Source organism: Pseudarthrobacter sp. BRE9 (assembly GCF_031844305.1).
In the GTDB taxonomy this organism is placed as follows: domain Bacteria; phylum Actinomycetota; class Actinomycetes; order Actinomycetales; family Micrococcaceae; genus Arthrobacter.
Genome location: NZ_JAUZUY010000009.1, coordinates 56758 through 113679, shown reverse-complemented (window position 1 = coordinate 113679; position 56922 = coordinate 56758). Strand labels below are relative to the sequence as shown.

Annotated in this window: 51 protein-coding genes (2 of these 51 cut by a window edge); 32 read left to right on the top strand and 19 right to left on the bottom strand. The window is 65.6% G+C overall.

What is annotated here, in order from left to right:
- Both Q9R31_RS16025 and Q9R31_RS16020 read right to left on the bottom strand, forming a co-directional pair.
- Positions 1-134: the start of an SRPBCC family protein gene (locus tag Q9R31_RS16025; RefSeq protein WP_311263704.1), read on the bottom strand. Its footprint begins 349 nt before the window's first position; the window shows 134 of its 483 coding nt (coding positions 1-134); it begins with the start codon at positions 132-134; its stop codon lies off the left edge, out of view.
- Positions 134-493, bottom strand: coding sequence for a metalloregulator ArsR/SmtB family transcription factor (locus tag Q9R31_RS16020; RefSeq protein ID WP_311263703.1), 360 nt, complete (start codon positions 491-493; stop codon positions 134-136). The genes Q9R31_RS16025 and Q9R31_RS16020 overlap by 1 nt, the downstream gene beginning before the upstream one ends.
- A gap of 152 nt (positions 494-645) precedes the next feature.
- On the opposite strand from Q9R31_RS16020, the gene Q9R31_RS16015 reads away from it, so the two are divergent.
- The 9 genes from Q9R31_RS16015 (at position 646) to Q9R31_RS15975 (ending at position 11173) form a co-directional block, all read left to right on the top strand.
- Positions 646-1050 (top strand): tautomerase family protein, encoded by a 405-nt coding sequence (locus Q9R31_RS16015; RefSeq protein ID WP_311263702.1) that lies wholly within the window; start codon positions 646-648, stop codon positions 1048-1050.
- Between the two features lie 186 nt (positions 1051-1236).
- Positions 1237-2253 carry a 5-dehydro-2-deoxygluconokinase gene (gene iolC / locus Q9R31_RS16010; RefSeq protein ID WP_311263701.1) on the top strand — a complete coding sequence of 339 codons (1017 nt, stop codon included), beginning with the start codon at positions 1237-1239 and terminating at the stop codon, positions 2251-2253.
- Positions 2250-3188: a deoxyribose-phosphate aldolase gene (locus Q9R31_RS16005; protein ID WP_311263700.1), complete on the top strand. Its 939-nt coding sequence runs from the start codon at positions 2250-2252 to the stop codon at positions 3186-3188. Before iolC ends, Q9R31_RS16005 begins: the two co-directional genes overlap by 4 nt.
- Positions 3189-3217: 29 nt before the next feature.
- On the top strand, positions 3218-5170 hold the full coding sequence (iolD, locus tag Q9R31_RS16000; protein ID WP_397428265.1) for a 3D-(3,5/4)-trihydroxycyclohexane-1,2-dione acylhydrolase (decyclizing): 1953 nt from the start codon (positions 3218-3220) through the stop codon (positions 5168-5170).
- Positions 5171-5210: 40 nt separating this feature from the next.
- Complete coding sequence (locus Q9R31_RS15995; protein ID WP_311263698.1) at positions 5211-6740, top strand: CoA-acylating methylmalonate-semialdehyde dehydrogenase; 1530 nt, start codon at positions 5211-5213, stop codon at positions 6738-6740.
- A gap of 92 nt (positions 6741-6832) precedes the next feature.
- Positions 6833-7744: a sugar phosphate isomerase/epimerase gene (locus Q9R31_RS15990; protein WP_311263697.1), complete on the top strand. Its 912-nt coding sequence runs from the start codon at positions 6833-6835 to the stop codon at positions 7742-7744.
- A gap of 32 nt (positions 7745-7776) precedes the next feature.
- Positions 7777-8790 carry a Gfo/Idh/MocA family oxidoreductase gene (locus Q9R31_RS15985; RefSeq protein WP_311263696.1) on the top strand — a complete coding sequence of 338 codons (1014 nt, stop codon included), beginning with the start codon at positions 7777-7779 and terminating at the stop codon, positions 8788-8790.
- 71 nt (positions 8791-8861) lie between these two features.
- Positions 8862-9737: a sugar phosphate isomerase/epimerase family protein gene (locus Q9R31_RS15980; RefSeq protein ID WP_311263695.1), complete on the top strand. Its 876-nt coding sequence runs from the start codon at positions 8862-8864 to the stop codon at positions 9735-9737.
- Positions 9734-11173: a sugar porter family MFS transporter gene (locus Q9R31_RS15975; protein ID WP_311263694.1), complete on the top strand. Its 1440-nt coding sequence runs from the start codon at positions 9734-9736 to the stop codon at positions 11171-11173. Before Q9R31_RS15980 ends, Q9R31_RS15975 begins: the two co-directional genes overlap by 4 nt.
- A 20-nt stretch (positions 11174-11193) precedes the next feature.
- Here the strand turns inward: Q9R31_RS15975 and Q9R31_RS15970 are convergent, their stop codons facing one another.
- On the bottom strand, positions 11194-11643 hold the full coding sequence (locus Q9R31_RS15970) for a MarR family transcriptional regulator (protein ID WP_311263693.1): 450 nt from the start codon (positions 11641-11643) through the stop codon (positions 11194-11196).
- Positions 11644-11813: 170 nt separating this feature from the next.
- On the opposite strand from Q9R31_RS15970, the gene Q9R31_RS15965 reads away from it, so the two are divergent.
- The gene (locus Q9R31_RS15965; RefSeq protein ID WP_311263692.1) at positions 11814-13019 is read left to right on the top strand and encodes an MFS transporter; all 1206 of its coding nucleotides are present in this window, start codon (positions 11814-11816) and stop codon (positions 13017-13019) included.
- Here Q9R31_RS15965 and Q9R31_RS15960 read toward each other — a convergent pair.
- Genes Q9R31_RS15960 through Q9R31_RS15950 form a run of 3 tightly spaced genes read right to left on the bottom strand, consistent with a single transcriptional unit; the run spans position 13016 to position 15730 of the window.
- Positions 13016-14032, bottom strand: coding sequence for a LacI family DNA-binding transcriptional regulator (locus tag Q9R31_RS15960; RefSeq protein ID WP_311263691.1), 1017 nt, complete (start codon positions 14030-14032; stop codon positions 13016-13018). The two genes, Q9R31_RS15965 and Q9R31_RS15960, sit on opposite strands and share 4 nt — an antisense overlap.
- Before the next feature lie 46 nt (positions 14033-14078).
- On the bottom strand, positions 14079-14972 hold the full coding sequence (gene iolB, locus Q9R31_RS15955) for a 5-deoxy-glucuronate isomerase (RefSeq protein ID WP_311263690.1): 894 nt from the start codon (positions 14970-14972) through the stop codon (positions 14079-14081).
- 17 nt (positions 14973-14989) lie between these two features.
- The gene (locus Q9R31_RS15950) at positions 14990-15730 is read right to left on the bottom strand and encodes a GntR family transcriptional regulator (RefSeq protein WP_311263689.1); all 741 of its coding nucleotides are present in this window, start codon (positions 15728-15730) and stop codon (positions 14990-14992) included.
- A gap of 285 nt (positions 15731-16015) precedes the next feature.
- Here Q9R31_RS15950 and Q9R31_RS15945 point away from each other — a divergent pair, with 285 nt between their 5' ends.
- On the top strand, positions 16016-17452 hold the full coding sequence (locus tag Q9R31_RS15945; RefSeq protein ID WP_311263688.1) for a sugar porter family MFS transporter: 1437 nt from the start codon (positions 16016-16018) through the stop codon (positions 17450-17452).
- A 147-nt stretch (positions 17453-17599) separates the two neighbouring features.
- Positions 17600-18733 (top strand): Rossmann fold nucleotide-binding protein, encoded by a 1134-nt coding sequence (locus Q9R31_RS15940; protein ID WP_311263687.1) that lies wholly within the window; start codon positions 17600-17602, stop codon positions 18731-18733.
- A 50-nt stretch (positions 18734-18783) separates the two neighbouring features.
- Here Q9R31_RS15940 and Q9R31_RS15935 read toward each other — a convergent pair whose 3' ends face one another.
- Positions 18784-19929 carry a VIT1/CCC1 transporter family protein gene (locus Q9R31_RS15935; RefSeq protein WP_311263686.1) on the bottom strand — a complete coding sequence of 382 codons (1146 nt, stop codon included), beginning with the start codon at positions 19927-19929 and terminating at the stop codon, positions 18784-18786.
- Between the two features lie 264 nt (positions 19930-20193).
- On the opposite strand from Q9R31_RS15935, the gene Q9R31_RS15930 reads away from it, so the two are divergent.
- Positions 20194-20421: a hypothetical protein gene (locus Q9R31_RS15930; protein WP_311263685.1), complete on the top strand. Its 228-nt coding sequence runs from the start codon at positions 20194-20196 to the stop codon at positions 20419-20421.
- 92 nt (positions 20422-20513) lie between these two features.
- Here the strand turns inward: Q9R31_RS15930 and Q9R31_RS15925 are convergent, their stop codons facing one another.
- Positions 20514-22034, bottom strand: coding sequence for a sodium:solute symporter (locus tag Q9R31_RS15925; protein WP_311263684.1), 1521 nt, complete (start codon positions 22032-22034; stop codon positions 20514-20516).
- 246 nt (positions 22035-22280) lie between these two features.
- Between Q9R31_RS15925 and Q9R31_RS15920 the strand changes: the two genes are divergently transcribed.
- Positions 22281-22856 carry a cupin domain-containing protein gene (locus Q9R31_RS15920; RefSeq protein WP_311263683.1) on the top strand — a complete coding sequence of 192 codons (576 nt, stop codon included), beginning with the start codon at positions 22281-22283 and terminating at the stop codon, positions 22854-22856.
- Positions 22857-22970: 114 nt separating this feature from the next.
- Here the strand turns inward: Q9R31_RS15920 and Q9R31_RS15915 are convergent, their stop codons facing one another.
- On the bottom strand, positions 22971-23801 hold the full coding sequence (locus tag Q9R31_RS15915; protein WP_311263682.1) for a type IV toxin-antitoxin system AbiEi family antitoxin domain-containing protein: 831 nt from the start codon (positions 23799-23801) through the stop codon (positions 22971-22973).
- A gap of 297 nt (positions 23802-24098) precedes the next feature.
- On the opposite strand from Q9R31_RS15915, the gene speB reads away from it, so the two are divergent.
- The 10 genes from speB (at position 24099) to Q9R31_RS15865 (ending at position 38220) form a co-directional block, all read left to right on the top strand.
- Entirely contained in the window at positions 24099-25163 is a 1065-nt protein-coding gene (speB, locus tag Q9R31_RS15910; protein WP_311263681.1) for an agmatinase, read from the top strand.
- 4 nt (positions 25164-25167) lie between these two features.
- Positions 25168-26856, top strand: coding sequence for a thiamine pyrophosphate-binding protein (locus tag Q9R31_RS15905; protein WP_311263680.1), 1689 nt, complete (start codon positions 25168-25170; stop codon positions 26854-26856).
- A 156-nt stretch (positions 26857-27012) separates the two neighbouring features.
- Complete coding sequence (locus Q9R31_RS15900; protein ID WP_311263679.1) at positions 27013-27507, top strand: MarR family transcriptional regulator; 495 nt, start codon at positions 27013-27015, stop codon at positions 27505-27507.
- Positions 27500-29746 (top strand): MDR family MFS transporter, encoded by a 2247-nt coding sequence (locus tag Q9R31_RS15895; RefSeq protein WP_311263678.1) that lies wholly within the window; start codon positions 27500-27502, stop codon positions 29744-29746. The genes Q9R31_RS15900 and Q9R31_RS15895 overlap by 8 nt, the downstream gene beginning before the upstream one ends.
- A 220-nt stretch (positions 29747-29966) precedes the next feature.
- On the top strand, positions 29967-31700 hold the full coding sequence (locus tag Q9R31_RS15890; protein ID WP_311263677.1) for an ABC transporter ATP-binding protein: 1734 nt from the start codon (positions 29967-29969) through the stop codon (positions 31698-31700).
- Positions 31697-33778 carry an ABC transporter ATP-binding protein gene (locus Q9R31_RS15885; protein ID WP_311263676.1) on the top strand — a complete coding sequence of 694 codons (2082 nt, stop codon included), beginning with the start codon at positions 31697-31699 and terminating at the stop codon, positions 33776-33778. The genes Q9R31_RS15890 and Q9R31_RS15885 overlap by 4 nt, the downstream gene beginning before the upstream one ends.
- A gap of 110 nt (positions 33779-33888) precedes the next feature.
- Positions 33889-34305, top strand: coding sequence for a thioesterase family protein (locus Q9R31_RS15880; RefSeq protein ID WP_311263784.1), 417 nt, complete (start codon positions 33889-33891; stop codon positions 34303-34305).
- Between the two features lie 65 nt (positions 34306-34370).
- Entirely contained in the window at positions 34371-34628 is a 258-nt protein-coding gene (locus Q9R31_RS15875) for a hypothetical protein (RefSeq protein WP_311263675.1), read from the top strand.
- Positions 34629-34697: 69 nt separating this feature from the next.
- A complete protein-coding gene (locus Q9R31_RS15870) occupies positions 34698-36929 on the top strand; it encodes an AAA family ATPase (protein WP_311263674.1) in 2232 nt (743 codons plus the stop codon).
- The gene (locus Q9R31_RS15865; RefSeq protein WP_311263673.1) at positions 36916-38220 is read left to right on the top strand and encodes a 5-methylcytosine restriction system specificity protein McrC; all 1305 of its coding nucleotides are present in this window, start codon (positions 36916-36918) and stop codon (positions 38218-38220) included. Before Q9R31_RS15870 ends, Q9R31_RS15865 begins: the two co-directional genes overlap by 14 nt.
- Here the strand turns inward: Q9R31_RS15865 and Q9R31_RS15860 are convergent.
- Complete coding sequence (locus tag Q9R31_RS15860) at positions 38198-39853, bottom strand: HAMP domain-containing sensor histidine kinase (protein ID WP_311263672.1); 1656 nt, start codon at positions 39851-39853, stop codon at positions 38198-38200. The genes Q9R31_RS15865 and Q9R31_RS15860 overlap by 23 nt on opposite strands.
- A 94-nt stretch (positions 39854-39947) precedes the next feature.
- Here Q9R31_RS15860 and Q9R31_RS15855 point away from each other — a divergent pair, with 94 nt between their 5' ends.
- The gene (locus Q9R31_RS15855; RefSeq protein WP_311263671.1) at positions 39948-40712 is read left to right on the top strand and encodes a response regulator transcription factor; all 765 of its coding nucleotides are present in this window, start codon (positions 39948-39950) and stop codon (positions 40710-40712) included.
- Here Q9R31_RS15855 and Q9R31_RS15850 read toward each other — a convergent pair.
- A complete protein-coding gene (locus Q9R31_RS15850; RefSeq protein ID WP_311263670.1) occupies positions 40685-41095 on the bottom strand; it encodes an Hpt domain-containing protein in 411 nt (136 codons plus the stop codon). The two genes, Q9R31_RS15855 and Q9R31_RS15850, sit on opposite strands and share 28 nt — an antisense overlap.
- 280 nt (positions 41096-41375) lie before the next feature.
- On the opposite strand from Q9R31_RS15850, the gene Q9R31_RS15845 reads away from it, so the two are divergent.
- Complete coding sequence (locus Q9R31_RS15845) at positions 41376-42551, top strand: glycosyl hydrolase (protein ID WP_397428260.1); 1176 nt, start codon at positions 41376-41378, stop codon at positions 42549-42551.
- A 126-nt stretch (positions 42552-42677) separates the two neighbouring features.
- Here the strand turns inward: Q9R31_RS15845 and Q9R31_RS15840 are convergent, their stop codons facing one another.
- Together Q9R31_RS15840 and Q9R31_RS15835 are read right to left on the bottom strand one after the other, a co-directional pair.
- On the bottom strand, positions 42678-43121 hold the full coding sequence (locus Q9R31_RS15840) for a very short patch repair endonuclease (protein ID WP_311263668.1): 444 nt from the start codon (positions 43119-43121) through the stop codon (positions 42678-42680).
- A 19-nt stretch (positions 43122-43140) separates the two neighbouring features.
- Positions 43141-43575, bottom strand: a complete 435-nt coding sequence (locus Q9R31_RS15835; protein WP_311263667.1) for a pyridoxamine 5'-phosphate oxidase family protein — start codon at positions 43573-43575, stop codon at positions 43141-43143.
- Positions 43576-43760: 185 nt separating this feature from the next.
- Here Q9R31_RS15835 and Q9R31_RS15830 point away from each other — a divergent pair, with 185 nt between their 5' ends.
- The 4 genes from Q9R31_RS15830 (at position 43761) to Q9R31_RS15815 (ending at position 48472) form a co-directional block, all read left to right on the top strand.
- On the top strand, positions 43761-45488 hold the full coding sequence (locus Q9R31_RS15830; protein WP_311263666.1) for a hypothetical protein: 1728 nt from the start codon (positions 43761-43763) through the stop codon (positions 45486-45488).
- A 212-nt stretch (positions 45489-45700) separates the two neighbouring features.
- Positions 45701-46357: a DUF6318 family protein gene (locus Q9R31_RS15825; protein ID WP_311263665.1), complete on the top strand. Its 657-nt coding sequence runs from the start codon at positions 45701-45703 to the stop codon at positions 46355-46357.
- Positions 46357-47283, top strand: coding sequence for a hypothetical protein (locus Q9R31_RS15820; protein WP_311263664.1), 927 nt, complete (start codon positions 46357-46359; stop codon positions 47281-47283). The genes Q9R31_RS15825 and Q9R31_RS15820 overlap by 1 nt, the downstream gene beginning before the upstream one ends.
- Before the next feature lie 118 nt (positions 47284-47401).
- Positions 47402-48472 carry an alkene reductase gene (locus tag Q9R31_RS15815; protein WP_311263663.1) on the top strand — a complete coding sequence of 357 codons (1071 nt, stop codon included), beginning with the start codon at positions 47402-47404 and terminating at the stop codon, positions 48470-48472.
- Between the two features lie 232 nt (positions 48473-48704).
- Here the strand turns inward: Q9R31_RS15815 and Q9R31_RS15810 are convergent, their stop codons facing one another.
- On the bottom strand, positions 48705-49022 hold the full coding sequence (locus tag Q9R31_RS15810; RefSeq protein ID WP_311263783.1) for a hypothetical protein: 318 nt from the start codon (positions 49020-49022) through the stop codon (positions 48705-48707).
- Between the two features lie 137 nt (positions 49023-49159).
- Here Q9R31_RS15810 and Q9R31_RS15805 point away from each other — a divergent pair, with 137 nt between their 5' ends.
- Together Q9R31_RS15805 and Q9R31_RS15800 are read left to right on the top strand one after the other, a co-directional pair.
- Complete coding sequence (locus tag Q9R31_RS15805) at positions 49160-51628, top strand: Tex family protein (RefSeq protein WP_397428264.1); 2469 nt, start codon at positions 49160-49162, stop codon at positions 51626-51628.
- A 46-nt stretch (positions 51629-51674) separates the two neighbouring features.
- Positions 51675-52010, top strand: a complete 336-nt coding sequence (locus Q9R31_RS15800) for a hypothetical protein (RefSeq protein WP_311263661.1) — start codon at positions 51675-51677, stop codon at positions 52008-52010.
- Here the strand turns inward: Q9R31_RS15800 and Q9R31_RS15795 are convergent.
- The 5 genes from Q9R31_RS15795 to Q9R31_RS15775 all read right to left on the bottom strand — a co-directional run.
- Positions 52007-52825, bottom strand: coding sequence for a YqjF family protein (locus tag Q9R31_RS15795; RefSeq protein WP_397428259.1), 819 nt, complete (start codon positions 52823-52825; stop codon positions 52007-52009). The genes Q9R31_RS15800 and Q9R31_RS15795 overlap by 4 nt on opposite strands.
- 64 nt (positions 52826-52889) lie before the next feature.
- Positions 52890-53669, bottom strand: a complete 780-nt coding sequence (locus tag Q9R31_RS15790) for an isocitrate lyase/phosphoenolpyruvate mutase family protein (RefSeq protein WP_311263660.1) — start codon at positions 53667-53669, stop codon at positions 52890-52892.
- A gap of 9 nt (positions 53670-53678) precedes the next feature.
- Entirely contained in the window at positions 53679-55265 is a 1587-nt protein-coding gene (locus Q9R31_RS15785) for a DUF222 domain-containing protein (protein WP_311263659.1), read from the bottom strand.
- A gap of 477 nt (positions 55266-55742) precedes the next feature.
- A complete protein-coding gene (locus tag Q9R31_RS15780; RefSeq protein WP_311263658.1) occupies positions 55743-56138 on the bottom strand; it encodes a DUF1622 domain-containing protein in 396 nt (131 codons plus the stop codon).
- Between the two features lie 68 nt (positions 56139-56206).
- Positions 56207-56922, bottom strand: the 3' portion of a protein-coding gene (locus Q9R31_RS15775; RefSeq protein ID WP_311263657.1) for an SDR family oxidoreductase. 145 nt of this gene lie beyond the right edge of the window; 716 of the gene's 861 nt are visible here — the last part of the coding sequence; its start codon lies beyond the right edge, outside the window — the gene reads right to left on this strand; its stop codon occupies positions 56207-56209.

Below are 56922 nucleotides of genomic sequence, written 5' to 3'. Positions count from 1 at the left end.
GGGCCCAGCCACTGGACAATGAGGTCCGGCTCTTTATGGGCGCGGAACACGTCCGCTACCGGGAAATCGAACTCGCGCTCGTAATCGATGAAGGGGACGCCCTCGGGAACGCTGAGTTTCAGGGAATTGCTCATCATGACTCCTTGGAGGATTGATCGCCGCTGTCTGCGGTGTTTGATCTAAGGACGGCGTCGAGGCTGCGGAACTGCGCTTCACGGACCAACCGGTACCGGTCGATCCACGCGGTCAGCGCCTCAAGCCGCGCCGGGTTCAGGTGGACGGGCCTGCGCTGCGCGTCCCTGCTTCGGGTCACCAGTTCCGCCTGCTCGAGCACCTGGATATGTTTCGAGACCGCCTGTTTGGAGATTTCGAAGGGTTCTGCCAATTCGTTCACTGTTGCCGGGCCCCGGCTGAGCCGGGCGATGATGCTCCTCCGCACGGGATCTGCCAAGGCCATGAAGGCCGAGTCCAGCGCCGCACTTTCAGAGTTCATCACTGTCCGTTCCTAATCAACCTTTTGGTTTATCAATCTGTTGGTTGTTTAAGCTTAGCCCCCTCCTTCTGGTGCATCAAGACCTGAACCCCTTGTTTCCTGAAATGCGCATTTGTTAGTATGTCAATACAAACTACTTGAAGGAGAAGCTCATGCCGCTGGTTCGCATTGATGTCAATGAAGGTCGCAGCGCGGAGGACCTGCAGCAGCTCAGCCGCGGAATCCATGACGCGATCCTTGCCGAATACGGCATTCCGGAGCGGGACTACTTCCACATCCTGACCGAGCACCCGCAGGGCCAGATCTTCGCGCAGGATGCCGGACTGGGGTTCGAGCGGACCGGAGGTGTTGTCATGATCCAGATCTTCACCCAGGGCGGGCGTTCCCAGGAGGCCAAGCAGCGGCTCTTCGCGGCGGTGGCCGAAAAGCTTTCAGCAGTTGGCGTTGCCGGGGAGGACGTCTTCATTGGCTATGTCGAAAACTCCGCCGGCGACTGGTCCTTCGGCTTTGGCCGCGCCCAGTACGTGACGGGTGAATTGGCCGTCCCCAGGAAGTAGGGCGCGGCCATCCTCCTGGAAATGGCCAGCACGGTACATTGCGTTGTAAGTATGTCAGTACAAACTTTTGACAGGACATTTGAACTAGGGCAAAGTAGTGCGTGTGGCCCAGACCACGGCCTGCCAGTCCCGAAACTCAAGCCTTCAAAGGATCCGAGTTTCACACCAGAAAGGTCCACGATCCACGTGACCCACGAGCTTCTTACGATCGGGCGCATCAGCGTTGATATCTACCCGAACGACATCGGGGTTGGCCTGGAGGATGTCAACTCCTTCGGCAAATACCTTGGCGGTTCACCATCCAACGTCGCTGTTGCAGCTGCCCGCCACGGCCGCCGCACAGGCGTCATCACCCGCACCGGGGACGATCCCTTCGGCACCTACCTGCACCGCGAACTGCACAAGTTCAACGTCGATGACACCTATGTCACGCCGGTGAAGGACTGGCCCACGGCGGTCACTTTCTGCGCGATCAGGCCGGCGACGGACGAGTTCCCGCTGTACTTCTACGGCCGGTTCCCCACCGCGCCGGACCTGCAGATCGAGGCCGGGGAACTGGACCTGGACGCCATCCGTGACGCCGGCATCTTCTGGTCCACCGTGACGGGCCTGTGCCAGGAACCGTCCCGCAGCGCGCACATTGCCGCGCACCAGGCCCGCCCCCGCACCAGCCTGGCGGAGGGGCAGTTCACCATCCTGGACCTGGACTACCGGCCCATGTTCTGGGCCTCGGAAGAGGAAGCCCGGGCCGAGGTCGCCAAGATCCTGCCGCACGTCACCGTTGCCATCGGCAACGACAAGGAATGTGCCGTGGCGGTTGGCGAGGGCACCCCCGACGAGCAGGCCGACCGGCTGCTGGCCGCCGGCGTGGAGATCGCCGTCGTCAAGCTCGGCGCTGAAGGCGTGATGGCCAAGACCCGCACCGAACGGGTGGTCTCGGCTCCCGTTCCGGTGGAAACCCTCAACGGATTGGGTGCGGGCGATTCCTTCGGCGGCGCCTTCTGCCATGGGCTGCTGTCGGGCTGGCCGCTGGCGCAGGTGCTGGATTACGCCAACGCCGCCGGCGCCATTGTCGCTTCGCGCCTTTCCTGCGCCGATGCCATGCCGACGCCGGACGAGGTCATCTCGCTGCTGGCCGAACGCGGCCGCGCGGTTCCGGGTGCAGTTTCCGGCGCTTCGATTCCCGAAGGAGCAGCACTGTGACCCTCACCCCCCTCGCCTCGAACAACGCACTGGACGACGATCCGCGCCGCTATGAGCACCTGAGCACCATCCGGCTGGAAGACCCGGAAGCCGTAGCCCGCGCCGCCACGTCCCGCCGGCGCCACGCGGGCCTGAAGTCCGGCCGGCAGAACTTCATTGTCGCCGCTGACCACCCCGCCCGCGGCGCCCTGGCTGTCGGCGCCGATCCGGTAGCCATGGCTGACCGCCGGCAGCTGCTGGACCGGCTGCAGATCGCGCTGGCCAACCCCGCCGTCGACGGGGTCCTGGCCTCACCGGACATCATGGACGACCTGCTGCTGCTGGGCGCCCTCGACGGCAAGCTCGTGTTCGGTTCCATGAACCGGGGCGGACTCGCCGGCCTGGTCAACGAGTTTGACGACCGGTTCACCGGCCACACCGCGGCAGCACTGGAAGCACTCGGCGCGGACGGCGGCAAGATGCTGACCCGCATCTGCCTGGGCGACCCCGACACTGTGGCCACCCTGGAAGCGACCGCCAGGGCCATCGATTCCCTGGCCGAGCGGAAACTGATTGCCATGGTGGAGCCGTTCCTCTCCGTCCGCGAGAACCGCAAAGTCCGCAACGACCTCTCCACCAACGCCGTGATCAAATCCATCGCCATCGCCGAGGGCCTGGGCTCCACCAGCGCCTACACCTGGATGAAGCTTCCCGTGGTGGCAGAAATGGAACGCGTCATGGCCGCCACCACCATGCCCACCGTGCTGCTGGGCGGGGACCCGGACGGGACCCAGGACGAGGTCTTCGCATCCTGGCAGGCCGCACTGGCACTTCCCGGCGTCCGGGGCCTCACGGTTGGCCGGACCCTGCTCTATCCGGCGGACGGGGATGTGGCAGGCGCAGTCGCCGCCGCCGCCTCGCTGCTGCACCACACCACCGAAATCCCGGAGAACTAGCCATGGGCACAACAACAGGAACGCGCAGGATGACGGTGGCCCAGGCCGTCGTCGAATACCTCTCGAAGCAGTACACCGTGGACTCGGTGGGCGGCGTTGAGTACCGGGAGCGGCTCATTCCGGGCACGTTCGGTATTTTCGGGCACGGCAACGTGGCCGGCGTTGGCCAGGCCCTGAAGCAGTACCAGCAGCTGGACCCGGCCATCATGCCGTACTACCAGGGCCGGAACGAACAGGCCCAGGTCCACCAGGCCGTGGGATACGCCCGGCACACGCGCCGCCGCCAAACGTTCGCGGTCAGCACCTCGATCGGCCCGGGTTCCTCCAACCTGCTGACCGGTGCCGCGCTTGCCACCACCAACCGGTTGCCGGTGCTGCTGCTGCCCAGTGACACGTTCGCCACCCGCGCGGCCGACCCCGTGCTACAGCAGCTGGAGCAGCCCTACGCCTACGACCTCACGGTCAATGACGCGTTTAGGCCACTGTCCAAGTTCTTCGACCGCGTCACCCGCCCGGAGCAGTTGTTCTCCGCGTTCCACCACGGCCTGCGGGTGCTGACCGACCCGGCCGAGACCGGCGCGGTGACCATTTCGCTGCCGCAGGATGTCCAGGCCGAGGCCTTCGATGTCCCGGCGGAGTTCCTGGCAGAGCGGGAGTGGCGGATCCGCCGCCCCGAGGCCGACGACGACGACATCGCCCGCGCCGCGGCCGCTATCCGTGCCGCGAAGCGTCCGCTGATCATCGCCGGCGGCGGCGTCCTCTACGCCTACGCCAACGACGAACTCGCCAAGTTCGTGGAGCTGACCGGCATCCCGGTCGGGAACACGCAGGCCGGCGTCGGGGTCCTGCCGTGGGATCACCAGTATTCCCTGGGCGCCATTGGTTCCACGGGTACGACGGCGGCGAATGCCATCGCTGCGGAGGCGGACCTGATCATCGGCATCGGCACCCGCTACGAGGACTTCACCACCGCGTCCCGGACCGCCTTCCAGAACCCGGACGTGAAGTTCGTGAACATCAACGTCGCCCCGATCGATGCCTACAAGCACGGCACCTCGCTGCCGATCGTGGCGGACGCCCGCAAGGCACTGGTGAAGCTGAACGCAGCGCTGGGCGGCTACCGCGTCGGCGCCGACCTTGACGATAAGGTGGCGGCCGAGAAGAAGCGCTGGGATGCCACCGTGGACGAGGCCTTCGACACCCGCTTCACCCCGCTGCCGGCCCAGAACGAGATCATCGGCGCCACCAACCGGGCCATGGACGCCCGCGACGTGGTCATCTGCGCTGCCGGCTCCCTGCCCGGGGACCTGCACAAGATGTGGCGCGTCCGGGACCCGTTCGGCTACCACGTCGAATACGCCTACTCCTGCATGGGTTACGAGATCCCCGGCGGCCTCGGCGTCAAGCGTGCAGCGCTTGCTGAAGCGGCGGAAAGTACGACGGCGGCAGGTGAAGGCCGCGCGGACGTGCGGGACGTCGTCGTAATGGTGGGGGACGGCTCCTACCTGATGATGCACACCGAACTGGTCACCGCCGTCGCCGAACGCATCAAGCTGATCGTGGTCCTGATCCAGAACCACGGCTACGCCTCCATCGGCTCCCTCTCCGAATCCCTCGGCTCACAGCGGTTCGGCACAAAGTACCGGGCGCTGAACGAGGAGCAGCACAGCTTCGATGAGGGCGAGACGCTGCCCGTTGACCTGGCCCTGAACGCCGAGTCCCTGGGCGTGAAGGTCATCCGGATCGAGCCGGGGGAGAAGGTCATCGCCGAACTCGAGCAGGCCATCCGCGACGCCAAGGCCGCACCCGAGGGCAGCGGACCCATCCTGATCCACGTCGAATCCGACCCGCTCCTGGACGCGCCGTCCTCCGAGTCCTGGTGGGACGTCCCCGTCTCCCAGGTCTCCGAACTGGATTCCACCAAGCAGGCCTTCCAGACCTATGTCGACCACAAGTCACGCCAGCGCAAACTGCTCGGCTGATCCCCTCCTTCTCCTGACCCACCACTCAAGGAAGAGTCCCATGACTGCCACCACCACCCAGACCACCGCCACCCAGACCACCGTCATCAACCACTTCATCAACGGCGCCGAAACCGCCGGCGAGGGTGACCGCACCACTCCCGTCTACAACCCGGCCACGGGCGCGGTCTCCGGCGAACTCCGCCTGGCCAACCGCGCCGACCTGGAGACCGCCGTCGCCGCTGCCCGCAAGGCCGCCGACACCTGGGGCGACATCTCCCTGGCCAAGCGCACCGCGGTGCTGTTCAAGTTCCGCGAACTCGTCGCCGCCCACGTGGACGAGCTCGCCGAGCTGGTCACCGCCGAGCACGGAAAGGTCCTCTCCGACGCCAAGGGCGAGATCGGCCGGGGCCTGGAAGTGGTCGAGTACGCCTGCGGCATCCCCACGCTGCTCAAGGGTGACTACTCGGACCAGGTCTCCACCGGCATCGACGTCTTCTCCTTCCGCGAGCCCCTGGGCGTGGTCGCCGGCATCACCCCGTTCAACTTCCCGGTCATGGTGCCGCTGTGGATGGCCCCGATGGCGATCGCCACCGGCAACGCCTTCATCCTCAAGCCCTCCGAACGCGACCCCTCTGCCTCGCTGCTGCTGGCCAAGCTGTGGAAGGAAGCCGGCCTGCCTGACGGCGTGTTCCAGGTCCTGCACGGCGACAAGGAAACCGTCGACGGCCTCCTGACGCACCCGGACGTGGACGGCATCTCCTTCGTCGGCTCCACCCCCATCGCCCAGTACGTCCACGAGACCGCCACCAGGCACGGCAAGCGCGTCCAGGCCCTGGGCGGGGCGAAGAACCACGCCATCATCCTGCCCGACGCCGACCTGGACAACGCCGCCGACCACCTCGCCGCCGCCGCGTTCGGCTCCGCCGGGGAACGCTGCATGGCCATCTCCGTCGCCGTCGCCGTCGGCGATGCCGCGGATGCCCTGGTAGCCAAGGTCAAGGAACGAGCCGAAGCCGTGAAGGTCAACAACGGCACCGCCCCCGACGCCGAAATGGGCCCGGTCATCACCCCGGCCTCGAAGGAACGCATCGAACGGATCGTCACCGAAGCCGAAACCTCCGGCGCCGCCCTGGTGGTTGACGGCCGCGACCTGGTAATCCCCGGCCACGAGAACGGCTTCTGGGTGGGCCCCACGGTCCTTGACCACGTCAAGACCGAAATGACCGCCTACCAGGAGGAAATCTTCGGACCCGTCCTCGTCGTGGTCCGCGTCGATACCCTCGAAGACGGCATCAAACTCATCAACGCCAACCCCTACGGCAACGGCACCGCCATCTTCACCTCCTCCGGCGCAGCAGCCCGGACGTTCCAGCGCTCCGTGACCGTGGGCATGATCGGCATCAACGTGCCCCTCCCGGTCCCGGTGGCCTACCACTCCTTCGGCGGCTGGAAAGCATCCCTCTTCGGCGACAAGCACATCTACGGCCCCGAAGGCGTCTCCTTCTACACCCGCGGCAAGGTCATCACCTCCCGCTGGCCCGAAACCCACCACGCCTCCGGTGCCTCCTACAACTTCCCCTCGAACTGATCCCCACTACCACCACCATCGATTGCTCCGTACCTGTCGTTTTGAATGACCAAAACGGCAGCTGTGGAGCAATCGATGCAAAGGAACAGACAATGACAGAGAACAAGCTGATCATCGGCACGGCACCGGACTCCTGGGGCGTCTGGTTTGCGGACGATCCCAAGCAGACCCCCTGGGAACGCTTCCTGGACGAAGTGGCCGAGTCCGGCTACAAGTGGATTGAACTGGGCCCATACGGTTACCTCCCAACGGATCCCACCCGCCTGGCGGAAGAGCTCAAGGCCCGCGGCCTGCAGATCTCGGCCGGGACCGTGTTCACCGCCTTCCACCGCGGCCTGGACCACTGGGAAACCGCCTGGGAGCCGGCCCGCAGGGTCGCCGAACTCACCGCGGCCATGGGCGGCGAGCACATTGTGGTCATCCCGGCCATGTGGCGCGACGACGTCACGGGCGAAGCAGTGGAAAGCGGCACACTGAGCGACAAGGCCTGGAGCGACCTGTTTACCGGACACAACCGCCTGGGCAAGACCCTGCTGGAGGACTTCGGCCTCAAGCAGCAGTTCCACTCCCACGCCGACTCCCACGTGGGCGCGCAGCAGGACATCGAAACGCTGCTGAGTGCCACTGACCCGCGGTACCTGAACCTGTGCCTGGACACCGGACACGCGGAATACTGCGGCGCCTCCAGCCTGGACCTGATCAAGAACTACCCGGACCGGATCGGCTACCTGCACCTGAAGCAGATCAACCCGGAGGTCCTCAAAAAGGTCAACGAGGAGAACATGACCTGGGCCGCGGCCAACCTGGCCGGCGTCATGACCGAACCGCCCAACGGCCTGCCGGACCTCCGCGCAGTCATCGAAGCCGTGGAAGCCCTGAACCGGCCCATCTTCGGCATCGTGGAGCAGGACATGTACCCGGTGGCCTTCGACGTTCCCATGCCCATCGCCAAGCGCACCCGCAACTACCTGCTGTCCTGCGGCTCCCGCACCGCCGTCAGCTAACCTCCGCCACAGACACCATAAGGACGAAAACAATGACCGAAAACCTCCGCGTCGCCGTCATCGGCGCAGGCCGCATGGGCGCCGACCACATCCAGCGCCTCAACAAGCGCATCCACGGAGCTGAAGTTGCCGCCGTCGTCGACGTCGACCTCGCCCGCGCCCAGGCCGCCGTCGAAGGCATCCCCGGCGCCGTGGCACTGGCCGACGCCGAGGAAGCCCTCAACAACGGCGACGTCAACGCCGTCCTGATCGCCACCCCCGGCTTCCTGCACGAGGACATCCTGCTCAAGGCACTCGCCAGGGACATCCCCATCCTCTGCGAAAAGCCGCTCACGCCCGACGCCGAATCCTCCTGGAAGATCGTCCAGGCCGAGGTGGCGCTTGGCCACAAGCGGATCCAGGTGGGCTTCATGCGCCGCTTCGATGCCGAATACGCCTCGCTGGGCAAGATCATCCGCGACCACGAACTGGGCGAACTGCTGATGCTCCACCACCAGCACCGCAACCCGAACACCCCCGAGGGCTTCACCAATGAGATGCTGATCAACGACTCCGTGGTCCACGAGTTCGACGCCATCCGGTTCTTCACCGGGGAGGAAATCACTTCCATCCAGGTCCGCCTGGGCAAGGCCACCCGGAATGCCCCGAACGGCCAGCACGACCCCCAGCACGTCCTGCTGGAGACCGAGTCCGGCGTCCTGGCCGACGTCGAAATCTACGTCAACGCCAAGTTCGGCTACGAGGTTGCAACCCAGGCATCCTTCGAAGACGGCATCGTCAGCATCGGCGGCGACAAGGGACCCTACACCCGCAGCGCCGGCCACTGGGGCGGCAACGTCACCCCCGGCTTTGAGGAGCGCTTCGGCGCAGCGTACGACGTCGAAATCCAGTCGTGGGTGGACGCGGCACTTAAGGGCGAAATCGGCGGCCCCTCCGCCTGGGACGGGTACGCCACCGCGGCGTGCTGCGAAGCAGGCGTCGAAGCGCAGAAGAATGGTGAAAAGGTCGCCGTGAAGCTGGCCGCAAAGCCCGATCTCTACAAGTAGGACAGGAGGAGGGGACGGAGCAATCCGTCCCCTTTCCGTTCCCCTGACTGATCCACAATGGAGTGTTTTACGTGAAAATCGCACTTGATCCCACACCGTTCCACCACTCGCACAGCCTGCTGGGGTTCCCCAGGGTGGTGGCGGACCTAGGCTACAAGTACATGCAGATGACTCCGCACCCGGACTTCATCCCCTTCTTCAACCACCCCAAAGCGGACGATGAACTGGTGGGCCAGCTGAAGAAGGCCTGCCGCGACGCCGGAATCGAGATCGCCTCGGTCCTTCCGGTCCTCCGCTGGTCCGGCCCCGACGAGGATGCCCGCGAGGCAGCCGTCCGCTACTGGAAGCGCGCCATCCAGATCACCGTGGACCTGGGCGTCAGCACCATGAACACCGAGTTCAGCGGCCGGCCCGAAAAGGCAGAGGAATCCGAGCGGGCGTTTTACCGTTCCATGGAGGAACTGCTGCCGATCATCGAGCGCGAGGGCATCGACCTGCTGATCGACCCCCACCCCGACGACTTCGTGGAGGAAGGCCTGGCCGCCATCCGCGTGATCCGCGGCGTGAACTCGAAGAACGTGGGCATGGTCTATGTGGCCTCCCACAGCTTCCACATGAAGAACTCCCCGCTGGACATCATGCGGGCCGCGGGGGACAAGCTGCGCCTGGTCCACGTGTCCGACACCATGGACCACCACGCCTCACACGGGCTGCGCTACATCACCAACCCGCCGGGCAACCCGGTCCGCGTCCACCAGCACTTGAAGATCGGCGACGGCGACGTCAACTGGGACGAGTTCTTCGGCGGACTGAAGGAGATCGGCTTCCTGGACCGGGAGAATACTGTGATGGTCTCCAGCGTCTTTGCCGAAAACGAACATGCCGAGGAGGTCTCCCGCTACCAGCTGGAGACCATGAAGCAGTACGTCCAAAAGGTCACCGTATGAGTTCGCCTGTTTCCGGCGCGGCAACCGTCAAGCAGCCCGTCAACCACCAGCGGGCGCTGCGGACCGTCACCATCATTTCCACGTTCGGCGGGCTGCTGTTCGGCTACGACACCGGCGTGATCAACGGCGCCCTGCCCTACATGCAGGAGGACCTGGGCCTCACCCCGCTGACAGAGGGCCTGGTCACCTCGTCCCTGCTGTTCGGTGCCGCCTTTGGCGCGCTGTTCGGCGGACGCCTGGCGGACCGCAATGGCCGACGCAAAATGATCATGGTGCTGGCCGTCGTCTTCCTGCTGGGCACGCTGGGCTGCACGTTCTCGCCCAACACCGAAGTGATGATCGCAGCCCGGTTCATCCTGGGACTCGCCGTGGGCGGCGCATCCGTCACCGTTCCCGTGTACCTGGCCGAAGTATCGCCGAGCAACCGGCGCGGCCGGATCGTCACCCAGAACGAGCTCATGATCGTCACCGGTCAGTTGCTCGCCTTCATCTTCAACGCCTACCTGGGCAACTCCTTCGGCGAGTCCCATGGAATCTGGCGCTGGATGCTGGTCATCGCCACCCTGCCGGCCATTGCCCTGTGGATCGGGATGAACTTCATGCCCGAGAGCCCACGCTGGCTGGCCTCCATTGGCAGCTTCGGGGAGACTCTCAGCGTGCTGCAGCGGATCCGATCGCAGGAGGAAGCGCGCAGGGAGTTCGAAGAAGTCAAAGCCATGGCGGTGGAGGACTACAAATCCAAGATGGGCTCCTGGAAGGACCTGGGCATCCCGTGGCTGCGCCGAATCTTCTTCGTGGGCCTGGGCCTGGCAGTCATCCAGCAGATCACCGGCGTGAACTCGATCATGTACTACGGGACGCAGATCCTGTCGCAGTCCGGTTTTGGCCGCGAAGCGGCACTGACGGCCAACATCGCCAACGGCGTCATCTCGGTCCTGGCCACGTTCGTCGGGATCTGGCTGCTGGGCAGGGTGGGCCGGCGCAGGATGCTGATTACCGGCCAGCTGGGTACCACGACGGCGCTGCTGCTCATCGGCTTCTTCTCCCTGATCCTGCCGGAAGGCGCAGCCCGCGGTTTCGTCATCCTGGCCCTCACTGTGACGTTCCTGGCCTTTCAGCAGGGGGCCATCTCGCCGGTGACGTGGCTGATGCTCTCGGAAATCTTCCCGCTGAAGATCCGCGGCCTGGGCATGGGCGCGTCAGCGTTCCTGCTGTGGATCGTGAACTTCCTGATCGGGTTCGGATTCCCGCAGCTGTTGGCAGCTATCGGGATATCCAATACCTTCTTCGTGTTCGCCGTGCTGGGTGTGGGCGCCATCGCCTTTGCCGCCAGGTATGTGCCCGAGACCAAGGACAAGAGCCTGGAGGACCTGGAGCACTACTTCAAGAACGTCGCGGGCGGCAAGGCCGGAAGCGCCGCAGCCAAGGTTCCCTGACCGGACCAGCCGCTGCTGTCCTATGCGCGCACGTGCAGCCGCGGCAGGGCCTCCACCAGTGGCGCGAGTTCGGGGATCGCCATCGCCTCATCCAGCGCCCGCTCAAGCGTTGCATCGTGGACGGGCCGTGCATCCGCGAGCAGGGTGCTTCCGCTGGGGGTGAGCTCGGTGTAGATGCCGCGGCGGTCGTCGTCGCACAGAATCCTGGTCAGGAGGCCGCGGTCCTCCAGCCGGTTCACCAGCCGCGTGGTGGCGCTGGGGCTCAGCGCCGTGGCGCGCGCCAACTGCTGCATCCGCATGTGCCAGCCGTCCTGACGGCTGAGGGCCTCGAGCACCGTGTACTCCACCACGGAGAGCTTCGACTCTGCCTGGAGGGAGCGCTCCAGTTCGCTTTCGATCAGCCCGTGCAGGGCCGCCAGGGTGCGCCAGCCCTGGGCGCGGATTTCGACGGCGTCGTCCTTGATGCCCATGGTTGCTCCTTACGGATGGCCCCGGCGGGAGGGCCATTGATGGCAGTGGTCATAGATAGTTGCTTGCGCGGTATATTTGCATGTGCAACAATAAATACCGCGTCTGCAACTATCTTAGGCGCCTTCCCCTTCGCGGGACAACCACACGTACAGCTCAAAGGAGCATTCGCATGCCTGTTGGCTTGATAGCACTCGCCCTGGGCGGGTTTGGCATAGGACTCACCGAATTCGTCATCGCCGGCCTGCTGCCGCAGGTGGCAGCCGACTTTGGCGTGACTGAAGCGCAGGCCGGCTGGTTCATCTCGGGCTATGCGCTCTCCGTCGTGGTCGGCGCACTGGGGCTCACGGCCGCCGTGACACGTTTCCAACGCAAGCCGGTGCTGGCCGCCCTGCTGGTCCTGTTCATTGCCGGAAACCTGCTTTCCGCTACGGCGGACGGTTACTGGCCCATGATGCTCGGCCGGGTTGTTGCCGCCCTCTCGCACGGCGCCTTCTTTGGGATCGGAGCAGTGGTGGCGGCCGGGATGGTTCCGCCCAGCAAGAAGGCGGGCGCCATCGCGCTGATGTTCACCGGCCTGACCGCGGCCAACGTCCTGGGCGTCCCGTTCGGGACGTTGCTGGGTCAGGCCGCCGGCTGGCGTGCCACCTTCTGGGCCATTACGGTCATCGGCGTGGCCGCGCTCGCCGGCATTCTGGCACTCGTTCCCAAGCCGGCGGATGAGACGCAGGAAACGGCCAGCCTCCGCTCCGAACTCCGTGCCTTCCGCTCCGGCCAGGTGTGGCTTTCCATTGTGGTGACCATCCTGGGCTTCGGCGGCATGTTCGGTGCCTTCACCTACATCGCGTACACCCTGACCGAAGTCTCCGGTTTTGCCGCCTCCACCGTGCCGTGGCTCCTCATCGTCTTCGGCGCGGGCCTCTTCGCCGGCAACACCCTGGGCGGCAAGGCTGCAGACCGCAACGTTGACAGGACGCTCCTGGTAGTGCTGGCCGCGCTGACCGTTGTTCTGGTGGCGTTCGCCCTGACGGCCGCCAACCCTGTCCTGACAGTCGTATCCCTTGTCCTGATGGGCGGCTTCGGCTTTGCCACCGTGCCGGGCCTGCAGATGCGCGTCATGAAGTACGCCTCAGGGGCTCCCACCCTCGCCTCCGGCGCCAACATCGGTGCCTTCAACGTGGGCAACGCCCTGGGCGCCTGGCTGGGCGGGGTCACCATCACGGCAGGACTCGGCTACACCTCACCCATTTGGGCCGGCGCGGTGATTACCCTTGCAGGCCTGGCCGTCATGGCGTTCGCCGCCGCAGGCGCCAAGCGGAACGAGCAGCGCGGGCCAGGCCAGGCGGCAACAGCCATTGGGGAGCTCGCCAGCCGCTAGGCGGCCGGGTCGGAGGAGCGGCGCACCATCAGGGCGGGTTCGAGTTTCCGGGTTACGGCCGGTCCTGCCGTACCCGCGATCCTGTCCAGCATGGCCTGCGCCGCCACCCGGCCCAGTTGGCCTGCGTGCTGGTCGATGGAGGTCAGGCCAATCAGGGGCGAGGCGCCCACTTCGATGTTGTCGCAGCCAACGATTGCCATGTCGCCCGGGACAGACAGTCCGCGGGATGCCAGGGCCTCCATGATGCCGATGGCGGTGAGGTCGTTGTGCGCAAAGACTGCCGTGGGGAGGGTGGCGCCGGAGTCCAGGAACTGCTCCATCACGGACCGGCCGCCGCGTTCGGTCATGTCGCTGTGGACCAGCTGGGGCTTCAGGCCGAACTGCCTCATCGCGTGCAGGTAGCCTTCCCGCCGGGCCGTGTAGGGGAGCCAGTCGGAGATGTCCACGTGGGCGATCCGCCGGTGCCCCAGTCCGTACAGGTGCTCCACGGCAAGCGCTCCGGAACGGAAGTCGTCGGTCAGGACGGAATCCACGCCGTCCACCTCCATCTCCCGGGTGATGACGACGGCGGGTGTCCCGCGCAGTGCTCCGGCGAGTTCCGCCGAGGTGCCGGTGTAGCCGGCCAGCAGGACGCCGTCCACGCGCAGGTCCACGAAGGACCGGACGGCCTCCAGTTCCGTTCCCGGATCAGCGGAGCCGACGGCGACCATCACCTGGTTGCCGCTGCCCGCCAGTCCTTCGGTGATGCCGTCATAGATGTCCGCGAAAACGGAGTTGTGCAGGTCGAGGAAGAGGACCCCGATGGTGTTGGTCCGGTGGCTGGCCAGCCTGCTGGCCAGCCTGTTGGGGGAGTAGCCCAGGGCGGCGGCAGCTTCCAGAACGGCCGTCCGCTTGGCGGGGGACACCTTGGGCGAATCCCGCATCACCAGTGACACCAGGGCGCGGCTCACTCCCGCGTTCCGTGCCACGTCCTCCATGGTCACGGACCTCGGCGCAGGAGATGTCTGTTTCACAGGCTCCACTATGCCAGCCTGCCGCCACCTGCCGGCCTGAGGTTCCTTACGCGCCGAACGGCAGGCGGGGGTCGATGTCCTGGCCCTCCCAGGTCTGCCGCACCCAGCCGTGGTGCGGGTCGTCGCTGATCAGCCACTCCCGCACGGGGCCAGGGCCGGCCATCACATTCAGGTAGTACATGTCATAGCCGGGCGCGGCCATGGCGGGCCCGTGCCAGCCGTAGGGAACAAGGACAACGTCGCCCGTGCGCACTTCTGCCGAAACATCGATGGCCCGTTCGTCGGAGGCGTAGACGCGCTGGTAGCCGATGGCGTCGGCGCCGGAGGGCGCCCCCGATCCTGAAGCCGCCTGCGTCTCGAAGTAGTAGATCTCCTCGAGGGAGGTCTCGCCGTCTTTCTCCTCGTCATGCTTGTGCGGAGGATAGGAGGACCAGTTCCCGGCCGGGGTGAGGACCTCGCAGACGATGAACCGGTCGGCCTCGAGTGCTGCCGGCGTGCCGAAGTTGTGGACCTGGCGCGAGCAGTTGCCGGCGCCCCGCAACTCCACGGGGGTTTCGGCGGCGGACACCAGTCGGGTGGGGTAGGACGCATTCGCCGGTGCCGTGGCCACGGCCACCCGGCCGCCCTCGGCTGAGCTGATGCTTACGGCACGGCCGGTGCCGGAGTAGAGCACGTCCGTCGGTCCGGAGAAGACCGAGGGCCGGCCGGCCAGGGGGTACCCGGTGCCGTCAACGGTGACGGTGAAGGACCCGTTGAGGGGTACCACGATCCGTTCCTCGTCCGCGGCGGCGAGTTCGACGGCGGCGCCGGCAGCCACGGTGGCCACCTTCAGCCCGGTGTGTGCCCAGCCGTCCACGGTGAGGGAGGAGTCGGAGGTTCCGATCGAGACATCCCATTTGCCGTCGGCGGCAGTGCCCAGGGGGTAGACCCAGTTGGTCATGGAGTTGGCTCCTTGGATTATCGCTGTACGAGTGTCATTTCAAAGCTGTAGGAATCGGCCCGGTAGACGTGCTGTCCTGTTTCCACCCGCCGCCCGGTATCGTCCACGGCGGTGCGTTCCATGGTGACCAGGGCCGAACCGGGGGCCGTGTCCAGCATGGAGGCCTGGTAGTCGTTGGCGGTCATGGCACCAATGCGCTGCGTGGCCAGCCGGAAGTTCACCCCGCCGCGGCGGAGGATCGAGTACAGGCCCTCGGCGCCGAGCATGGCCTCATCCATGGCGGCGATGTCGTCGCGTACCCAGTTCTCCATGAGGGCCAGTGGTTTGCCGCCCACTTTCCGGAGCCGGGTGAAGTGGTAAACCTTGGAGCCTGCGGGAAGCTGCAGCGTGGCCAGGGTGGCATCGTCCGCTTCCAGGTGGGAGAAGCTCAGGACTTCAGTAGTGGGTTTCTTGCCGTTGTTGGTGAGGTCGTCGTAGAGGCTGGAGAGCTCCAGCGGACGGCGCACCTGGCTGGAGACCACCTGCGTCCCCACGCCCCGTTTACGGACCAGCAGGCCGGAGCGGACCAGTTCGTCCATTGCCTTGCGCATGGTGGGCCGGGACAGGTTCAGCTGGGCGGCGAGGTCGACTTCGTTGTCCAGCCGGCTGCCGGGCTCCAGCACGCCACTGTAGATGGCCGCCTCGATGCCCTGGACCACCTGGTGGTACAAGGGCACGGGGGAGGAGCGGTCGATGCTGAGTCCCAGGTTGTTCGCCACAGTGCGTTCCCTCGTCTTGGTTCTGCGCGTCTGTCCGGGCCGGACAGCGGCGCCTTCCGCCGGCGTATGTTCGCTTGTTAGGACATACTTTCTCCTCGATCGTATCAGGCGCTCTGCGGGGGTCAAGCGGGCCGCCGCGCGGGTCGAGGTCGATGCGGTGACAATTAATTTGTACTGACATTAGGACTTTCTATTGACGCGCCTCATTAGAGCGCTCTAAAGTCAGTGGCACGCATCACATTCCTGACCGGCCTTCCGGTCCCTGAGAGAATCTGAGAGGCAACAATGCTGTTGCAGAAACACACCGTGGGAGCCGCTGGCAGCAAACGCCGCGGTTATCTTGCCCGGCTCACCGTTATTTCCACCCTGGGCGGCCTGCTCTTCGGTTACGACACCGGCGTGATCTCCGGCGCCCTGCTGTACATGAACGACTCCCTGAACATGACCGCCGTCGAGGAAGCCACCGTGGTGAGCGCCCTGCTGTTCCCGGGTGCCGCCGTCGGAGCCCTCACCGGCGGCCGCATGGCTGACAAGCTGGGCCGCCGCGGCTCGCTGCTGGTCTGTGCCCTGCTGTTCCTCCTCGGCGCCATCGGCTGCGCCATCGCTCCCAACGTAACCTTCATGATTGCTGCCCGCATCGTGCTGGGGCTCGGCGTCGGCGCGGCTGCCGTGACCTGCCCGCTGTACCTGGCCGAAATGGCCCCGGCCCACCTTCGTGGCCGCATGGTGACTATCAACGAGCTCATGATCGTGACCGGCCAGATGCTCGCCTTCGCCATCAACGCCCTCCTGGATGCCCTGATCCACGACCACGAAGTCTGGCGGACCATGCTGGGCATCGCCTCGATCCCCGCCCTCGCACTGCTCGCCGGCATGCTGATGCTTCCCGAATCACCGCGCTGGTACGCCATCCGCGGCCGCCTCGAGGACAGCCGCCGCGTCCTGAACCTCAGCCGCAGCCCGGAGGAGGCAGCCGCCGAATTCGAGGAGATCGCCCAGGCAGCACGCACCGCGAAGGAAGAACGGGGCCACGCCCTCCGGGACCTGAAGAACAACCCCTGGATGCGCCGGCTGCTGTGGATCGGCGTTGGCCTGGCCACCGTCCAGCAGGCCACCGGCATTAACACCGTGAACTATTACGCCCCTACCATCCTGGAAAAGAGCGGGCTTGGCGTGAGTGCTTCGCTCGTGGCCACCATCGGCGTCGGCGTCACCTCCGTGCTGATGACCATCCTGGGTATCTGGCTGCTCGGCTTCGTTGGCCGCCGCCGCATGCTGGTGATCGGCTTCTCCGGAGTGGTGGGCTCCCAGGCCCTGCTGGCCATCGTCTTCCTCCTGCCGCAGTCCGACCTGGCCAGCTACACCATCCTGGCGGCCATGATGCTGTTCGTGGCCTTCGTCCAGTGCTTCATCGGCACCTGCGTCTGGCTCCTGCTCTCGGAAATGTTCCCGCTGGCCATCCGCGGTTTCGCGATGGGCATCGCGGTGTTCGCACTGTGGACCGTGAATGCCGCCATCTCGTTCCTCTTCCCCATAGTGGTCAACGCCCTGGGCTCCACCGGCACTTTCGGACTGTTCGTCCTGGTCAACGTCGCGTCCCTGGCCTTCGTCATCAGGTTCGTTCCGGAAACCAAGGGCCACTCGCTCGAGGACCTGGAAGCGCACTTCCGTGACGGCGCGGTACCGGCAAAGCTCCCGGTCCAGGCAAAGCTCCCGGCCTAAGCAGCCAGCCTTTCCCGGCAACCGCTCACCAACGCGGGGCCGGACCCAGCTCTTTTGCCGTCATTGGCGGGAAGGGCACGGTCCGGCCCCGCCTTTGCTTTGGGTGGCCTAGGCTGGCTCCATGATGTGGACCGCGAGGCAGCAGCCGTGAATTTCGCCGGAAGCCTTGGTCCCCGTCCGCGCACCCTCGAAGTCGAGGATCTGGCCAGCTTCGACCGCCTGGTGGCCGGCGGTGCGGTCAACCTGGACGGCTGGCACGCGCAGTCCCTGGACCTGCGCGGCCGGTCGGCGGCACTGAAGAGCGTCAGCGTCGAAGGCGCCATGTTCCTCGGCTGCCTATTCGACGACGGCATGGAAGGTGACCTGCGCAGCCGCGGCGCCCTGATTTTTCCAAGACTCGATGGCGTCCCCTTCGACCCCTACCGGGCTTCGCTGTATTCCCCGGCCGAGTTGTATGCCGGGCTGGCAGCGTCCCCGTACGAGGAACTCCCGGATGCCCGGATCTACCATTGGAGCATCCAGCCCGGGCAGCGGCACCGCGTGGACTCCACCCTGGCCTCTGCCCTGCACGACCATGCGATCGGGGACGCGCTGGAAGAACTGACGCGGTCAGCGGCCTGGACCCGCCGGCCCATGGTCGGCGTCATGGGCGGCCATGCAGCCCCGCGGGGGAGCGGGGAATTTGCCGAGGCCGCGCGGCTGGGCAGGCTGCTGGCCCTTGAGGGCTATTCGGTTGCCACCGGCGGCGGTCCCGGGGCCATGGAAGCGGCGAACCTGGGTGCCTACTTGAGCCGGGCGTCCGACGGCGACCTGCAGGCAGCGCTTGACACGCTCGCGGTTGTCCCAGGGTTCCGTCCGTCGGTGTCGGCCTGGGCGCGCATGGCGGCAGCCGTCGTCGAACGCCATCCGGACGGGACCCCGTCGCTGGGGATCCCCACCTGGTTCTACGGCCATGAGCCGCCCAACTACTTCGCCACGCACATCGCCAAGTACTTCGCCAACGCCGTCCGGGAGGCCATCCTGCTGGAACTGTGCCACGGCGGGATCGTCTTCCTGCCGGGAGCCGCCGGCACCGTGCAGGAGATCTTCCAGGACGCCTGCGAGAACTACTATGCCGCCCGCGAAAAGGTGGCTCCCATGGTCCTGGTGGGGCGGCGTCACTGGGAGCAGGAGTACCCGGCGTGGCCCATGCTGCGCAGCCTTGCCGCCGGGCGCCCGATGGCGGATTACATCTTCCTGGTGGACACGGTGGACCAGGCCGTGGAGGTCCTGCGGGGCTGACCGGTCCGTGCTGCCATCCCAGTCCCTGCAGTTATCCCACCGCAGCGCGGTTATCCCACGACAGTACCGAAGAGCAGGCCCAGCAGGTACGTGATGGCCGCCGCGCCCAGGCCGATGGCGAGCTGGCGCAGGCCGCGGGTCAACGGGGAGGTGCCGGACAGCAGCCCGACGGCGGCACCAGTAGCCAGCAGTGCAATCCCCACCAGGACCCCGGCCACGACCAGCGCGGCGACGCCGGTGAGGCCAAACAGGAACGGCAGGATGGGCACGATGGCGCCGGAGGCGAAGAAGCAGAAGCTGGACAGCGCCGCTCCCCAGGCCGTGCCGACTGCCTCGTGCTGGTCTTCCTCCTCCGGCAGGTCCGGCTGCAGGGACAGGCTGGGGTCGCAGTCGCAGGACAGCAGCCCCATGCGCTCGGCCACGCGGTGTTCCGCCGCTTCACGGGACATGCCGCGGGCCAGGTACACCAGGAGGAGTTCGTTGTGTTCAAGGTCCAGCTTGGGTGCGGCCGCCAGGGTGATCTGCGTGGGGCGGGTGGCGGCCAGCAGTTCGCGCTGGGAACGCACGGAGATGAATTCGCCGGCACCCATGGACATGGCACCGGCCAGGAGCCCGGCGATGCCGCTCAACAGCACCACGGTGCTGGCAACACCGGACGCCGCCATGCCCATCACCAGCGAGAGGTTGCTGACCAGGCCGTCGTTCGCGCCGAAGACCGCTGCGCGGAATGTGCCGGCCAGGCGGTTTCGGCCGCGGGTCGCCAGGCCCCGCACCACCTCCTCATGGATCTGCTCGTCCGCAGCCATGGCCGGTGTGGCGTTGGGGTCCTTGGCATAGGGGGAACGGCCCTCGGCACGCTGGGCCAGGGCCAGCACGAACACGGAGCCAAAGTGGCGGGCCAGGAACCCGAGGAACTGGCTTCGCGCGGACGCCTTCTTCGGTTTGCCCGCGTGCTCCCCGAGCAGTGCCAGCCAGTGCGCCTCGTGCCGGCCTTCGGCCTCCGCCAGGGCCAGCAGGATGGCCCGTTCTTCCCCCTCGCGGTTTTGGGCGAGGTCCCGGTAGACGGACGCTTCCGCGCGCTCGTCAGCCAGGTACTGCCGCCACCTCTTGATGTTCGACGGCGAGGGCTGGCTTTGCGGGGTGTGGGCAGCCTCCGGGGGCTTGGCATGCGAATTGGAATGGGCGTGCTGCGACACTGGTAACTCCTGGGCTGGAAAGGGCATTTTTTCGCGCCTTTGCCCTGCCAGCCTACTGCGGATTTCCGCGGTTTTTTGGCTGGCGAACCTCCCTGGGAAGTTTCGGTCTGCCGTAAAACTTCCGCCTTTGCCGCCGTCGTCCAACGCTCTTCCAAGCGGCGCGGGGTCTATTGACCCGTCCGGCCCGCGGTGCTGTGATGAAGGTGTGGCGCGGCCTGCGCCCTACCTGAAAGAGCACGTCAGGCGAACAACGGAGGTTGAATCATGAGCACCACCGGACAGCACCCGGACATGCCGCACCTGGACGCCGTCGAAGCGGACCCCGCCTACGATTACGCAGAGGATGCACCGGTAGACGATGCGGACTGGGACGCGGAGGACGCGTTGATTGACGAGGAAGAGCCGGTGGTGCAGCCGCCGCCGGTGATTGTCGACGCCGAGGACCGCGAGGTCCCGCTGGACGACGACGAGCCCCGCGACACAACAGAGTAGGACTTACGACGGCGGCGCTTCCTTTCGTAAAGAGCGAAAGGAGGCGCCGCCGTCGTGCCTAAAGCTTGCGCGTGTCTAAGGCTTGTTCAGGGTCAACGGCCGGCGAGGACGTCCTCGGGCGCTGCTTCCGGCTCCTGGCCGGCAACGCGGAGTTGCCAGGCGCGCATCACCGCGGGGTCCGTGGGGCGGGTGAGCAATGAAGCCGCGATGTAGACGACGGCGGAGGTGATCAGGCCGTAGTAGATCGGCTCGTTGGCGTAGATTCCGTCCAGCGGTGCCTTGGCGTTCACTTCAAGAATGATCATGGTTCCCAAGGTGACAACGGAACCAACGGCCATGGATGCCGCGGCGGCCAGGCCCGTACCGCGCTTCCACACCAGGCCGCCGAGGATGGCCACCAGGAGGCCGCCCACCAGGATGTCGTAGGCGATGGTCAGGGCCGCGACCACGTCCTTGGTGATGATGGCGATCACGATGGCCACGATGCCCAGTGCCAGGACCCAGATGCGGTTGGCCTTGACGTCATGCTCCGGGTTCTCGGTGTCGCCGGTGTTGATGTCCTTGCCGAACCAGCCGGCGACGAACGGCAGGACGTCGGCGCGGGCAACGGTGGCCGCGGCGATGAGGGCACCGGAGGCGGTGGACATCATGGCGGCGACGGCGGCGGCAAGGACCAGCCCGCCGATGCCGACAGGGAGCAGGTTCTGGGCCACCTCGGCGTACACGTCGTCCTTGGCGGCGATCTTGACGTTGGACAGCGCCACGTTGGCAGCCATGCCGATCAGTGCGCCGGCCACGCCGTAGAGGATGCAGTAGATGCCGGCAGTGGCGCCGCCCCAGCGGGCCACCTTGGGCGTCTTGGCGGTGAAGACGCGCTGCCAGATGTCCTGGCCGATCAGCAGGCCCAGGGTGTAGACCACGAAATAGGTGATGATGGTCTGGACGCCGATGCCGTCCATCTGGAAGAAGCTGGCATCCACGCGGCTGCGGATGCCGTCCAGGCCGCCGGCGGCGTTCAGGGTGAAGGGCAGCATGAGGAAGAAGATGCCCACCGTCTTGATGACGAACTGGACCTGGTCCGCGAGGGTGATGGACCACATGCCGCCGATGGTGGAGTACACCAGGACGATGGCGCCGCCGATGGCGATGGCCAGTGCCCGGTCAAGTCCGAACAGCACGACGAAGATGGTGGCGTAGGCGCCCGTTGAGGTGGCGCAGAGCATCAGCGTGTAGGCGAGCATGACGATGCCGGAGGCTTCGGTTGCCTTGCTCCCGTAGCGGAGGGTGAGCATCTGGGACACCGTGTAGATCTTCAGCTTTTGGATGGTCCCGGCAAAGAGCAGGCTCAGGAGCAGTACGCCCGAGCCAATGGCCACCACCAGCCACATGCCCGAGATGCCGAACTTGTAGCCAAGCCCCACGCCGCCCACGGTGGAAGCCCCGCCCAGGACGACAGCTGCCATGGTGCCGGTGTAAAGGAACGGTCCCAGGCGGCGGCCGGCAACGAGGAAGTCGCTGTTGTTCCTGGTGCGGGACTTGCCCCACCAGCCGAAGGCCAGCATTGCAAGCAGATACACCACCACGATGGCGATGTTGATGGTATTTGCATCCATAGTTGGCTCCTTGGAGCTGTTGGGCGCCGGGGGCGAACGGGCCGGCGCGCCGCGGACGAACGGAGAGAGATCCTTTTATTGCCTAATAGGCAACAGGAGTTTCCACAGATTAGAGTGTGACGGCGGCAACAGTCAAGGATGGGAACGCGGCCGCCATGCGGGTGTGGCAGGGGCGCGTCACAAATGCGCCGCCGATTAGGATGGCTCGAGAGTGGAGCCGGACTGCCGGCCATGAAAGGTTCGTAGATGAAGGCACTGCCAGTTGAGCCCAGCAATGTCCCTGTTGCCATTGGCTCCAGGATCCGGGCCGCCCGGCAGTCGCAGCGGCTCACTATTGAGCAGGTTGCCGATGCCACCGGCCTGACCAAGGGCTTCCTCAGCCGGGTGGAGCGGGACCTGACGTCGCCGTCGGTCGCTTCCCTGGTGACGCTCTGCCAGGTGCTGTCCATTTCCATCGGGGACCTTTTCGCGGCGCCGGAAACCCATCTGACCAAGCGGAACGATGGCCCGCGGATTTCGCTCGGCGGCCAGGGCATCGTGGAGCGGCTCCTGACCGCACGCTCGGAACGCCGGGTCCAGATCATCCAGGCCGTGATCGAGCCGCATGGCCGGGGCGAGTCCGAGCTCTATGCGGTGGACTGCGATGTGGACGTGCTGCACGTGATCAAGGGCTCCATCAAGCTGATCCTCACGAACGAGGAGTACGACCTCGGTACCGGCGACACCGTGACCTTCCCGGGCCGCGAACCCCATACCTGGGTCAACCCCACGGACAAGCCGGTTGAGGTGCTCTGGGTCCTGGTGCCCGCCGCCAGCCGGTAGCCGTGCGTTCCTCCCCAGTTACTTTCCGCGGCCTGAGGTGGGCACCTCCTGCGCCGGGGGAGGTTGTCCGCGATGCGCATCCAAGGACAGAGGTAACTGGGCTGGAGCGCACGTTTACCGGCCCGAGTCCCCCTTCCGGCAGGCCAAAACAGTCCTGATCTCGGCTAGCACCTGGCCGGGATTGAACCAGATGTGCTCCGGCATGTAACGCAGGACGGCGTACCCTTTGACCGTCGAGGAGTTGTTGCGGGCGCGGTCGCGAAGCATGTCCCCGCGTTTGGAGTGGAACGCGAAGCCGTCGATCTCAACAATAAGGAAGCCGCCCAGCAGGAAATCCACACGTCCAATGCCCGGCAGAAACGCTTGCGCCTCGTAGGAGATTCCGTTCGTGCGGAACAGGTGCTGAGCATCGACCTCAACTATCGACTCGGCGCGCAGGTCGAGTTCCCGCAGCATCCGGCGCGCCGTGCCCGAGCGGTCCGCGCGCAGTTGCTCAGCCAAAAGTTCCCGCGAGACGCCGTGCAGGCGGATTGCCGACGTTGCCAAGGCCGTGGAGGCGGGCGGAGTAAGGCATCCCAACGCATGCAGGGCAACATCTTCGACCGCTGCTACCGGCAGAAAGGGATGCTCCCGAAACTTGATCGTGCGGTGCCGGACGAAACCTGTTCCGTGGCCATGGTTGCAGGCCAAGTGAAGCCGCGTTGGTGGTTTGCGCAGCCAAAGCCCATAGTGGGCGGCAGCGCTGGCGCAGCTCAGTCGCCCGTTGTTCAGGATCGCGGCCTTGAGTCCCTCATCGCAGTCCGGCAGGGCGAAAACGCCGCGTCTGGGCTGGACGATGCCAGCATCTTTGAGCCGCAGCAGGTCCCGCCGGGAGAATCCGGCGTCGAGAAGTTGGGCTGAACGGGCAATCCCTCCGGCCTGCGCCAAATAGTCAAGAATGTCCACATGGTTATTGGAGGACGCCGGAGATGACTGCGGAACCCGGCCCAGCCTCTATGTGGGCAACTCGCAACTGCTGGTGCGCGTTCCTGCCCAGTTACTTTCGGCGCATCCGGTCCAGCGCGGGCAGCTGGGCTGTACTTCCGGGAGCTGGGAAAGGTTCTGCCCGGTCCTCGCGGCAGTAACTGGGCAGGAAGGTCCGGGCGGGTGCAATTTGAGTAAACACTTGATGCTCAATAGAAAACCAGGGTGTATGATTGCAGTCACACCAGTCCCCTCAACTCCTCGAAGGAGAGGCCTCCATTGGAAGAGCTGCGCATCGAAGCCAACGGCAACCTTGGCCCCATTGATTCATCCCGAATTCCCCGTTACGCCGGAGCTGCCACCTACGCCCGCCTTCCCCGCCTGGACCAGGTGGCCAAGGCTGACGTGACTGTGGTGGGCGTGCCCTTCGATTCCGGCGTCTCCTACCGTCCCGGGGCGCGCTTCGGTGCGAACCATGTCCGCGAAGCCAGCCGGCTGCTGCGCCCCTACAACCCTGCCTGGGATGTCAGCCCGTTCGAGAACATCCAGGTAGCCGACGCCGGGGACATGGCCGTCAATCCGTTCCACATCAACGAGGCCATCGAAACCATCCAGCAGAACGCCCTGGACCTTACGGCCACCGGGAGCAAACTGCTGACTCTGGGCGGGGACCACACCATCGCGCTGCCCCTGCTGCGGGCCGCGGCCGAGCGCGCCGGCGGACCCCTCGCCATGCTCCACTTCGATGCGCACCTGGACACCTGGGACACCTACTTCGGCGCCGAGTACACCCACGGCACCCCGTTTCGCCGCGCAGTCGAGGAAGGCATCCTCGACACCGAAGCCATCAGCCACATCGGCACCCGCGGCCCGCTCTACGGCAAGAAGGATCTCGACGACGACCACCGCTTTGGGTTCGGCATCGTCACCTCCGCGGACGTCTACTACCAGGGCGTCCTGGAAACCGTGGCCAAAGTCCGCGACCGGATCGGCAACCGGCCGCTCTACATCTCCGTGGACATCGACGTCCTGGACCCGGCCCACGCTCCCGGCACCGGCACCCCCGAAGCCGGCGGCATCACCAGCCGAGAACTGCTCGAGATCATCCGCGGCTTCCGCGGCATGAACCTGGTGGGCGCCGACGTCGTCGAGGTTGCTCCCGCCTACGACCACGCCGAAATCACCGGCGTCGCGGCAAGCCACGTCGCCTACGAACTGGTGACCCTCATGGCTGACAACGCAGTACCCGGCGACCGCTTCGGAACCGAAACCGGCTACCAGGCCCAGGCCCTGGGCCAGGAAGCCCGCCGCCCCGCCGGTTTCGCAGCCGCCGGCAAGGAGTAGGGCCATGACCGAAATGGCCGCACCTGTCCCTGAACAGGGGAGGGGTGCCCGCAATGGCGGGGACCTCGTCGTCGAGACCCTCGAAGCGCTGGGTGCGAAGACCGTGTTCGGCATCCCGGGCCAGCATGCCCTGGGCCTGTTCGACGCGATGGGACGGGGCAACCTGCACTTCGTCTCCTCACGGATCGAGAACAACAGCGCCTTTGCCGCCGACGGGTACTCCCGGGCCACCGGGGAAGTGGGCGTGCTGTTCTTGTCCACCGGCCCCGGCGCGCTGACGTCCCTGGCCGGCCTGCAGGAGGCTTACGCCACGGGTGTGCCCATGGTGGTGGTGGCCAGCCAGATTCCACTGGAGGGGCTGGGTGCCCGGCGCAAGGGCATGCTGCACCAGCTTGATGACCAGAAGGCGTCCGCGGCGAACGTGACCAAGAGCCAGCGCCTGATCCAGCATGCCTCGGGCATTCCGTCCGCCATCCAGGACGCCTGGACCGAGGCGATCTCCTCACCGCAGGGCCCGGTCTGGCTGGAGATCCCGCAAAACGTGCTGCTGGATCCCATCATGGTGCCTCCGGTGGAGGACGCCCTGGCGGAGGCGGCGGACAACCCGCCGCGGATCGAACTGGTGCGGGAGGCCGTGAAGTGGCTGGAAGCAGCCACGCGCCCGGCCATCATCGCCGGCGGCGGAACCCGCCGAGGCCAGGCGGAGAAGTCACTGCTGTCGATCGCGGAAAAACTCCGCGCCCCGGTGATCTGCACCCCTGGCGGCAATGGCGCGTTCCCCTGGAACCACGAGTTGTCGCTGCAGGCCTGGATCGAGGACCGCTACATGACCGACGTCCTGGAGGACGCCGACGTCCTGGTGGTGATCGGCTCCTCGCTCGGTGAGGTGACCTCCAACTACTTCACCTTCGAACCACGCGGCCGGATCATCCAGATCGACGCGGAGCCCCGGGTCCTGGAGTCCAACCGGCCCGGCCTGGGCATCCGCGCCGACGCAGGCCAGGCGCTCGCGGCCCTCGATGAGGCACTGCAGCCCGGCAGGACCGCGTCGCCGGATTGGCATGGTGCCACGCCGGAGGTGCTGGTGAAGGAATCGCTCGCCAAGGTCCGCGCACGCCTGGAATCCCAGGACCTGGCCAAGGAGCTGAAGTTCATGGCCGACATTCGCGAGGCGGTCCCGGCGGACATGCAAACGTTCTGGGACATGACCATCGCCGCCTACTGGGGCTGGTCCTGCTGGGACGCGCGGCAGGGGCAGTTCCATTCTGCCCAGGGTGCCGGCGGCCTGGGCTTTGCGTTTCCCGGTGCCATCGGGGCGGCCGTGGGCCTGGAAACAACGGGAAGGCCGGGACGGGTACTCGCAGTCTCCGGCGACGGCTCCTCGATGTATTCCATCGCCGAACTGGCCACCGCGAAACAGCACAACGTGCCGGTCACCTGGCTGATCGTGGACGACGGCGGCTACGGCATCCTGCGCGAATACATGGTGGGTGCATTCGGCAAAGCGACCGCCACCGAGCTCGCCCGCCCGGACTTCGTCAAGCTTGCGGAATCCTTCGGCGTCCCCGCCACCCGGGTTGCCCCGGAGGACGTGGGGGACGCGCTCAAGGCGGGCTTCGCCGCGGACGGGCCCAACGTCGTCGTGGTTGAAACGCTCCTGAAGATGTTCAGCCCCACCCATTTGGACCACTGAGCAGCACCTGCTGCCGGCACCGCTCCCTCTCTTCCCGGTTGGCCCGTGGAAGTGGGGGAGCACTTGCATTTAAGGGCTTCCCAGAACAACTTCGTTTCCCTAAGCAACCTTTTTCTGATACAGTTGCTTGCAGCAACTAATTCTTTAGGGAGGATCATGTCTGTCGCACCGGCCACTGCAGCCGATCTCGTCAGCACCATCTATGACCTCCAGCGCGCACTGCGCTGCGTCACCATGGTCAACATCAAGGGCCAGGACACCGGCATCGCCCTCCAGGGCGTGCTCAAGTTCATCGGGGAAGGGGAGACCCGCGCCGCCCACCTGGCTGAACGGCTGGGCGTCAGCCCGCCCGTGCTCAGCCGGCACGTGGCCGAGCTCGCTGATGCGGGCCTGGTGCTCCGCACCCCGGATCCGGATGACGGCCGGGCCCAGCTGCTGGCCCTGTCCCCGCGCGGCAAGGAAAAGCTTGCAGAGCTGGTGCGGCACCGGGCGGAAACGCTGCAGGCCTACCTCGCCGACTGGAACGAGGACGACGCCGTTGCAACGGCCGCGATGCTGAGCAAGCTCACCACATCCCTGAAGAATTCCATCCGGGCAAGGGCGGCCGGAACCACTACCGAACAGAAAACGCAGGAGTCAATTAATGGCTAACGTCACCGCCGCCGCGGACCAGGAGCAGCAGCGCCAGCGCGAACGCACCGTTAAGCAGGAATCGCGGCAATCCAAGCGCCACGAACCCGGCGCACCCATGAACCACCGGCAGATCATGGAGGCCCTCACAGGTCTCCTCGCCGCCTTCTTCACTGCCATCCTCAGCAGCACCATCGTGGCCAACGCGCTGCCCACCATCATGTCCGAGCTCAAGGGCACCCAGACGGACTTCGCGTGGGTCATCACGGCCGCGCTGCTGGCCAACGCCGCCACCACCCCCATCTGGGGCAAGCTCGCCGACCTCTTCGACAAGAAGGTCCTGGTCCAGCTGAGCATTGTGATCTTCGTCGGCGGCTCGGTGATGGCAGGTTTCTCCGAAAACATCCCGTTCCTGCTCACCGCCCGGGTCATCCAGGGCGTCGCCATGGGCGGCCTTACCGCCCTGGCACAGGCGATTATCGGTTCCATCATCCCGCCCCGTGAGCGTGGCAAGTACTCCGGCTACATGGGCGCCGTCATGGCTGTGGGCACTGCCGGCGGTCCGCTGCTCGGCGGCTTCATCGTGGACAGCTCGCTCGGCTGGCGCTGGACGTTCTTCGTCTGCGTGCCGCTCGCCGTCGTCGCCCTGATCCTGCTCCAGGTCACGCTCAAGGTTCCGCACGTCAAGCGGCCGGCCAGGATCGACTGGCTCGGTGCCATCCTGCTCACCTCCGGCGTCAGCCTGCTCCTGATCTGGGTTTCCTTCGCCGGCAAGGCCGACTACTACGACTGGTGGTCCTGGCAGTCGGCGGTGATGGTGGGCGGCGGCGTCCTGCTGCTGGCACTGCTGGTGCTGGTGGAATCCAAGGTGTCGCAGCCGATCATCCCCCTGAAGATCATCTCCGAGCGCACCACGGCCCTGGCCATCGTGGCTTCCGTGGCCGTCGGCGTGGCAATGTTCGGTTCCTCCACCTTCCTGGGCCAGTACTACCAGGTGGCCCGCGGCGCCACGCCCACCGAGGCCGGCCTGCTGACCCTGCCCATGATCGCCGGCAACCTGGTCGGTTCCGTCGTGTCCGGCCAGCTCATCAGCCGCTACGGCAAATGGAAGCGCTTCCTGATCGGCGGCACCATCCTGCTGATCGGCGGCCTGGCGCTCGCCGGAACCATGGACCACACCACCGAACTCTGGCTGACGGGCCTCTACACCGGCATCTTCGGCATCGGGCTGGGCATGCTGATGCAGAACCTGGTCCTCGCCGTCCAGAACACCGTCCAGGCCAAGGACATCGGCTCAGCCAGCGCCTCGGTTGCGTTCTTCCGCTCGGTGGGCGGCGCGATCGGCGTGTCCGTCCTGGGCGCCGTCATGGCCAACCACGTCAAGGACCTGGCCACCGACGGGCTGGCGAAGCTGGGCATCCAGGCCGGCGGAAACAGCGGTGCCACGCTGGACCTCAAGGACCTCCCCGCACCGGTTGCGGACATCATGCGTGCCGCCTACGGCGATGCCACGGCCGGCATCTTCATGATCTCCGCCGTCGTGAGCGTGGTTGCCCTCATCGCGGTGATCTTCATCAACGAAGTGCCGCTGCGCAAGACCGTGGACATCACCCCCGACGCCACACTGCAGGCCAACGCCGCCGGTGAAGCGGGGATGACGGCCATGACAGGCCAGCTGCCCCTGGTCTCTCCTGCCCGGGACGGGAATGCCTCCGCCGGGAATGGAATGACCGCCAGGAGCGCTGCGGGTGCAGGGTCCGCCGCAGCGCCGGCAAAGATGTACGACGGCGGTGCTGCCGCTGCCGCGGCCGCGTCCGGCCGGGTGGCCACGGAGGACTTCGAGGAAGCGTTCGCCCGCAGCTTCCGTTCCGAGGGGCTGGACCTGCGGTCAGTTGACACGGCATCCGTTGAGAGTGTGGACAAGGCTGCCGACGCGGTGGCCAGCGCCGCTGCCACCCTGCAGAAACTGCAGGACACCCAGCACCTGCTGGCCCGCCAGCAGGCGGAGCTGGGCGGCCTGGTGCTGGACATCCAGGAGCAGCTGCGCTCCCAGCAGGAGGTGGCGGCCAAACAGGCAGCCACGGCCGCGGACCTCAGCAGGCTGCAGCGCAAGCTCCTGAAGGAACGCAAGATCCAGGCGGCGGCCGCGCTGTACCTTGCAGGCCATGGCAGGCACAGCGCCGCAACCCCGCCGTCCGCACCCTCCTCAGCCGCGGCACCGTCCGCCGGTGCCGGTTCGGAGCCGGGCCAGGGAGGGTAAGCCGCCAAGCGGGCCATCCCCGCCGGACCGGCCAGACCCTGTACGGACAACATCGAAGCCGCAGCCCGCACCCGGGAAACCTTTCGGGTGCGGGCTGCGGCTTTCCTGCCTGCTGTGGGCCCGTCACAGCGCTGCTGCGCCGCCGTTGAACAGGGCTTTCAGGCGGAAAAGATGCTTCCGGGAGACCCAATTGTCGGTGGGCATTACTAGAGTTGAGTCCATGCTCCTCACCCTCATACGGCGCTACTCCAAACCGTATTTTCCCTACATCCTTGCTGTGGTCATTTTCCAGCTCGCGTCCACCATCGCCGCGCTGTACCTGCCCAGCCTGAACGCGCAGATCATCGACGAAGGGGTGGCCCGCGGGGACACCGATTTCATCTGGCGTACCGGTGCTCTGATGCTCCTGGTGGCTTTCGTCCAGGTGGCTGCGGCCATCGCCGGCGTCTACTTCGGCTCCAGGACGGCCATGGCGGTGGGCCGCGACCTGCGCCGTGCGGTGTTCCGCAAGGTCACCAGCTTCTCGGCCAAGGATGTCAACGCGTTCGGGGCTCCCACGCTGATTACCCGTGGCACCAATGATGTCCAGCAGGTGCAGATGCTCCTGCTGATGGGGTTGAACTTCATGGTAGCCACCCCCATCATGTGCATCGGCGGCATCATCATGGCGCTGCGCGAGGACATCAACCTGTCCTGGCTGGTGTGGGTATCTGTCCCGCTGCTTGCCGTGGTGGTGGGATACCTGGTGGTCCGGCTGATGCCGCTGTTCCGTTCCATGCAGCGGAAGATCGACCGGATCAACGCCGTCCTGCGCGAACAGATCATCGGTATCCGCGTGGTCCGGGCCTTCGTTCGCGAACCGTATGAGACGGACCGGTTCGGTGGCGCCAACAAGGAACTCACGGACGTCTCACTGCGCATCGGCGCCCTGTTCGTCCTGATGTTCCCGGCCATCAGCATGATCCTGCACCTGTCCACCGCCGCCGTGCTCTGGTTCGGCGGGCAGCGCGTGGACGCCGGCGCCATGCAGGTGGGGTCGCTGACCGCGTTCCTGCAGTACCTGCTGCAGATCCTGATGGCCGTCATGATGGGCACGTTCATGGCCATGATGATCCCGCGCGCCTCGGTCTGCGCGGACCGCATTGGCGAGGTGCTCGGCGTCGAACCTTCCATCCACGACCCCCGGCAACCGGTGGTGCCGGCATCCCTGGAAGGCGTCGTTGAGTACCGCAACGTGACCTTTGCCTATCCGGGCGCCGAGTCACCGGTGCTCAGCAACATCAGCTTCACCGCCCGCCCTGGCGAAACGATCGCGATCATCGGGTCCACGGGTGCCGGCAAGACGTCCCTGCTGTCCCTCCTGCCGCGGCTGTACGACCCCGTAGACGGCCAGGTGCTGCTGGACGGTGTCCCGGTGGACAGGCTGGACCGGGCGGAGATCACCAAACGCGTTGCCCTGGTGCCGCAGCGTCCCTACCTGTTCTCCGGCACCATCGAGCACAACCTCCGGTTCGGCAAAACCGAGGCGACCGACCAGGAACTGTGGGATGCGCTCCGGACAGCCCAGGGGGAATCATTTGTCCGGGAAAAGAAGAACGGGCTGGATTCCCGGATCTCCCAGGGCGGCACCAACGTCTCGGGCGGCCAGCGCCAACGTCTGTGCATAGCCCGGGCGCTGGTGACCAAACCGCGCGTCTACCTGTTCGACGACTCCTTCTCTGCCCTGGATGTGGCCACTGATGCCCGGCTCCGGGCGGCCCTCAAGCGCACCACCTCGGACGCCACCGTGATCATCGTGGCCCAGCGGATCTCCACCATCACCGAGGCTGACCAGATCCTGGTGCTGGACAACGGACGGATCGTGGACCGCGGCACGCACGAGGAACTCCTGGAAACCTCGCCCACCTATCAGGAAATCGTCGAATCCCAGCTGAGTGTGGAGGAAGTGGCATGAGCCCGCGCAAGAAGGACACCAGTCCCGTGGAAGAGACACCACTGTCCGCCCGGCCCTCTGCGGAGCCGGTGCAACCGGGCGCCGGGCAAGCCGAAAACGACGACTTTGTCGAGGAAGAATTCCAGCCCACGGAAGCCGACGGGGGCATGTTTGGTGCCATGCCTGCCAAGAAAGCCGAGCATTTCTGGCCGTCCGCCAAACGACTCATGGGCCTGTTGAGGCCTGAGGCCCTGGGCATCTACGCCGTGGTTGGCCTGGTGGTCATTTCCGTGGTCCTGAACGTGATTGCCCCCAAGATCCTGGGCCAGGCCATGGACGTCATCTTCGCCGGGGTGGTGGGCAAGCAGCTGCCCGCCGGAGCCAGCAAGGAACAGTTCGTGTCCGGCCTGCGCCAGCAGGGGCAGGACAACTTTGCAGACATGGTGTCCCGGATGGAGCTGGTGCCAGGCACCGGCATCAACTTCAACAAGCTCAGCATGCTCATCGCCATCGTCCTGCTGATGTACTTCGTTTCGAACATCTTCATGTGGCTGCAGGGGTATGTGCTGAACCGGATCGTCATGAAGGTCATCCGGCGGCTGCGCGACAACACCGAGAGCAAGCTGAACCGGCTTCCCCTGGACTACTTCGACACCCGGCAGCGCGGCGACGTGCTGTCCCGGGTGACCAACGACGTCGACAACATCCAGCAGGCGCTCCAGCAGGCCTTTGCCCAGCTGGTCAACTCCGTGCTGACCGTGGTGGGCATTGTGATCATGATGTTCATCGTTTCCTGGCAGCTGGCGCTGATCGCCCTGATTGCGCTTCCGCTGTCCGGCGTGGCCGCGGGCATGATCGGGGTCCGGAGCCAGAAGCTGTTTGCGGCCCAATGGAAGAACACGGGGGCATTGAACGGCCAGATCGAGGAGTCCTTTTCCGGTCATGACCTGGTCCGCGTCTTCGGCCGGGACGCGGACATGCTGGCCCGGTTCGAGGAACGGAACGAGGCTCTTTACAAAGCCAGCTTTGGAGCACAGTTCGTGTCCGGGATCATCTTCCCGGTCATGCAGTTCGTGTCCTACCTCAGCTACGTGGGCATCGCAGTGGTGGGCGGACTGCGCGTTGCATCCGGCGCCATGTCCCTGGGCGATGCCACCGCGTTCATCCAGTACTCCCGTGAGTTCACCCAGCCGCTGGGCCAGATGGCGGGCATGGCCAACATGCTTCAGTCCGGCGTTGCGTCCTCAGAGCGCGTGTTCGAATTCCTGGATGCGGACGAACAGGACGCCGAAACCGCCACCGACCATCTGCCGGCAAAGACCGACGGGCACGTGGACTTCCGGAACGTCACCTTCAGCTACACCCCGGACAAGCCGCTCATTGAGAACCTGTCGTTCACGGCAGAGCCGGGCAACACCGTGGCGATCGTGGGCCCAACGGGCGCCGGCAAGACGACGCTGGTGAACCTCGTGATGCGGTTCTACGAGCTCAATGCCGGCTCCATCATGCTCGATGGCGTGGACATCACCCACCTCAGCCGCTCCGAGCTGCGCGCCAAGGTGGGGATGGTCCTGCAGGACGCGTGGCTGTTCGGTGGCTCCATCTACGACAACATCCGCTACGGCAACCTCGACGCCACGCACGAGCAGGTGATGGCCGCCGCGAAGGCCACCTTCGTGGACCGCTTCGTCCGGGCGCTGCCCGAGGGCTACAACACCGTGATCGACGAAGAAGGCAACAACGTCAGCGCCGGCGAGAAACAGCTCATCACCATCGCCCGCGCGTTCGTGGCAAACCCGTCGCTGCTGATCCTGGACGAGGCCACCAGTTCCGTGGACACCCGCACCGAACTCCTCGTGCAGAAGGCCATGGCGGCGTTGCGCTCGGACCGCACAAGCTTTGTGATCGCCCACCGGCTTTCAACCATCCGTGATGCCGATACCATCCTGGTCATGGAGAACGGACAAATCGTGGAACAGGGCAACCACCAGGTGCTGCTCGAGGCAGGGGGCGCCTACCACCGCCTCTACATGTCGCAGTTTGCCGGTGCGGACGCCGGGGAAGTTCCGGTGGATGATTCGACGGCGGTGCACAGCTGAGCGCGCAGCAGGCCCAGGCAGCCCAGCGGCTGCAGCGGCAGGAACCGGGACCGGAGACGGCGGAGGGAGCCGGGGAGCATGGCGGCGGCCGGATTGAAGTCCTGGTGCCGATGCGCTGGGGCGACATGGACGCCTACGGCCATATCAACAATGTCCAGATCGTGAGGATGCTGGAGGAGGCGCGGATCGCCGCCTTCGGGCCTCCCCGGGGCGCCGGTCTCCCCGGAATTGAGCCCCCGGTCTCGCTGTTCAACGACGTCCCGGACGGAACCCTGGCGCTGGTTGTGGACCACAGGATCCGCTATGTCAGGACGCTGGAGTACCGAAACATTCCCGCGGTGGTACAGGTCTGGATTGGGGCCGTCAAGGGAGCCAGCTTCGACGTCCACTACCTCCTCCAGGACCCCGTCACGCGGGAGGACTGCGTGAAGGCCAGCAGCCACCTGGCGTTCGTGGACGAAGCCACCGGCCGGGTTCAACGGCTCACCCAGGAACAAAAAGACCGGATGGCCCCCTACAGGCAGTAAGCCTCTGGACAGGCCGCACCCGACCCATTGGACTGGAACGACCACCCACTCGAAAGGAAACCCCGATGGCCAAGAACAAGACCCGTGCCGGCCGGAAGAAGAAGACCTGGAAGGAAATGTCCCCGTCCGGCAAAGCAGGAATCATCCTCACCGCGATCATGCAGATGTCCCTGCTGGTTGCCGCCCAGCGGGACATCTCACGCAGGCCTGCTGAGCTGATCAACGGGCCCAAGGCCGCGTGGCGGGCAGCGTCCTTCATCAATTTCATCGGCCCCATGGGGTACTTCGTCTTTGGCAGGAAGCGGTCCGGCACAGGCATGTAACCCGGTTGGCGGAACGGCGGCCGGGCTGCCTGGAGCGGCCGCCCAGCTTCACCCTGTAAATTTGAGGGCATGACCCCCACTGCCACTGTTGCCATGACCCGCGCCCTCGGCATCTCCAAGGAGATCGAGGATGCTGCGTGGTTCGTGCTGGGGCCGGGCCTGCAGGGAAAGGCTTCTCCCTTGGACGGCCGCACCAGGACGTGGTCCGTTCCGGCCGCCGCGGAGTTGCTTGACCGCCTGGACCGGGGCATCGCTGATTCCAAGGCCCCGATGATGACCAACCTCCGCGAAAACCTGGAGGGTGCAACGCGCGGGGCTAAACAGCTGGCCGTGGAACTGCTGTTCCTGCAGTCACTTCCGCTGGCCCACGAGGTGAAGTCCCTGAAGGTCAAACGCGCCCGCGTGGCCGAGGCCGCGGGCTGGCTGGAGCCGCCGCTGGAACTTCCGGACGAGCTGTACGCGGGCATGACGGACCACGGCGTGATCCGCGACCGGACCGCCGAATTCAACTGGACCATCTGGGACCACCTCAAGTGGCTGTGCCGCTTTGTGCAAAACGTGGCGCAGCGGCCGGCAAGCGTAGTGCAGGCAGCCATCAAGGACCCCCTGCAATTCCACCGGCTCGCCGCATCCACGCCGGACGATCAGCCCGCCATCCGCCGCAGCATCGAGTTCCTCGCCTGGCCCAGCTACTTCGAGCCGGTAGTGGCGGACGTGGAGCGGCAGGAAATCCGCGACGCATTCGCCTCGCTGGTGGGCGGGGCCAAGGGCGACAGCGAAGAGGACATCACCGCGGACATCCACCGGATCCGGCTGCACCTGGACGAGCAGGCGGGCCAGCGCATCGACTGGTACTCCCGGCAGCTGGTCAGCCAGTGGCGCAAAGTGGGCGACCCCGGCCGGCGGGCATGGCTGCTCCGGACGCACAGCGACCACGCCGAGCTCCTCACCGCCTGGCACGGGGAGGAAAAGGTGACCCTCGACGTCGAACATCTCCGGCACCTGGACCCCGGCGTCACCGCCGGCCTGGTCCAGCACGCCGTGGACGAGGACTACAAGCACCTTGGCTACGTGGAGCGCGAGGACACCAAGACCGCGGTGTTTGCCTTCCTGACCGTCATGAAGCCCGGTGACCTGGTGCTCTACCAGCACGCCGGGAGCGTGCGGCTGGGCGGCGTGCTGGGGGAGCCCGAGTACAACGATGACAACCGCCGGCTGCGGCGCAAGGTGCGCTGGTTCGACGACGGGCACACCACCACCAGCCTTCCCCGACACGTCCAGCGCCAGCTCGCCACCCCCGGCATCGTGGTGGACGTGACCCGGGTGGTCCAGGCGCTGCAGGCGCTGCTGCCTGCCGAGGCGGAAACCGAACCCGACGCCGACACTGACGGTGCCGCCGTCGTCCCGCCTGTCCAGGAGGGCTTCCGCCCGCTGACGCAGGAATTTGCGGCGTCGCTGCACATGGAGCTGGAGCCGCTCCAGGAGATTGCCGACCTGCTGGAGGAGAACCGCCAACTGGTCCTCTACGGCCCCCCGGGCACGGGCAAGACCTACCTGGCCAAGCACCTCGCCGCCGAGCTGGCCGACGACACCACCGACGAGCGCGTCAAGCTGGTCCAGTTCCATCCGTCCTACGCCTACGAGGACTTTTTCGAAGGCTACCGGCCGGACAAGACGGACGAGGGCCAGGTGTCCTTCAAGCTGGTGGCCGGGCCGCTGCGCCGCCTCGCCGAGGAGGCCGCCAAGCCCGGGAACGAAAAGAAGCCGTACTTCCTCATCATCGATGAGATGAACCGCGCCAACCTGGCCAAGGTATTCGGCGAGCTGTACTTCCTGCTCGAATACCGCGACGACCGGATCTACCTGCAGTACAGCCCCAACGAACCGTTCACGCTGCCGGACAACCTCTACATCATCGGCACCATGAACACCGCGGACCGGTCCATCGCCATGATGGACGCCGCCATCCGCCGCCGTTTCTCCTTCATCGAGCTGCATCCGCAGACCGAGCCCGTCAAGGGCTCCCTGCTGCGGTTCCTCGAGGCGCGTCAGCTGGATACCACCCCCGCGTTGCTGCTGGATGCGCTGAATGGTGCGATTGACGAGTGGGACCGCGACCTGATGATCGGGCCGTCCTACTTTATGAAACCTGCGGCCCAGACCCCGGCCGGGCTGCGGCGGATCTGGAAGTACGAGCTGATGCCGCTGCTGGAGGAGCACTACCACGGCCAGCTCACGCGGGCACAGCTGGAGGAGCGCTTCGGGCTGGACCAGCTGCTGGGACGCATTGCAGCGCGCTGATCCCCGGGCGTCCGTGCGGCACCTGGTCCTGGACGAGCTTTCCGGCGGCCTCGTGGAACGGCTGGACGCGCCCAGCGCTTCCTTCCTGAACTCCAGCGGCCTGGCCAAAGCGTCCCCCATGGGCCTGGGGCTGTACCGGATTGAACCGGTGGGCAAGGTGGGCTCCGTGCGGACACCCACGATCCAGCTGGACGTCCGGCCCAAGGACCGGCTGGGACTCAGCCGGCTCCTGTTCCTGCTCAGCTATGCGGGGGAGCAGGGCTTCCGGCCGGACCTGGTGGCCGCTGACGAGGACCGGGACCTGTGGAGTGCCCTGGCCGAATCGCTGGCGCAGCTGGCCGAGCGCGCGCTGGGCCGCGGCGTGCTGCAGGGCTACCTCACGGTGGACGAGTCGCTGCGGACGGTCAAGGGCAGGATCCGGATTTCGGACCAGATCTCCCGCCGCCCCGGCATGCTGGTTCCCCTGGAGGTTTCCTACGATGAGTTCACCGAGGACATCGCCGAAAACCGGATCCTGCGCGCCGCGCTGGAGCGGATGGGGCAGGTGCCGGGGGTAAGGCCCCAGGTGCTGGGCCGGCTGCGGCAGCTGAAGGGAAAGCTCGACGCCGTCACCCGCCTTCCATCCGGCGCCCCGGTGCCGCCGTGGAAGCCCACCAGGATGAACCTGCGGTACCACGGGGTGCTGCGCCTGGCGGAGCTGATCCTGCGGAACGCATCCGCCGAAGCCGGCGAGGGCAAGCAGCAGACGGCCTCGTTCGTGGTGGACATGGCCCAGGTGTTCGAGGACTTCGTGGGCACGGCCCTGCGCGCGGCGATGAGCGCCTATCCGGGAGAACTGCGGCTCCGGTACAACGCGCTCCTCAGCGAAGCCGTGCGCGATTCGGACCGCCTGTCCGTGCGCCCGGACGCGGTCCATATGCTCGGTGGCCGGCCCGTGGTGGCCTACAACGCCAAGTACCGGGCGGCCTCGGATGCCGGTGCTTCCCTCACCGCCGACCACTACCAGATGCTGGCCCACTGCACCGCGCTGGCCGTACCCACCGCCTGGCTGGTCTACGCCGGCAAGGGCGAAGTGAAACTCCGCCGCATCCTGAACACCGACATCGACATCGTGGAGTTCCCGCTGGATCTCAGCCAGCCGCCGTCGGCCATCCTGGCCACCGTCAGGGAGCTCGCCCACCAGTCCTGGGGCGAAGTGGTGCGGGTGGATGGGCCCACGCCCGCAGGGTTCCCTGGCCGAGCTTGCGAGGTTAGGGTGCGGGTGGGGACTACACCGGCACCCGGAACGTAAACGTCGTCCCCTCGCCCAGCATGCTGTCGACGCCGATGGTGCCGCCGTGCGCCTCGACGATGGCTTTGCTGATGGGCAGCCCCAGTCCCACGCCAGGGATAGCGGTGCGGCGGACGCTGCTGGTGCGGAAGAATTTGGCGAACACCTCGGACGCGTCCTCCGGGCTCATGCCCATGCCGGTGTCGGTGACGCGGCAGGCCACGTGTCCGTCTTCCCGTGCCACCGACACCACCACCTCGCCGCCGTCGGGGGAGTACTTGATGGCGTTGGACACCAGGTTGTCCAGGACCTGGGAGATCCGGGCGCTGTCCACGTGGGCTTCCAGGCGCTCGGGTGTTTCGGCCCGCAGCTCAACGCCGGCCGCGGCCGCCCGTGGCATCGCCGAGGACACGCTGCTGCGCACGAGGTCGGCCACATCCACGGTGTGGGGCGTGACGATCAACTGGCCGTTCCGGCTCGACAGCAGGTCCGACACCAGGGTTAGGAGCCGCTCGGAATTCCGGCGGATGATCTCCAGCATGTCGTGCTGCGGCCCGGCCGGCTCGTCGGCGAGGAGGATCTCCACGTACCCGAGGATGGACGTCAGCGGCGTGCGGAATTCGTGGGAGACGCTGGAGACGAAGTCGTCCTTGGCGGTGAGCGCGTTCACCAGGTCCGTCACGTCGCTGAAGACGATCACGGAGCCCGCGAAGTTGCCGTCGGAGTCCTTCATGGCGCGCGCCGTGGTCACCAGGGCCCGCTGGTCCTTCCCCTCACCCAGCCAGACGAGGTAGTCGGTGAAGGTTTCCCCCAGGACGGCGCGGCGCACCGGCCGCTCCTCCACGGGAATCAGGGTCTTCCGGTCCGGGCCATAAACCAGCAGCTGTGACTCGTTGGGGTCGGCAACAGCCTTTGGCCGGGCCAGTTCATGGTTGGCTCGCTGCTTCCGGTTCATCAGGACGTCATGGCCGTCGGCGTCCACGGCCAGCACGCCAAGGTGCACAGTATCCAGCACGGTGTTCAACAGGGACTCCTGGCGCTTACTGACGCGGAGGTTGGCCCGCAGCTGCTCGTCCTTTTCCTCCAGTTGGCTCTGCTGGCGCATCATGCTCAGGGTCAGGACGCTCACCGAGACGCCGATGCCCAGCATCATGACCGGCAGCAGGAGCGACCGGGCGAAGTCCTGCGGCGTGTAGTTCCCCTTCAGGAGCAACGGCACCCAGATGATGGCCAGCGGGCCCAGGAAGGAGAGCCATAAGGCAGCCCGCGGGTAGTACCCGGACGCGCAGAGCCAGATCACCGGGAACACGGCCAACAGGCTGATGCCCGCGAGACTTTCCTGGCCGCCTTCCCTGCCGGCCGCGATAGAGATGAAGTCCAGCAGCGGGATGGCCAGGAAACTGGTGTAGGGCAGCCGGTCCCACGGGACGAGGTAGCAAAGCGCCATGATGGCCAGCTGCGAGATGAGGAATGCGACGAACAGAGGGTTGTCCAGGGTGCCCGGGAAGAAACCCCACACCAGCAGGGCCGTCAGGATGGTGGTCACGAACAACGGCATTTGGCTCAGGGCCACCCGGTCCGTCAGCCGGTACTCATGGAAGGGTCGCTTGAAAAACCGCAGCCGTCCGGAGGACCAGGCTGTGGGGCTGCTCATGGCGTGGAAGACGCGGATGTCGGGGTGTGCAAGGCCATAGCAGCAGGATATCGGCAGCCAGCTATACTTCTGACGTTGGCACTGAGGGGGCTCTATGAGTGAGGCACGTGTGGGTCTGGTCATCGAGGATGACCACGACATTCGGGAACTGGTTCGCACTGTGCTGACCCAGGCTGGCTTTGACGTGACCGTCGCCAGCGGCGGCGCAGAGGGCGTCCTGTTGGCCAAGAGCCTGAATCCTGACGTCATCACCCTGGACCTGGGGCTGCCGGATATCGACGGGTTCGAGGTTTCGCGGCAGATCCGCGAGTTTTCCGATGCCTACATCGTGATGCTCACGGCGCGCACCGAGGAACTGGACACCCTGATCGGGCTTGAGTCGGGTGCGGATGACTACCTCACCAAGCCGTTCCGGCCGCGGGAGCTGCGGGCCCGCGTCGCGGCCATGATGCGGCGGCCGCGCTCCGTGCCCGACCCCGCCGAGGTTGCGGTGGAAACTTCCCCGGACGGCGCTGCCCACCCTGAGCGCGGCAACTTCAGCCACAACGGGCTGGAGCTCAGCTACGCCTCCCGCACGGTCGCCGTCGACGGCAAAGAGATGAACCTGACCCGCACGGAGTTCGAACTCCTGTACGCGCTCCTGGAAGCCGGGCGGACGGTCCGGACCAAGTCCGACCTGGTGCGGCGGCTGCGCGACGAGGATTACGACGTCGGCAGTTACATCAGCGAGGCTGACGAACGTTCCGTCGAGGTCCACATGGGAAACCTGCGCAAAAAGCTGGGTGACTCGCCACAGCAGCCGCGGTGGCTGCAAACCGTCCGTGGGGTGGGTTACCGCTTGGCGCCGGGGCAGCACTGAGCCTGCAGCCGGTGCGTGGTTTGCCTGCTGCACTGGGTGATGGGCCGCAGGTAGGCGGCTGCCAGCCTGGGCAGCGCCACCGCCATGTCAGCGTGACGTGCCTCGGCCCGGATCTCGTTCTCCAACTCCAGGGCGAGCCCGGCCAGCCGCTCGGCTCCCACCATTTGGCTTGACGTCTTCAGGCTCAGGACGGCATCCATGGAGCCGTCGAGGTCCCCGGTGGTCAGGGCCAGCCGCAACTTGCCCAGCCGTTGGGGCAGGTACTCGATGAAGTTCCCCACAAAGACCCTGCTGTAGCCTTCTTCCTCCTCGAGTTCATCCCGCAACCGGTCCAGGACGGACTGGTCAACCAGCGGCTTGGGGGCATCATCTGAAGTGCTCATGACACTCCTTTCTGCTGGGATTACGGACTCCGGAACGAGGGCGGTTATGCGGGGGTGGTTCGTCTTTTTCAGGTTAGGACCGTTCCCTTGAGCTTGCAGAAGACTCGGCAAGAATTGTGGTTTTCTTGATGGGGGCGTGGTTTCTTGCCCATAGGATCGATCCCAGTGCTTTTCGCATTGACGTCATCAGCGGCCGAACGCCGCCTTTTCAATCTGGGGATAGATTGCCGTGTTCCGAACACTTAGGTCCTTATTTGTCGCGCTCTTAATCGTCGCTGGCTTGGTTTTGTCCGTGGTCCAGCCGGCCAGCGCAGCCACGTCACCGCAAATCACGCTCAATCCGGCTTCCGGTCCAGCCGGTTCTGCCGTGACTGTTGCCGGCACAGGGTTCAAGGCCTCCACCACCGGGACGGTGATTGTAGGCTCTACGACTTTCGCCTTCCAGACCACAGCGACGGGTGCCTTCAGCGCGGGCATTACCATTCCCGCCGCGTCCACCGGCAATCTCACCATCACCGCCAAGACGTCGTCCATCAAGGCATCAGCGACTTTCGTGGTTCAAGTGACGCCTGCCCCTGTGCCTGCGCCCACCGTCAGTGCAGCTGCCTTGCGCTTTGGGGTGGCGACCGCCGGGGGAGCCCTCGCCGGCGCGGAACTTGACGAGGTGGCCACCGTGGCAGGGGAAAGCCCATCCATCGTGATGATCTACAAGGACTTCCTCCAGTCACCGCCAATAACCGAGATGGACGCCGTCCGTTCACGTGGTGCCACGCCTTTGATCACCTGGGAACCGTGGGCCTGGGGCGGCGGTGTCGACCAGCCCGCGTATTCGCTTGACCGGGTGGCGGCCGGCGACTTCGACGCGACAATTACCCAGTGGGGGCAGTCCATGGCCGCGTGGGGCAAACCGGTCATGCTGCGCTTTGCGCACGAGATGAACGGCAACTGGTATCCCTGGGCCGAAGGCGTCAACGGCAACCAGGCCGGAGACTACATCGCCGCCTGGCGGCACGTGCACGACGTCGTTGCCGCTGCGGGTGCCGGCAATGTCCAGTGGGTTTGGTCGCCGAACGTACCCTATGTGGGCTCGACCGACCTGGCCGGTTTGTTCCCCGGCACAGGCTACGCGGACATCGTGGCCCTGGATGGCTACAACTGGGGCACCTCTCAAACCTGGAGCAGCTGGGTTTCCCCGGTGGATCTGCTTGGCCCTGGCATCTCCCAGCTCCGCGCCTTGGCACCCGGAAAACCCGTCCTGATCGCGGAGACGGCATCCAGTGAGACGGGTGGTTCCAAGGCCGCCTGGAACACAGACCTTGTGTCCTTCCTGGCCGCGCAACCGGATGTGATGGGCTTCGTCTGGTTCCACCTGCAGAAGGAAACAGACTGGCGCATCAACAGCAGTGATTCGTCGGCATCGGCCTTCAGATCGGCCCTGTTGGCGCGGAGAAGCTAGGGGATAGGGGATAGCTGCTCCGAAACTCCATGTGGCCGGCTGCCTGACCGTGGCAACCCGTTTATCCTGCCCTGCCCGGATCAAGGACAGTGCCGGCAGCAGCTAAAGATTCGCTCAAGAATTCTGTCAGGCGCCGGCTTCGAGGAACTTCACCAGCTGGTCTTCGAGGGCTGAGCGGTCCTTCAGCTCGCATTCCCAGACCGTCAGTACTTCCCAGCCGGCGTCTTCCAGCTGCCGGCGCTGGCCAGCGTCCCGCTCCCGGGTACGGGTACGCTTCGCGGCCCAGAAGTCGGCATTGGCCTTCGGTGCGTGCAGCCCCACCCGGCAGTCATGGAAATGCCAGAAGCAGCCGTTTACGAAAATCACCTTGTGCCGGGCTGCGAAGACGAGATCCGGATTGCCTGGCAGTTTGGTGGCTCCGGACCTGCCGTGCAGGCGGTACCGGTAGCCCCTGGCGTGCAGGAGCCGGCGGACCAGCAACTCAGGTTTGGTGTTCTTGCCGCGGATCCGGGACATGTTCCAGCTGCGCTGCTCAGGGGTGAGCTTGTCAGCAGTGGGCTTGTCCGCCATCCTTCCAGTCTAGGAGCGCCTAGACGTCCCGTTCCGGTTGTTCGCCGAACACGAAGTGCCGCCCGCTGACAGAGTTCGGTTGGATTTCCACGTAAAAGTCCTTCAGGGTAGGAATCCACGTCTTCAGGCCCAGTTCTTCGATGGCTGCGAGCTCATCCGAATTGCTGAGGACCCGCGCTGTCCCCCTCAGGACAACGGACCAGGCCTCCTGCGACAGGATGCCATCCGCTTCGAACAGCACCTGCGCATTGATGGTAAGTTGTGCGAGTTTGTTCCCCGGAGCCGTCCGAAGGTAGACCTTCCGGTTGGAGGTCACGTAATTTACCGGGAAAATATCAGGTTCCCGTGCAACAGATACCACCAGCCGCCCATGCTGCGTTGCCGCCAATAACCGCCACGATTGCTCATCATCGAGTTCCAGGACGGGATTGCCGTCCGCGTGTTCAAACATCATGCGGCCATTGTTCTACTCGAAGTAGAATTGCGACAGGGACTTTCTACCCCACCTCCATTCGTTTGTGACAGCTCAGTCAAGGCTTAACACTTCTGAAACAGGCTTGTGACCGGGATGTCTTTCCTGCTCGGTAGCGTCGCACTCAGGGCCGTGACGGCATCACGCAAACGAAAGCGACGCACCAAATGGGCAACGACTTGGATTCAACGAAATTACTGGAACCGGCGGCACCTGCTGATGCCGCCGTCGTCGGACGCTCTCCGGCCACCACGACGGCGCGCAACACCGCCGCCCTCAACGCCACCAAGGAGAGCCTGGAGGATTACACGCTGAGGTTCGCGCCGCGCTCCTACCGCAAATGGAGCGCCGGGGTAGTGGCCACCAGTGCGCTGGGCGGCATCGCCTACCTGGCCGACTTCTCGATCGGCGCAAACATCGGCATCTCGTACGGCACGGTCAACGCGATCCTCGGAATCCTGGTGGCCGCCGTCGTCATCTTCGCCACCGGATTTCCCTTGGCCTATTACGCGGCCCGGTACAACATCGACCTGGACCTGGTTACCCGCGGCTCCGGCTTCGGCTACTACGGGTCTGTGGTTACGAACGTTATTTTCGCGACGTTCACGTTCATCTTCTTCGCGCTGGAAGGCTCCATCATGGCGCAGGGGCTGGAACTGGGGCTCGGCATCCCGCAGTGGCTGGGGTATGCGGCGTCAACCGTCATCATCATTCCGCTGGTGATTTACGGGATGAACACCTTGGCCAAGCTGCAGGTGTGGACCACTCCGCTGTGGCTGCTGCTGATGGTGGTTCCGGTGGGGTACCTGCTGATCTCGCACCCGGAGAGCATCGACAGCTTCTTCGCGTACACGGGTGCGTCCGGTGATGGGGGACCGAACCTGGCGTCCGTGATGCTCGCAGCGGGAGTGTGCCTGTCCCTCATGGCGCAGATCGCCGAGCAGATCGACTACCTCAGGTTCATGCCGCCGCGTACAGAGGCCAACAAGGGTGCCTGGTGGCGGGCAGTGATCCTCGCCGGCCCGGGCTGGGTGATTTTCGGGGCCATCAAGCAGATTGTGGGCTTGTTTATCGCCATCTACCTGATCGCCACGCTGGATCCGGCAGCCTCGGCGACGGCCAACGAGCCGGTGCACCAGTTCCTGGGCGTGTATCAGGAGATGATGCCGGCCTGGCTGGCCATGACGCTGGCCGTGGTGCTGGTGGTCATCTCGCAGATCAAGATCAACGTCACCAACGCCTACTCGGGTTCGCTGGCGTGGACCAACTCGTTCACACGCATCACCAAGACGTATCCGGGCCGGATGGTGTTCGTGGTGGTGAACCTGCTGATCGCGCTGGTTTTGATGGAAGCGAATATGTTCGATTTCCTCAACACCATCCTCGGGTTCTACGCCAACTGCGCGATGGCGTGGGTGGTCACGGTGGCGTCCGATATCGTCATCAACAAGTACCTCCTGAAGATCTCCCCGAAGGTGCCGGAGTTCCGCCGCGGGATGCTGTACGCCGTGAACCCGGTGGGATTCGTGTCCATGCTGGTGTCCGCTGGAATCTCCATTGCCGTGTTCTTTGGCGCTTTTGGTTCCGGCATCCAGCCGTACTCGCCGATTTTTGCAGTGGGCCTGGCGCTGGTGTTGCCGCCGGTCCTGGCGCTGGCCACGCGCGGCCGGTTCTACCTGCGGCGCATTGATGACGGCATCGATCTGCCCATGTTCGACGCCGAGGGGAACCCGAGCAACGCCAAGCTCCTGTGCCACGTGACGGGATTGGAATTCGAGCGGCCGGACATGGTGCGTTCTGCACAGGACGCTCCCGACGGCGGCATCCAGTACGTTTCTTCGCTCGCCTTGTCGACGGACAAGACGGGGGAGCTGGTGCTGCCGGCCCAGAAGTAGGGCTTTAGTCTGGCTGGGTTGTCCCAGGAAGGAAGCCGGTGCACATTGTTGCGCCGGCTTCCTTTGTGACATCTTCTGTTGCTTTCACGATGGTAAAACCGGAACGGCGCCCGTCACCTGTGGATAAGTTCCGTCGGCAAATTGTGACGTGGGCTACCCTTAACTCACTGTTCGGAGCAAGCCGTCTAAAACTACTGGGGGAATAGCGGCCCATGACATCACAGAGTCTCTTCACGTTCCACGGCGTTCGATGCGGGGCTGCAGCCCTGATTGTTGGTTTTGCGATGGCTTTGTCCGGCTGCAATTCCGGGGACTCTCCGGGGCCGGGCGGCACTTCGTCCCCCGTGGCGGCCGAGACGCCCACAGCCAGTTCCACCCCTACCCCCACGCCCAGCGCTGTCTACAAGCCCGCCGACGCGTCCGGCCCCGCCCAAAACGTGCCTGTTCCCGTGCTGCCCGAGGTAGCCAAGACGGAGACGAAGGAAGGCGCAGAGGCATTTACGAAGTATTGGTTTGAGCTCCTTAACTACGCTTACCAAACTGGCGACATTGCTTCTGTTCAGGCTGTGACTTCACCGAATTGCCAGTTCTGCGCGAACATCACCAGTTCGCTAACGACGAATTATCAAGGGGACCGGTGGTTGGCTGGGGGGAAAATCACCATTCCCGCAGCGACCACTTCCTTCCAACGTTCAGAAGATGGCAACTATCAAGTAATCCTTCAAGTACTCCAGGACACCATTACCTACTATGAGCGCGGGGGATCGGAATTCAGGGCAGCAACTAAGCCCTCCAATACTGGCAATGTTTTGCTCGTCGGCTTTGATAGTTCCGGTTGGCGTGTCAACGGACTTCACCCACTTCGCTGATGAGCAATCCACGTCTACTCAGAGGTTCTGCTTCGGTGGTCTTAATCCTGGTTCTTGCATTCTTTGGGCTTGAACCGGCGTTCGCTGATAGCGGTACTGACTCTGGCTTTGTTGATAACGGGGTTGGAGTTGACACTTGGGTCGTTGACTCGGGCACAGGCAAGGGATCACTCGAATCACCAACCAGCGGGATTGACGACCCCAACGAGTACAAGTACGAACTACAATGCCACCTCGGCGGAGGGGACTTCGATACTCCTTGCCTTGCCCGCCAACTGGACTGCAAGGACCGCGAGGACGGTGCCAAGGGAATACCGGTCATGTGGCTGTCGCGGCCGCGAGGCGTACCCGGCGCGGTTTGGGCGCATCACTCCGGACCCACCTGCCTTTACGATCCGAAACCCGAGGACCTCCTGCCCCGGATCGCGGCCGATATCCAGCGTCAGTTCCAGAACCTGCCGGTCAGTGCCGGGAAGGTCGTGGCGCAGCCCAGCCCAAACACGCTCAGAGGCGCCGAGACGAACTTCTATGCGGAAGCGGTTGAACAGCAGTTCGACATCACGATGTTCGGTCAACAGGTTCACGTCGTGGCAACGCCGGTCCAATACACCTGGAACTACGGGGACGGCACGGTCTTCGGCCCCCAACCGTCCATGGGTGGAGCATTGCCGCAGGACCGTTGGGGCGAGAAGACCCGGACCAGCCATGCATATGCATCCACGGGAGATTTCCAAGTGGTGCTGACAACGTCGTTCCAAGGCACCTATTCGGTGAACTCCGGTCCACCCCTTCCGATCCCCGGCCAAGGCCAATTCAGTGCGCCGCCACAGGGCATCAGCGTCTGGCGTTCGCTGACCCGGAACTACGCAGACGACTGCAACACAAATCCCCAGGGACAGGGCTGTCCGGGTAGCGCACTACGCTAGCCGCCAAGGATGGGTGAGCAATGTGATCCCCGTCCCACCAGCGACAAGTCCGGAATAGTTGCACGCGCCCCACAGTTGGCCTAGGCAGTACGTCTTCAGCCTTCGAAAGGAACTGCGCATGCTGTTTTCCCCACTCATCCTCGGTGAACTTGAACTTCCCAACCGACTGGTGATGGCACCCCTGACCCGCCTCCGCGCGGGTGAGGACGGCGTCCCGGGCCCGCTCGTCGTCGAGCACTACCGCCAGCGTGCATCGCTTGGCCTAATCGTCAGCGAGGGCATCTACCCCACCCCCGCCGGGCAGGCCTACCCCGGGCAGCCCGGAATCGTGACCCAAGAGCAGGTTGCGGGGTGGAAGAAGGTCACGGATGCAGTCCACGCTGAAGGCGGCCGCATGTTCGCCCAGATCATGCACGGCGGCCGGGTTTCACACCCGGACATCATCGGGGGCGTTCCAGTCGTCGGTCCCAGCGCTGTAGCAATTGACGGCATCGTCCGGACACCGGCCGGCAAACAGCCCTACCCGGTACCGCACGCCCTCACCACCGACGAACTCCCCATGGTCATCCAGGAAATCGTCAACGCCTCCCTGAACGCCATGGAGGCCGGGTTCGACGGCGTGGAACTGCACTCGGCCAACGGTTACCTCCTGCACGAATTCCTGGCGCCGAATTCCAACCTCCGGACGGACAGCTACGGCGGATCACCCGAGAGCCGCGCCCGCTTTGTTATCGAAACCGTCAATGCCGTGGTCGCAGCCCTCGGCGCAAACCGGGTGGGCCTGCGCATTTCCCCCGAGCACAACGTCCAGGGCATTGCGGAGACCGACGCCGCCGATGTTCGCGCCACCTACGAGGTCCTCCTGGACAGCATTGCCCCGCTCAACCTGGCGTACCTGAGCATCCTGCACCACGAACCTGCCGGCGAACTCGTCCAGGACCTCCGCGCACGCTTCGGCGGCACCTTCCTGGTCAACACAGGATTCGGTGTGATCACCACGCGGGAAGAAGCCGTGAGCCTTGTGGCTGACGGCCACGCGGACGCTGTCGTGGTGGGCCGCCCCGCAATCGCCAACCCGGACCTTGCCCGCCGCTGGAAGGAAAGCCTTCCGCTGAACGAGCCGGACGCTTCCACGTTCTACGCGGACGGCGCCACCGGTTACACGGATTACCCGGTCTACCAGGGCTAAGAAGCCGATAGGCCGAGTTGAACAAGCGACGACGGCGGCACCCATGATGGGTGCCGCCGTCGTTGGCTGTCTGGGGTGCTGGTCCCGGGCAGCAGAGCCGCGGGGCCATCCGACGGCCTCCCGGCTGAAGACTTATATGGCCCGCCGGACTCCATCGGATGCCGGCGGTGATCAGATGCTACTCCATCGAATGGACTCTTACCAGAGCCAGTTTTCCAGGCCGGAAAATGGGCTAAAGCACCGCTTCGCGGCCGGTGCCTTCCTTCATCACCAAGCGTCCGTCCTCGATGGACACCAGCACGCTTTTGGGCCTGCCGCTGACCTTGGTGATGGCTTTCAGGCCACGGTTGGTGACCTCGACTCCAACCTGTGCACCCTTAGCCGGCAGCTCTACGGATACCTCTGACGCGATGCCGAGAAGCGGATTCGTGGAGATCCCCAAGTCCCTCCGCACTGCCTTCCCGTTCACGGTTACGGTGACGTTCGCCTCGTCGAACCCGTCCTGGAACACAACCAGCAATTCCCGCATGGTGGCCTCTTCCTCGAGCATGGGTGCCAGTGATGGCATGACCACTACAGCACTTTGCCGGCCCCAGGGGAATACCTGTTTCTCCCAGCGGCACCTCCCCGGGCACCGCAGCAGTGGAGCCCCGCAGGCCGGTAGGGCAAGATGTTCTGGTGACTCAACTGCCTGCACCTGCCCCCGCATCCGCCCGCTCCAGCGCATCCGAGCCGGACGCCATCTTTGCCCAAATCGCTGCCGAGCTGGGGGTCAAGGCCTGGCAGGTGAAAGCGGCTGTTGAATTGCTCGACGGCGGGTCAACGGTTCCGTTTATCGCCCGGTACCGCAAGGAGGCCACCGGGACACTGGACGACACCCAACTCCGTGACCTCGACGAGCGGCTCCGCTACCTCCGCGAGCTTGCAGACCGCCGTCGTGCAGTCCTCGAAGCGATCGAGGCGCAGGGCCAGCTGACGCCGGAACTGCGCAAGGCGATCCTGGCAGCGGATACCAAGTCGCGGCTCGAGGACATCTACCTGCCGTTCAAGTCCAAGCGGCGGACCAAGGCGCAGATCGCCCGGGAAGCGGGCCTGGAGCCGCTCGCGGACACGCTCTTGAAGCGGCCGGACCTGGATCCGGAGCGCGAGGCCGCGAAGTATCTCAACAGCGGACATTCCATTGATGAAGCGGCCGCCGCGCTCGCAGGTGCCCGGGCCATCCTGGTGGAGCGGGTGGCCCAGGATCCCGACCTGGCCGAAACTTTGCGGGACCGGCTGTGGACCCAGGGCCGGATGGTGTCGCGCGTCAAGAAGGGCAAAGAGGCGGAAGGCCAGAAGTTTGCGGACTACTTTGAGTTCGCCCAGTCGCCGGACAGGATGCCGTCCCACCGGGTCCTTGCGCTGTTCCGCGGGGAGAAAGATGGCATCCTCGAGCTGGACCTCGCCGAAGCCGACCCAACGGACGACGCCGGACTCACCGCCGCCCGCGCCCGCTACGAGTCCGCGGTGGCCCGGTTCCTCGGGGTCGCCGACCGCGGCCGGCCCGCCGACGCATGGCTGATGCAGACCGCGCAGGTGGCCTGGCGCTCCCGCGTCCTGTCCCGCCTTACCTCTGACCTTCGTGCCAGGTTGTTCGCCTTGGCGGAAGACGAAGCGGTCCGGGTCTTCGCCGCCAACCTCCGGGACGTCCTGCTGGCCGCCCCTGCCGGAAACCGTGCCACACTGGGCCTCGATCCCGGACTGCGGACCGGGGTCAAAGTCGCCGTGGTGGACGGCACCGGCAAGGTGGTGGCCACTGACACGGTCTATCCCCACGCCCCGGCGCGGAAGTGGGATGACGCCCTGGCCACCCTGGTGCGTTTGGCGCGGCAGCACGCCGTCGAACTCATAGCTATCGGCAACGGCACGGCGTCGCGGGAAACGGACAAACTGGCTGCCGAACTGATCAAGCTGCTGCCCGACGTCGACCGGAAACCGCAGAAACTCGTGGTGTCCGAGGCCGGCGCGTCCGTCTACTCTGCTTCCGCGCTCGCTGCCGCGGAACTGCCGGGAATGGACGTCTCACTCCGCGGCGCCGTCTCCATTGCCCGACGCCTGCAGGATCCGCTTGCCGAACTCGTCAAGATAGACCCCAAATCCATCGGCGTGGGCCAGTACCAGCACGACGTAACGGCGTCGAAGCTGGACCGGAGCCTCGACGCCGTGGTGGAAGACTGCGTGAACGCCGTGGGGGTTGACGTCAACACGGCCTCGCCCGCGCTGCTGAGCCGGGTGGCCGGCGTCGGACCCTTGCTGAGCGAAAACATTGTGGCCTACCGGAATGAGCACGGCCCCTTCAACAAACGGTCGGACCTCAAGAAAGTACCGCGGCTGGGCACCAAGGCGTTCGAACAGTGCGCCGGCTTCCTGAGGATCACCGGGGGATCGGAGCCGCTGGACGCGTCGAGCGTGCACCCGGAGGCCTACGCTGTGGCGCGCAAGATCCTGGTGGCCGCCGGCCCGGCACCGGCATCATCCCTGGATCCGCAGAAATTCGTTGACGACACCTTCGGGCTGCCGACGGTCCGGGATATCCTCGCTGAGCTGGACAAGCCCGGGCGCGACCCCCGGCCCGCCTTTGCCGCCGCCACATTCTCTGAGGGGATCGAAAAGATCGCTGACCTGGTGCCCGGCATGATTCTCGAGGGAACCGTGACCAATGTTGCTGCATTCGGTGCCTTCGTTGACATCGGAGTCCACCAGGACGGCCTGGTCCACGTCTCCGCCCTGGCGAACCGCTTTGTGTCCGATCCGCGGGAGGTGGTGAAGTCCGGCCAGGTGGTCCGGGTGAAGGTCCTGGAGGCTGATCCGGAGCGGAAGCGGATCTCGCTGACCTTAAGACTCGACGACGAAACGGCCGGCGGCAGTACAGGTTCCGGACGGCGCGGTTCAGCCCAGCCGGGGTCCGGGCAGCCTGTGCCCGCGAAGCCGGGCGGGAGCGATAACCGGAGGGGAGCGGGCGGCGGAAAGGGTGAGCGCAGCGGACGCCCGGAGCGGCAACAGCAGGGGAAGCAACCATCCGGCAGGACCGGCGGCAGCGGCCGTTCCACTCCTGCACCGCAGCCCGTCAACACGGCAATGGCCGAGGCGCTCAGGAAGGCCGGACTGGGCAAGTAGCCCTCCGGGCCTTTTGGCAGCGGCGGATTTTCTGCAAGGGTGGAGTATGACCTATTTTCTGGAGTACACCGTTCCTGCCGCCCCCGGTGATGCCGAGTTCGAGTTCCCGCACGACGAGATCAACTCCGGCACCACGGTTCCGCTGACCCAGACGTCCGCCGAAGTGGTGCACACGCCCAACCTCCCGGCCCGCACCGGCATTATCGGTGCCACTGTGCCCGAGGCGAAGCTTGAGGCTGAGCAGTTGATCACCCACAGCCGTGCATCGGAAGCATCGCTGTACTTCGACCCGTCCAACTCCCTCCAGGCAGGGGTGGGTACGCTGGTAAGTACGTTCAGCGAGGGCGCGGGCTGGCAGGACGCCCAGGACGTAAGCTTCTAGCCGCCCATCCAGCCGCCAGTCCCGAGCAGGCGGGGCCTGCCGAACCGCGTCCGGACTCCCGGTGAGTAAAGGACCGACTCGGGCGGCCCGCTCACGCTGATGCCGGCGGCTGCGATCAATCCGTCGCTGAGCCTGTGGACATCCGCGTCAAACAGTGGCCACTCGTGATGACTATTCGGAACGTACACGGTTCTGCCGTGGAAGCGGCCGTGCATGCCAAACCTCGCAGTCAGGAAGATCGAGAGGGGATCGCTGGCCGCGGCACGCAGCTTGGGGACGACGCCGAAGTGGCTGCGGGCAGCGCTGCCGCCGAACCGGTGGACGGAATAACCGACCGGAAGCTCGCCGGTGCTGCCGGCAGCGGTCCCAACGTTGCCATGCAGCCGCCCGCCGCTACTGCCGGGAAAGGGCGGCCATTGCCGGATGCGCGACCATACGTACGGAATTCCCACTGCCCGCGTTGCCACGACGACGGGGAGCCGGTCGGCATCCAGGCTCAGGAACACTACCCCGCGGGTCCCGTCCGGCTCACGTGAGTAAAGCCGGACGTTGACTTCATTGAAGTTTCCCAGATAGGGAATGCCGGGGCCGTGCCCGAGTCCGGCTTGGACCATGCGAAATCCGATGAGACCTACCCAGGAACTGCCATCGAACACATCCGGTTGGACTCCGTCAGGCATAAACGTGGCCGCCACTGCCTCCGGGGTTCGCCAGTGGAGGAACACGGCGTCAAGCCACCGCTGGTCGGAGAATACCGGCGCCGGTAGTTTTGGCGGCTGGGGCCACAGTTCTGCGGCGCTCAAGTTCTCCGTCAAGGTTCTTCCACTCCTTCGCTCGGTCCAGCTGCTGACGCTTGCAGTTCGCCAGCTGCCGTTTCCCCTAGTTCAAGGGGCGTGTGTCCTGCGGAAGCTGGCCACCTGCAAGAAGCGCTGCGGCTGCGTCGGCGAGGGCGGTCAGGGCTACCCTCTGCGTCCATGGACCGTACGAGATGCGCGCAACGCCCAGTTCCTGCAGCTTGGCCGGCGGTAGGGAACCGGGGATGTTGATGACCGAGACCTTGTTCCAGCCGATGCCCGCTACCAGCGCTGTGACCGTTGGCTCGTCCAGGAGTCCGGGTACAAAGACAGTGGTGGCACCGACATCAAGGAATGCCTTGCCGCGTTCGATGGCATCCGCAAGTACATCCTCGGGCTCACGGTCCTTCCCCTTCAGGAAGGCGTCGGTCCGCGCGTTCAGGACAAAGTCGATTCCTTCTGCAGCGCCGGCATGAACAACGGCAGCCATCTGGTTGACGGCGTCCGTGAGTGGGCGCATCTGGTCCTCGATGTTTGCCCCGACGATCCCGACGCCAACGGCCTTGCGGGTGGTCTCCCCAGGGTTGCCGTAACCGGACTCAAGGTCCGCGCTTACGGGCAGGTGGGTGGCCGCAGCTATGCGGCCCACGAAGCCGATCATCTCGTCGACGGGAATATTCTCGCCGTCCTTGTAGCCGAGTGTTGCGGCTATGGAGTGGCTTGCCGTTGCGAGGGCAGTGGTTCCTGGAACGTCCGTGATGACTTTGGCGGTGATGGCATCCCACACGTTGACCACCTGGAGGATCTCAGGGGCATGGTGAAGGCGGCGCAGTTCGGAGGCTTTGGCACTGCTGGTTTCAGTCATGGGTGAAGCCTAACCGACGGCTGTTGGGCAAGATTCACTCCCGTGAGTGGGGGGTGGTGGTGGTTTGAAGTAGTGGTTTTGTTGGGGTGTTTGGGTGGGGTCGATGTGGGGTGGGGGGATGAACATGGGTGTGTTGTGGGTGGTGGTGATTTTCCATTGTTCTTTGTGGATGAGGTGGTGGTGGTGGCTGCAGAGCAGGACGCCGTTGTTGGTGGTGGTGGGTCCTGCGTGTGACCAGTAGGTGATGTGGTGGGCTTCGCACCAGGGGGCGGGGATGGTGCAGTTGGGGAAGGCGCAGCCTTGGTCGCGGGCGGTGAGGGCGGTTCGTTGGGCTGGGGTGAAGAGGCGGGTTTTGCGGCCGAGGTCGAGAATTTCGCCGTGGGTGCCCAGGAGGGCGGGGATGATGTCGGCGTCGCAGGCTGTTTTGCGCAGGGTGGCCGCGGCGACGGGCCCGGTGAACGCGAAGGTCCCGGTCCCTGTGGCCCTGCCCGCTGCTGGTCCTGCTGGTGTTCCGGTGCCTGCTTCCGGCCGTCCGGCCGTGGCGGGTTCTGTGGTGCCTGCGGGTGTGGTGGGGGTTTCGGGGAAGAGGTCCTGGTAGTGGATGGTGGCGATGATCTGGGGCCGGTTGCCGCCGGTGGTGGGCAGGGTGTTGGTGGCGAGGGCTGTTTTGGCGGCGGTGATGATGCCGTCGAGTTGTTTTTGGGCGCGGGTACGCAAGTCCAGGTCAACCGGGACGGTGTGGTCGGCTTGGTTGTTCGCCGTGGGGCGGCCCCCGGCACCCGTGCCTGCGCCTGGGCTGCCGTCGTTACCGGTGCCCGTGGCCCCGGCACTGGTGTCCCTGGCGCTGGTGGCCTTGTTGGTGGTGTCGGGGGTGGTGGTGCGGGGGTTGGTGGCGGTGTTCATGACGGTGAGGAGGTGTTCGTATTGGTCGGTGGTGGCGAAGATTTCGACGTGGTGCAGGCCGTGGCGGGGTTTGCGGATGAAGGCGCCTTGAGTGTGGTGGAGGGCTTCTTCGGTGGGTTCGGTGCCGTCGGCGTCGATGGTGTCGGTCCAGCGTTGGGCCAGGCGGGTGAGGAAGTCGGGGTCGGCGGTGGCGGCGGCGCGGGTGAGGTGGTGCTCGATCCGGTCCACGGTTTCTTCGGTGGTGTGGTGGTGGAGCCGGTCCAGGGTGGCGGTGATGATGGTAGCGGCGTGCGAGGACACGGCCGGGCCCTGCCCTGGCCCGGCCGTGCTCACCGGCTCGCCGGTGATTCCGGGGTCGGCGGTGGTTCCGGGGTCGGTGGTTGGCTGCGTGCCGGGGGTGAGGGCTGCGGCGAGGTGGGGCCGGGCCGGTGGGAGTGGTTCGCCGGTGAGGCTGGTGGCGGGGAGGACGTGCCGGGCGAGGGTGAGGCGGCGGCGGGCTTCGCGGATGGGAATCCGCAGCCGCAGCCGGAGGAACTCTGCGGTGTTCCGGCACCCGTCATCCGCCGGGGACGCCACGAGGGGCCGGGCCGGGAGGGCTGGTCGGGTGTGGCGGCCGGGGCGGGCCACTCGGCGTCGGTCTCGTTCACAGCTTGAGGTCCGGTGTTCAGGGTTTCGACACCGTTGGCGTCCCATCCGGTGGTCCAGCCCCGGGACCGGGTGGCGCGGGTTTTGGCTGTGGCGGCGTCGCTGATGGCCTGGGTGCGGGTCCGGTCCACAGCGTCGGCCGAGAGGATTTGCAGGTATTCCGCGGTCCGGACCAGTTCCTCGACGCCGCCGGCGAAATCGGCGGCCTCAACATAGGAGGCGGAGGCCAGCACGTCCGGGGCGGCCAGGGCAGTGGCCGCAAGCTGCCCAGCCAGCCCGCCCAACAAAGCCCGTACGGCAGGTGCCGCGGCAGCTGTCAGACTCAGGGACTGCGCTGAAGGCTCCCCGGTGGCCGGCGCCTCCCCGGGGACGGCATGAAGGTGGGCCGGGCGCGGCAGCCAACTGCCGGCGTCGTACGCCTTCCCAAGATCTTCCCCAATGGCCTCCATAACCCCACTCTGCCAGCCACCACCGACAATCAGGACCCGCCCAAGCCCCTATGTGGAAAAACCCGAACAGCCGCGCTTATGCCTCTGGAACGGGGGAGCCGGAACCGGTCGCGGAGGCCTCCTTTTGCCATGGCCAGCGCCCTGTGATTTCCAGTTCCAGGGAGAAGCTGAGGAACGTCCTGATCAACACGATGACGGCCAGCACCCCGACGCTGACGAATGTGGGCGTGACGGCAACGGTGCGGATAATATCGGCGGCGACGAGCAGTTCGAGGCCCAGCAGGATGGACCGGCCCAGTAGCTGCCGGTAGGACCGGTAGAAGCTCAATTTCTCCGCCCCCGCTGGAAGCTGCCGCGGCTGATGGCCACGGGCGGCCAGCGGGAGGGAAACCACGGCTCCAATCACCATCACTGCGACGCCTGCGAAATCGACCAGTTGCCCAACCGTCTCAATGACCTGCCGAAAATCCATGCCTCGCCTTACCTCGGGCCAGGCGTCCCGCGGCCACCTGGCTGTAACCTACTGGACGGCAGCCTCCGTCACGGATGGCGGATGCCGTTCCCTGCGATGACGTCCCGGTACCCTTCTCTGAACGTGGGAAACGTGAGGGTAAACCCGGTGCTGCGGAGCAGGTCGTTGCGGCAGCGCTTGTTGCCTCCACGGGCGGGACCGGCGTCACCCACCGGGGGTTCAGAAAGGCCAAGTTCGGCTGCAAGGAACCGCAAAACGGACCCAAGGTCGGCGGCCTCATTGTCCACTCCGACATAAGCAGGCGCGGGTGAATCTGCCATTGTGGCGAGGTGCACGATGGCAGCCGCGGCGTCGTCACGATGGATCCGATTGGTGTAGCGCACGTCTTCGGGGATGACTGCAGCGCCTGTTTCCACCTGGTCTATCAATCGGGTCCTGCCAGGCCCGTAAATGCCGCCCAGCCTGAGCGCCGTGCCGGGAGTGCCCGTACCCGCAAGCCTGGCATGCAGGAGCTCCTCGGCCTCCACCAGCACACGCCCGGAGAAACCACCGGGGTTAGGCGGCGTGGCTTCATCCACCCAGCCGCCGCCCGCATCGCCGTAGACAGCCGTTGAGGAGACGAAGATGATCCGGTGAGGAGCCACTCCATCACGCTCGAGTGCGTCCAGGACGTGTGCCACCCCGCGTACATACGCTGCGCGGTATGCCTCCTCGGATGCGGAATCAGCGGCTACAGCAATGACGACGGCGGTGGTGTCCGCCGGGACGGGCGGCAGGTGCGGCG

What these genes read in the sequence shown, in the direction of transcription:
- Q9R31_RS15780 (WP_311263658.1), bottom strand. Translation starts at nt 56,138, where the DNA reads ATGGATTTTCGGCAGGTCATTGAGACGGTTGGGCAACTGGTCGATTTC.
- Q9R31_RS15840 (WP_311263668.1), bottom strand. Translation starts at nt 43,121, where the DNA reads ATGGCGGACAAGCCCACTGCTGACAAGCTCACCCCTGAGCAGCGCAGC.
- Q9R31_RS15790 (WP_311263660.1), bottom strand. Translation starts at nt 53,669, where the DNA reads ATGACTGAAACCAGCAGTGCCAAAGCCTCCGAACTGCGCCGCCTTCAC.
- Q9R31_RS15890 (WP_311263677.1), top strand. Translation starts at nt 29,967, where the DNA reads ATGCTCCTCACCCTCATACGGCGCTACTCCAAACCGTATTTTCCCTAC.
- Q9R31_RS15810 (WP_311263783.1), bottom strand. Translation starts at nt 49,022, where the DNA reads ATGCTCGAGGAAGAGGCCACCATGCGGGAATTGCTGGTTGTGTTCCAG.
- Q9R31_RS15990 (WP_311263697.1), top strand. Translation starts at nt 6,833, where the DNA reads ATGACAGAGAACAAGCTGATCATCGGCACGGCACCGGACTCCTGGGGC.
- Q9R31_RS15930 (WP_311263685.1), top strand. Translation starts at nt 20,194, where the DNA reads ATGAGCACCACCGGACAGCACCCGGACATGCCGCACCTGGACGCCGTC.
- Q9R31_RS15965 (WP_311263692.1), top strand. Translation starts at nt 11,814, where the DNA reads ATGCCTGTTGGCTTGATAGCACTCGCCCTGGGCGGGTTTGGCATAGGA.
- Q9R31_RS15995 (WP_311263698.1), top strand. Translation starts at nt 5,211, where the DNA reads ATGACTGCCACCACCACCCAGACCACCGCCACCCAGACCACCGTCATC.
- Q9R31_RS15880 (WP_311263784.1), top strand. Translation starts at nt 33,889, where the DNA reads ATGCGCTGGGGCGACATGGACGCCTACGGCCATATCAACAATGTCCAG.
- Q9R31_RS15875 (WP_311263675.1), top strand. Translation starts at nt 34,371, where the DNA reads ATGGCCAAGAACAAGACCCGTGCCGGCCGGAAGAAGAAGACCTGGAAG.
- Q9R31_RS15830 (WP_311263666.1), top strand. Translation starts at nt 43,761, where the DNA reads ATGGGCAACGACTTGGATTCAACGAAATTACTGGAACCGGCGGCACCT.
- Q9R31_RS15835 (WP_311263667.1), bottom strand. Translation starts at nt 43,575, where the DNA reads ATGATGTTTGAACACGCGGACGGCAATCCCGTCCTGGAACTCGATGAT.
- Q9R31_RS15925 (WP_311263684.1), bottom strand. Translation starts at nt 22,034, where the DNA reads ATGGATGCAAATACCATCAACATCGCCATCGTGGTGGTGTATCTGCTT.
- Q9R31_RS15920 (WP_311263683.1), top strand. Translation starts at nt 22,281, where the DNA reads ATGAAGGCACTGCCAGTTGAGCCCAGCAATGTCCCTGTTGCCATTGGC.
- Q9R31_RS15975 (WP_311263694.1), top strand. Translation starts at nt 9,734, where the DNA reads ATGAGTTCGCCTGTTTCCGGCGCGGCAACCGTCAAGCAGCCCGTCAAC.
- Q9R31_RS15905 (WP_311263680.1), top strand. Translation starts at nt 25,168, where the DNA reads ATGACCGAAATGGCCGCACCTGTCCCTGAACAGGGGAGGGGTGCCCGC.
- Q9R31_RS15785 (WP_311263659.1), bottom strand. Translation starts at nt 55,265, where the DNA reads ATGGGACGCCAACGGTGTCGAAACCCTGAACACCGGACCTCAAGCTGT.
- Q9R31_RS15885 (WP_311263676.1), top strand. Translation starts at nt 31,697, where the DNA reads ATGAGCCCGCGCAAGAAGGACACCAGTCCCGTGGAAGAGACACCACTG.
- Q9R31_RS15945 (WP_311263688.1), top strand. Translation starts at nt 16,016, where the DNA reads ATGCTGTTGCAGAAACACACCGTGGGAGCCGCTGGCAGCAAACGCCGC.
- Q9R31_RS15985 (WP_311263696.1), top strand. Translation starts at nt 7,777, where the DNA reads ATGACCGAAAACCTCCGCGTCGCCGTCATCGGCGCAGGCCGCATGGGC.
- Q9R31_RS15820 (WP_311263664.1), top strand. Translation starts at nt 46,357, where the DNA reads ATGAGCAATCCACGTCTACTCAGAGGTTCTGCTTCGGTGGTCTTAATC.
- iolD (WP_397428265.1), top strand. Translation starts at nt 3,218, where the DNA reads ATGACGGTGGCCCAGGCCGTCGTCGAATACCTCTCGAAGCAGTACACC.
- Q9R31_RS16015 (WP_311263702.1), top strand. Translation starts at nt 646, where the DNA reads ATGCCGCTGGTTCGCATTGATGTCAATGAAGGTCGCAGCGCGGAGGAC.
- iolB (WP_311263690.1), bottom strand. Translation starts at nt 14,972, where the DNA reads ATGACCAACTGGGTCTACCCCCTGGGCACTGCCGCCGACGGCAAATGG.
- Q9R31_RS15815 (WP_311263663.1), top strand. Translation starts at nt 47,402, where the DNA reads ATGCTGTTTTCCCCACTCATCCTCGGTGAACTTGAACTTCCCAACCGA.
- Q9R31_RS15860 (WP_311263672.1), bottom strand. Translation starts at nt 39,853, where the DNA reads ATGAGCAGCCCCACAGCCTGGTCCTCCGGACGGCTGCGGTTTTTCAAG.
- Q9R31_RS15825 (WP_311263665.1), top strand. Translation starts at nt 45,701, where the DNA reads ATGACATCACAGAGTCTCTTCACGTTCCACGGCGTTCGATGCGGGGCT.
- Q9R31_RS15855 (WP_311263671.1), top strand. Translation starts at nt 39,948, where the DNA reads ATGAGTGAGGCACGTGTGGGTCTGGTCATCGAGGATGACCACGACATT.
- Q9R31_RS15850 (WP_311263670.1), bottom strand. Translation starts at nt 41,095, where the DNA reads ATGAGCACTTCAGATGATGCCCCCAAGCCGCTGGTTGACCAGTCCGTC.
- Q9R31_RS15895 (WP_311263678.1), top strand. Translation starts at nt 27,500, where the DNA reads ATGGCTAACGTCACCGCCGCCGCGGACCAGGAGCAGCAGCGCCAGCGC.
- Q9R31_RS15970 (WP_311263693.1), bottom strand. Translation starts at nt 11,643, where the DNA reads ATGGGCATCAAGGACGACGCCGTCGAAATCCGCGCCCAGGGCTGGCGC.
- Q9R31_RS15870 (WP_311263674.1), top strand. Translation starts at nt 34,698, where the DNA reads ATGACCCCCACTGCCACTGTTGCCATGACCCGCGCCCTCGGCATCTCC.
- Q9R31_RS16020 (WP_311263703.1), bottom strand. Translation starts at nt 493, where the DNA reads ATGAACTCTGAAAGTGCGGCGCTGGACTCGGCCTTCATGGCCTTGGCA.
- Q9R31_RS15800 (WP_311263661.1), top strand. Translation starts at nt 51,675, where the DNA reads ATGACCTATTTTCTGGAGTACACCGTTCCTGCCGCCCCCGGTGATGCC.
- Q9R31_RS15900 (WP_311263679.1), top strand. Translation starts at nt 27,013, where the DNA reads ATGTCTGTCGCACCGGCCACTGCAGCCGATCTCGTCAGCACCATCTAT.